The organism is Amycolatopsis sp. NPDC003861, assembly GCF_053605405.1.
This window is the reverse complement of the sequence record NZ_JBSGJD010000015.1, coordinates 1-55,689: the sequence shown is the minus strand read 5'-3', so window position 1 is coordinate 55,689 and position 55,689 is coordinate 1. Positions and strand designations below refer to the sequence as shown.

At 71.7% G+C, this 55,689-nt stretch carries 58 protein-coding genes (1 of these 58 only partly in view); 34 read left to right on the top strand and 24 right to left on the bottom strand.

What is annotated here, in order from left to right; translation table 11 throughout:
- The 3 genes in view from ACWEVN_RS06680 to ACWEVN_RS06670 are tightly spaced (at most 41 nt apart) and all read left to right on the top strand, a layout consistent with a single transcriptional unit that may run on beyond the window.
- On the top strand, positions 1–905 hold the 3' portion of the coding sequence (locus ACWEVN_RS06680) for a sodium/solute symporter (RefSeq protein WP_452050533.1). Its footprint begins 886 nt before the window's first position; 905 of the gene's 1,791 nt are visible here — the last part of the coding sequence; its start codon lies beyond the left edge, outside the window; it ends in the stop codon at positions 903–905.
- Positions 906–946: 41 nt separating this feature from the next.
- Positions 947–1,306, top strand: a complete 360-nt coding sequence (locus tag ACWEVN_RS06675; RefSeq protein WP_310968227.1) for a rhodanese-like domain-containing protein — start codon at positions 947–949, stop codon at positions 1,304–1,306.
- A 2-nt stretch (positions 1,307–1,308) separates the two neighbouring features.
- Positions 1,309–2,346, top strand: coding sequence for a DUF4328 domain-containing protein (locus ACWEVN_RS06670; protein WP_452050532.1), 1,038 nt, complete (start codon positions 1,309–1,311; stop codon positions 2,344–2,346).
- Here the strand turns inward: ACWEVN_RS06670 and ACWEVN_RS06665 are convergent.
- Positions 2,343–2,933 (bottom strand): TetR/AcrR family transcriptional regulator, encoded by a 591-nt coding sequence (locus ACWEVN_RS06665; RefSeq protein WP_452050531.1) that lies wholly within the window; start codon positions 2,931–2,933, stop codon positions 2,343–2,345. The genes ACWEVN_RS06670 and ACWEVN_RS06665 overlap by 4 nt on opposite strands.
- 95 nt (positions 2,934–3,028) lie before the next feature.
- Between ACWEVN_RS06665 and ACWEVN_RS06660 the strand changes: the two genes are divergently transcribed.
- Together ACWEVN_RS06660 and mca are read left to right on the top strand one after the other, a co-directional pair.
- Positions 3,029–4,381 carry a DHA2 family efflux MFS transporter permease subunit gene (locus ACWEVN_RS06660; RefSeq protein WP_452050530.1) on the top strand — a complete coding sequence of 451 codons (1,353 nt, stop codon included), beginning with the start codon at positions 3,029–3,031 and terminating at the stop codon, positions 4,379–4,381.
- Complete coding sequence (gene mca, locus ACWEVN_RS06655; RefSeq protein WP_452050529.1) at positions 4,378–5,220, top strand: mycothiol conjugate amidase Mca; 843 nt, start codon at positions 4,378–4,380, stop codon at positions 5,218–5,220. The genes ACWEVN_RS06660 and mca overlap by 4 nt, the downstream gene beginning before the upstream one ends.
- 133 nt (positions 5,221–5,353) lie before the next feature.
- Here the strand turns inward: mca and ACWEVN_RS06650 are convergent, their stop codons facing one another.
- Positions 5,354–6,520 (bottom strand): cytochrome P450, encoded by a 1,167-nt coding sequence (locus ACWEVN_RS06650; RefSeq protein WP_452050528.1) that lies wholly within the window; start codon positions 6,518–6,520, stop codon positions 5,354–5,356.
- Positions 6,521–6,573: 53 nt separating this feature from the next.
- On the opposite strand from ACWEVN_RS06650, the gene ACWEVN_RS06645 reads away from it, so the two are divergent.
- From ACWEVN_RS06645 to ACWEVN_RS06630, 4 genes are all read left to right on the top strand, one after another.
- Positions 6,574–7,455 carry a DUF5926 family protein gene (locus tag ACWEVN_RS06645; RefSeq protein ID WP_452050527.1) on the top strand — a complete coding sequence of 294 codons (882 nt, stop codon included), beginning with the start codon at positions 6,574–6,576 and terminating at the stop codon, positions 7,453–7,455.
- Positions 7,456–7,606: 151 nt separating this feature from the next.
- A complete protein-coding gene (locus ACWEVN_RS06640) occupies positions 7,607–7,960 on the top strand; it encodes a DUF952 domain-containing protein (protein ID WP_449686286.1) in 354 nt (117 codons plus the stop codon).
- A 210-nt stretch (positions 7,961–8,170) separates the two neighbouring features.
- A complete protein-coding gene (locus ACWEVN_RS06635) occupies positions 8,171–8,683 on the top strand; it encodes a SigE family RNA polymerase sigma factor (protein WP_452050526.1) in 513 nt (170 codons plus the stop codon).
- Positions 8,680–9,504, top strand: coding sequence for a hypothetical protein (locus ACWEVN_RS06630; RefSeq protein ID WP_452050525.1), 825 nt, complete (start codon positions 8,680–8,682; stop codon positions 9,502–9,504). Before ACWEVN_RS06635 ends, ACWEVN_RS06630 begins: the two co-directional genes overlap by 4 nt.
- A gap of 67 nt (positions 9,505–9,571) precedes the next feature.
- Here the strand turns inward: ACWEVN_RS06630 and ACWEVN_RS06625 are convergent, their stop codons facing one another.
- The 3 genes from ACWEVN_RS06625 to ACWEVN_RS06615 form a co-directional block, all read right to left on the bottom strand.
- Entirely contained in the window at positions 9,572–10,126 is a 555-nt protein-coding gene (locus ACWEVN_RS06625; protein ID WP_452050524.1) for a ferritin, read from the bottom strand.
- Between the two features lie 145 nt (positions 10,127–10,271).
- On the bottom strand, positions 10,272–11,456 hold the full coding sequence (locus tag ACWEVN_RS06620; protein ID WP_452050538.1) for an arginine deiminase: 1,185 nt from the start codon (positions 11,454–11,456) through the stop codon (positions 10,272–10,274).
- Positions 11,457–11,497: 41 nt separating this feature from the next.
- Positions 11,498–12,310, bottom strand: a complete 813-nt coding sequence (locus ACWEVN_RS06615) for a CPBP family intramembrane glutamic endopeptidase (RefSeq protein ID WP_449686282.1) — start codon at positions 12,308–12,310, stop codon at positions 11,498–11,500.
- 22 nt (positions 12,311–12,332) lie between these two features.
- Here ACWEVN_RS06615 and ACWEVN_RS06610 point away from each other — a divergent pair, with 22 nt between their 5' ends.
- The gene (locus ACWEVN_RS06610) at positions 12,333–12,794 is read left to right on the top strand and encodes a PPOX class F420-dependent oxidoreductase (RefSeq protein ID WP_452050523.1); all 462 of its coding nucleotides are present in this window, start codon (positions 12,333–12,335) and stop codon (positions 12,792–12,794) included.
- On the opposite strand, the gene ACWEVN_RS06605 is transcribed toward ACWEVN_RS06610, so the two are convergent.
- Positions 12,786–13,580, bottom strand: a complete 795-nt coding sequence (locus ACWEVN_RS06605) for a DUF2470 domain-containing protein (protein WP_452050522.1) — start codon at positions 13,578–13,580, stop codon at positions 12,786–12,788. The two genes, ACWEVN_RS06610 and ACWEVN_RS06605, sit on opposite strands and share 9 nt — an antisense overlap.
- A 151-nt stretch (positions 13,581–13,731) precedes the next feature.
- Between ACWEVN_RS06605 and ACWEVN_RS06600 the strand changes: the two genes are divergently transcribed.
- Complete coding sequence (locus tag ACWEVN_RS06600; RefSeq protein ID WP_452050521.1) at positions 13,732–14,760, top strand: hypothetical protein; 1,029 nt, start codon at positions 13,732–13,734, stop codon at positions 14,758–14,760.
- Here the strand turns inward: ACWEVN_RS06600 and ACWEVN_RS06595 are convergent.
- Both ACWEVN_RS06595 and ACWEVN_RS06590 read right to left on the bottom strand, forming a co-directional pair.
- Complete coding sequence (locus ACWEVN_RS06595; RefSeq protein WP_452050520.1) at positions 14,757–15,341, bottom strand: LysR family transcriptional regulator substrate-binding protein; 585 nt, start codon at positions 15,339–15,341, stop codon at positions 14,757–14,759. The genes ACWEVN_RS06600 and ACWEVN_RS06595 overlap by 4 nt on opposite strands.
- Entirely contained in the window at positions 15,293–15,460 is a 168-nt protein-coding gene (locus ACWEVN_RS06590) for a hypothetical protein (RefSeq protein ID WP_449686277.1), read from the bottom strand. The genes ACWEVN_RS06595 and ACWEVN_RS06590 overlap by 49 nt, the downstream gene beginning before the upstream one ends.
- Positions 15,461–15,675: 215 nt before the next feature.
- Between ACWEVN_RS06590 and ACWEVN_RS06585 the strand changes: the two genes are divergently transcribed.
- Positions 15,676–16,890 carry an MFS transporter gene (locus ACWEVN_RS06585; RefSeq protein ID WP_452050519.1) on the top strand — a complete coding sequence of 405 codons (1,215 nt, stop codon included), beginning with the start codon at positions 15,676–15,678 and terminating at the stop codon, positions 16,888–16,890.
- Here the strand turns inward: ACWEVN_RS06585 and ACWEVN_RS06580 are convergent.
- The 3 genes from ACWEVN_RS06580 to ACWEVN_RS06570 form a co-directional block, all read right to left on the bottom strand.
- Positions 16,887–17,624 carry a hypothetical protein gene (locus ACWEVN_RS06580; RefSeq protein WP_452050518.1) on the bottom strand — a complete coding sequence of 246 codons (738 nt, stop codon included), beginning with the start codon at positions 17,622–17,624 and terminating at the stop codon, positions 16,887–16,889. The two genes, ACWEVN_RS06585 and ACWEVN_RS06580, sit on opposite strands and share 4 nt — an antisense overlap.
- A 1-nt stretch (position 17,625) precedes the next feature.
- The gene (locus tag ACWEVN_RS06575) at positions 17,626–19,434 is read right to left on the bottom strand and encodes a substrate-binding and vWA domain-containing protein (protein ID WP_452050517.1); all 1,809 of its coding nucleotides are present in this window, start codon (positions 19,432–19,434) and stop codon (positions 17,626–17,628) included.
- A gap of 80 nt (positions 19,435–19,514) precedes the next feature.
- A complete protein-coding gene (locus ACWEVN_RS06570) occupies positions 19,515–20,687 on the bottom strand; it encodes a homogentisate 1,2-dioxygenase domain-containing protein (RefSeq protein ID WP_449686273.1) in 1,173 nt (390 codons plus the stop codon).
- An 85-nt stretch (positions 20,688–20,772) separates the two neighbouring features.
- On the opposite strand from ACWEVN_RS06570, the gene ACWEVN_RS06565 reads away from it, so the two are divergent.
- Positions 20,773–21,627 carry a hypothetical protein gene (locus ACWEVN_RS06565; protein WP_310968509.1) on the top strand — a complete coding sequence of 285 codons (855 nt, stop codon included), beginning with the start codon at positions 20,773–20,775 and terminating at the stop codon, positions 21,625–21,627.
- Positions 21,624–22,265 carry an IclR family transcriptional regulator gene (locus ACWEVN_RS06560; RefSeq protein ID WP_449686272.1) on the top strand — a complete coding sequence of 214 codons (642 nt, stop codon included), beginning with the start codon at positions 21,624–21,626 and terminating at the stop codon, positions 22,263–22,265. The genes ACWEVN_RS06565 and ACWEVN_RS06560 overlap by 4 nt, the downstream gene beginning before the upstream one ends.
- Here the strand turns inward: ACWEVN_RS06560 and ACWEVN_RS06555 are convergent.
- Entirely contained in the window at positions 22,249–22,911 is a 663-nt protein-coding gene (locus ACWEVN_RS06555; RefSeq protein ID WP_449686271.1) for a DUF998 domain-containing protein, read from the bottom strand. The genes ACWEVN_RS06560 and ACWEVN_RS06555 overlap by 17 nt on opposite strands.
- A 56-nt stretch (positions 22,912–22,967) precedes the next feature.
- The gene (locus tag ACWEVN_RS06550) at positions 22,968–23,555 is read right to left on the bottom strand and encodes a TMEM165/GDT1 family protein (protein ID WP_449686308.1); all 588 of its coding nucleotides are present in this window, start codon (positions 23,553–23,555) and stop codon (positions 22,968–22,970) included.
- A 187-nt stretch (positions 23,556–23,742) separates the two neighbouring features.
- Between ACWEVN_RS06550 and ACWEVN_RS06545 the strand changes: the two genes are divergently transcribed.
- From ACWEVN_RS06545 to ACWEVN_RS06525, 5 genes are all read left to right on the top strand, one after another.
- Positions 23,743–24,702 carry a S41 family peptidase gene (locus ACWEVN_RS06545; RefSeq protein WP_452050516.1) on the top strand — a complete coding sequence of 320 codons (960 nt, stop codon included), beginning with the start codon at positions 23,743–23,745 and terminating at the stop codon, positions 24,700–24,702.
- Positions 24,703–24,773: 71 nt separating this feature from the next.
- Complete coding sequence (locus ACWEVN_RS06540) at positions 24,774–26,249, top strand: cytochrome ubiquinol oxidase subunit I (protein WP_452050515.1); 1,476 nt, start codon at positions 24,774–24,776, stop codon at positions 26,247–26,249.
- Positions 26,250–26,651: 402 nt separating this feature from the next.
- Complete coding sequence (cydB, locus tag ACWEVN_RS06535) at positions 26,652–27,659, top strand: cytochrome d ubiquinol oxidase subunit II (protein ID WP_452050514.1); 1,008 nt, start codon at positions 26,652–26,654, stop codon at positions 27,657–27,659.
- Complete coding sequence (gene cydD, locus ACWEVN_RS06530; RefSeq protein WP_452050513.1) at positions 27,656–30,874, top strand: thiol reductant ABC exporter subunit CydD; 3,219 nt, start codon at positions 27,656–27,658, stop codon at positions 30,872–30,874. Before cydB ends, cydD begins: the two co-directional genes overlap by 4 nt.
- Positions 30,875–30,933: 59 nt before the next feature.
- Positions 30,934–32,286: a GAF domain-containing protein gene (locus tag ACWEVN_RS06525; RefSeq protein WP_452050512.1), complete on the top strand. Its 1,353-nt coding sequence runs from the start codon at positions 30,934–30,936 to the stop codon at positions 32,284–32,286.
- A gap of 193 nt (positions 32,287–32,479) precedes the next feature.
- Here ACWEVN_RS06525 and ACWEVN_RS06520 read toward each other — a convergent pair whose 3' ends face one another.
- Entirely contained in the window at positions 32,480–33,106 is a 627-nt protein-coding gene (locus ACWEVN_RS06520) for a response regulator (protein ID WP_043788689.1), read from the bottom strand.
- Positions 33,107–33,391: 285 nt separating this feature from the next.
- On the opposite strand from ACWEVN_RS06520, the gene ACWEVN_RS06515 reads away from it, so the two are divergent.
- Together ACWEVN_RS06515 and ACWEVN_RS06510 are read left to right on the top strand one after the other, a co-directional pair.
- The gene (locus tag ACWEVN_RS06515; RefSeq protein WP_449687316.1) at positions 33,392–33,859 is read left to right on the top strand and encodes an excalibur calcium-binding domain-containing protein; all 468 of its coding nucleotides are present in this window, start codon (positions 33,392–33,394) and stop codon (positions 33,857–33,859) included.
- Positions 33,856–34,506, top strand: coding sequence for a class F sortase (locus ACWEVN_RS06510; RefSeq protein WP_449687315.1), 651 nt, complete (start codon positions 33,856–33,858; stop codon positions 34,504–34,506). Before ACWEVN_RS06515 ends, ACWEVN_RS06510 begins: the two co-directional genes overlap by 4 nt.
- Here the strand turns inward: ACWEVN_RS06510 and ACWEVN_RS06505 are convergent.
- Together ACWEVN_RS06505 and ACWEVN_RS06500 are read right to left on the bottom strand one after the other, a co-directional pair.
- On the bottom strand, positions 34,476–36,731 hold the full coding sequence (locus ACWEVN_RS06505; protein WP_452050511.1) for a helicase-associated domain-containing protein: 2,256 nt from the start codon (positions 36,729–36,731) through the stop codon (positions 34,476–34,478). The genes ACWEVN_RS06510 and ACWEVN_RS06505 overlap by 31 nt on opposite strands.
- Before the next feature lie 14 nt (positions 36,732–36,745).
- The gene (locus tag ACWEVN_RS06500; protein ID WP_452050510.1) at positions 36,746–37,543 is read right to left on the bottom strand and encodes an excalibur calcium-binding domain-containing protein; all 798 of its coding nucleotides are present in this window, start codon (positions 37,541–37,543) and stop codon (positions 36,746–36,748) included.
- A 191-nt stretch (positions 37,544–37,734) separates the two neighbouring features.
- Here ACWEVN_RS06500 and ACWEVN_RS06495 point away from each other — a divergent pair, with 191 nt between their 5' ends.
- Genes ACWEVN_RS06495 through ACWEVN_RS06485 form a run of 3 tightly spaced genes read left to right on the top strand, consistent with a single transcriptional unit; the run spans position 37,735 to position 40,013 of the window.
- Positions 37,735–39,102: an exonuclease domain-containing protein gene (locus ACWEVN_RS06495; RefSeq protein WP_452050509.1), complete on the top strand. Its 1,368-nt coding sequence runs from the start codon at positions 37,735–37,737 to the stop codon at positions 39,100–39,102.
- Between the two features lie 10 nt (positions 39,103–39,112).
- Positions 39,113–39,664, top strand: coding sequence for an AAA family ATPase (locus ACWEVN_RS06490; protein ID WP_452050508.1), 552 nt, complete (start codon positions 39,113–39,115; stop codon positions 39,662–39,664).
- 22 nt (positions 39,665–39,686) lie between these two features.
- Positions 39,687–40,013: a DUF3024 domain-containing protein gene (locus tag ACWEVN_RS06485; protein WP_449687310.1), complete on the top strand. Its 327-nt coding sequence runs from the start codon at positions 39,687–39,689 to the stop codon at positions 40,011–40,013.
- Here ACWEVN_RS06485 and ACWEVN_RS06480 read toward each other — a convergent pair.
- On the bottom strand, positions 40,010–40,327 hold the full coding sequence (locus tag ACWEVN_RS06480) for a nucleotide pyrophosphohydrolase (protein WP_449687309.1): 318 nt from the start codon (positions 40,325–40,327) through the stop codon (positions 40,010–40,012). The two genes, ACWEVN_RS06485 and ACWEVN_RS06480, sit on opposite strands and share 4 nt — an antisense overlap.
- Positions 40,328–40,460: 133 nt before the next feature.
- Here ACWEVN_RS06480 and ACWEVN_RS06475 point away from each other — a divergent pair, with 133 nt between their 5' ends.
- From ACWEVN_RS06475 to ACWEVN_RS06465, 3 genes are all read left to right on the top strand, one after another.
- Positions 40,461–41,381, top strand: a complete 921-nt coding sequence (locus tag ACWEVN_RS06475; protein ID WP_449687308.1) for a nitrate- and nitrite sensing domain-containing protein — start codon at positions 40,461–40,463, stop codon at positions 41,379–41,381.
- A gap of 88 nt (positions 41,382–41,469) precedes the next feature.
- The gene (locus ACWEVN_RS06470; RefSeq protein WP_452050507.1) at positions 41,470–42,795 is read left to right on the top strand and encodes a DUF6880 family protein; all 1,326 of its coding nucleotides are present in this window, start codon (positions 41,470–41,472) and stop codon (positions 42,793–42,795) included.
- A 164-nt stretch (positions 42,796–42,959) separates the two neighbouring features.
- The gene (locus ACWEVN_RS06465) at positions 42,960–44,468 is read left to right on the top strand and encodes a hypothetical protein (protein WP_452050506.1); all 1,509 of its coding nucleotides are present in this window, start codon (positions 42,960–42,962) and stop codon (positions 44,466–44,468) included.
- Positions 44,469–44,471: 3 nt separating this feature from the next.
- Here the strand turns inward: ACWEVN_RS06465 and ACWEVN_RS06460 are convergent, their stop codons facing one another.
- The 3 genes from ACWEVN_RS06460 to ACWEVN_RS06450 form a co-directional block, all read right to left on the bottom strand.
- The gene (locus ACWEVN_RS06460) at positions 44,472–44,627 is read right to left on the bottom strand and encodes a hypothetical protein (protein ID WP_449687305.1); all 156 of its coding nucleotides are present in this window, start codon (positions 44,625–44,627) and stop codon (positions 44,472–44,474) included.
- A 220-nt stretch (positions 44,628–44,847) separates the two neighbouring features.
- Positions 44,848–45,780, bottom strand: a complete 933-nt coding sequence (gene coaA / locus ACWEVN_RS06455; RefSeq protein WP_360166014.1) for a type I pantothenate kinase — start codon at positions 45,778–45,780, stop codon at positions 44,848–44,850.
- A 124-nt stretch (positions 45,781–45,904) separates the two neighbouring features.
- Positions 45,905–46,516 (bottom strand): macro domain-containing protein, encoded by a 612-nt coding sequence (locus ACWEVN_RS06450; RefSeq protein ID WP_310968193.1) that lies wholly within the window; start codon positions 46,514–46,516, stop codon positions 45,905–45,907.
- A gap of 98 nt (positions 46,517–46,614) precedes the next feature.
- On the opposite strand from ACWEVN_RS06450, the gene pheA reads away from it, so the two are divergent.
- From pheA to ACWEVN_RS06435, 3 genes are all read left to right on the top strand, one after another.
- A complete protein-coding gene (gene pheA / locus ACWEVN_RS06445; RefSeq protein WP_452050505.1) occupies positions 46,615–47,523 on the top strand; it encodes a prephenate dehydratase in 909 nt (302 codons plus the stop codon).
- A complete protein-coding gene (locus ACWEVN_RS06440; protein ID WP_449687303.1) occupies positions 47,520–48,137 on the top strand; it encodes a histidine phosphatase family protein in 618 nt (205 codons plus the stop codon). Before pheA ends, ACWEVN_RS06440 begins: the two co-directional genes overlap by 4 nt.
- A gap of 117 nt (positions 48,138–48,254) precedes the next feature.
- A complete protein-coding gene (locus ACWEVN_RS06435; RefSeq protein ID WP_452050537.1) occupies positions 48,255–48,893 on the top strand; it encodes a DUF4232 domain-containing protein in 639 nt (212 codons plus the stop codon).
- On the opposite strand, the gene ACWEVN_RS06430 is transcribed toward ACWEVN_RS06435, so the two are convergent.
- The 4 genes from ACWEVN_RS06430 to ACWEVN_RS06415 all read right to left on the bottom strand — a co-directional run bounded on the left by ACWEVN_RS06430 (position 48,890) and on the right by ACWEVN_RS06415 (position 52,215).
- Entirely contained in the window at positions 48,890–49,366 is a 477-nt protein-coding gene (locus tag ACWEVN_RS06430) for a hypothetical protein (protein ID WP_449687302.1), read from the bottom strand. The genes ACWEVN_RS06435 and ACWEVN_RS06430 overlap by 4 nt on opposite strands.
- A 39-nt stretch (positions 49,367–49,405) precedes the next feature.
- Complete coding sequence (locus ACWEVN_RS06425) at positions 49,406–50,671, bottom strand: MFS transporter (protein ID WP_452050504.1); 1,266 nt, start codon at positions 50,669–50,671, stop codon at positions 49,406–49,408.
- Positions 50,672–50,836: 165 nt separating this feature from the next.
- Positions 50,837–51,187, bottom strand: a complete 351-nt coding sequence (locus ACWEVN_RS06420; protein ID WP_449687300.1) for a metallopeptidase family protein — start codon at positions 51,185–51,187, stop codon at positions 50,837–50,839.
- Positions 51,187–52,215, bottom strand: coding sequence for a septum formation family protein (locus tag ACWEVN_RS06415; RefSeq protein ID WP_310968187.1), 1,029 nt, complete (start codon positions 52,213–52,215; stop codon positions 51,187–51,189). Before ACWEVN_RS06415 ends, ACWEVN_RS06420 begins: the two co-directional genes overlap by 1 nt.
- A 94-nt stretch (positions 52,216–52,309) precedes the next feature.
- On the opposite strand from ACWEVN_RS06415, the gene ACWEVN_RS06410 reads away from it, so the two are divergent.
- The 4 genes from ACWEVN_RS06410 to ACWEVN_RS06395 are packed head-to-tail and all read left to right on the top strand — an operon-like array spanning position 52,310 to position 55,507.
- Entirely contained in the window at positions 52,310–52,921 is a 612-nt protein-coding gene (locus tag ACWEVN_RS06410; RefSeq protein ID WP_449687299.1) for a hypothetical protein, read from the top strand.
- Positions 52,922–54,088 carry a glutathionylspermidine synthase family protein gene (locus ACWEVN_RS06405; protein ID WP_449687297.1) on the top strand — a complete coding sequence of 389 codons (1,167 nt, stop codon included), beginning with the start codon at positions 52,922–52,924 and terminating at the stop codon, positions 54,086–54,088.
- Between the two features lie 37 nt (positions 54,089–54,125).
- Positions 54,126–54,578, top strand: coding sequence for a DUF350 domain-containing protein (locus tag ACWEVN_RS06400; RefSeq protein ID WP_310968184.1), 453 nt, complete (start codon positions 54,126–54,128; stop codon positions 54,576–54,578).
- 23 nt (positions 54,579–54,601) lie between these two features.
- Entirely contained in the window at positions 54,602–55,507 is a 906-nt protein-coding gene (locus ACWEVN_RS06395) for a haloalkane dehalogenase (protein WP_452050503.1), read from the top strand.
- Positions 55,508–55,689 lie beyond the last annotated feature (182 nt).

The window sequence follows — 55,689 nt, the reverse complement described above, 5'->3', positions numbered from 1 at the left end:
GGCTGCACCCGGCCTCGGGCAGCCTCACCGACCTGCTCCAGACGTACTCGCTGATGTTCGCAACCTTCCTCGGCACCATGGGCCTGCCGCACGTGCTGGTCCGCTTCTACACCAACCCCGACGGCAAGGCCGCGCGCCGCACGACCGTGCACGTCCTGCTGCTGCTGGGCCTGTTCTACCTGTTCCCGACGCTGCTGGGCGCGCTGTCGCGGATGTACGTCCCCGAACTGCTGGTGACCGGCCAGGCGGACGCGGCGATCCTGCAGCTGCCCTCGGCGATCCTGCCGGGCGTCGGTGGCCAGATCCTCGGCGCGGTCACCGCGGCCGGCGCCTTCTCGGCGTTCCTGTCCAGCACGTCCGGGCTGCTGGTGAGCGTCGCCGGGGTCGTGTCGACCGACCTGCTGCCCGGCCGGGTGCGGGACTTCCGCGTGGCGGCCGCGCTGGTCGCGCTGTGCCCGATCGCGCTGGCGGTCGTGCTGCGGCCGGAGGACATCTCGCTGTCGATCGGGCTGACCTTCGCGCTCGCCGCGTCGACCTTCAGCCCGCTGCTGGTGCTGGGCATCTGGTGGCGCAAGCTGTCCTGGCCGGGCGCGCTGGCCGGGATGTTCGTCGGCGGCGGCCTGGTGCTGGCCGCGCTGGTGGTCAACGTCGTGAGCGGCTACACCGGCGGCTGGGCGCCCTGGTTCGTCAACCAGCCCGCGCTGATCACCGTCCCGGCCGCCTTCGTGACGACGTACCTGGTCAGCCGCGTCACCGGCTACGGCCGCCCGGAGCACGTCCACGACATCATGCTGCGGCTGCACGCGCCGGACCCGCTCGGCTTCATGCGCGACCGGGCCGTCGCCCGGTTCGGCCAGGCCGAGGAGAAGGCCCGGGTCACCGGGCGCGGCCGGCACCGCAAGTGATGCGCTGACCTCACGCGCGGGCAACGCCTGCGCATGGCAGCATGGGAATCGTGGTGAGCCCTGCTGAACTGCCGACCGCCGAGGTCCGCGATCTGCCCCAAGACGGCCTCGTGCTGCTCGACGTCCGCGAAGACGACGAGTGGGCCGCCGGGCACGCGCCCGGCGCGGTGCACATCCCGATGGGGGAGCTGCCCGCCCGCGTCGGTGAACTGGCCGATCTGCCCGACGACCAGCCGATCCACGTGATCTGCCGCAGCGGCGGCCGGTCCGCGCGGGCGGCGGCCTGGCTGAACCAGAGCGGCTGGGACGCGGTGAACGTCGCCGGCGGCATGGGTGCGTGGCAGCGCGAAGGCCGTCCGATGGTCGGCGAGCACCCCGGCATCGAACCCGAAGTGATCTAACCTTGCACCCGGGGCAGCCTCCCGCCGGGCAGCCGTACCCGCACGGGTACTGGCCGCGTCAGACGCCGCCGCCGTCCGCCCAGCAGCTGCAGGGCCGGACGCTGGCCGCCCAGCCGGAGCCGTACCCCTACCACCGCCGTCCGGCGCACCGGCCGAAGCTGCGCTGGGTGGCGACCACGCCGCCCGGAGCGTGGCCGCGCCGCCGCGTCGTCGCGCCCGAGCCGTACCTCGGCCCGCCGTCGTACCCGGTCCCGCCGCGCTGGGGGTTCCCGAACCTGGTCTGGCGGCGCCCGACGACGGTGCCCGGCACGGCCTCCGACGAGACCCGCCCGATCGACCGGGTGCCGGTGCTCAGCCGCAGCCTGGTCGTCGTCCTGCTCGCGTTCGCGGTGCTCGCCGTGGCCGCCGCGAGTGCGGAAATCTGGCGGTACGTGCTGCTCGTCCAGGGCCGCGAATCCGCGCTGTCCCGCTCGGTGGTGGCGTTCTCCGACGGCTTCGTGCTCACCGCCGGCCTGCTCGCCTCGATCCTCGCGCTGCTGCCCGCCGGGCTGTCGCTCTGGTGGCTGCTGGTCGCCCGCCAGGCGGCGGCGGACGTGTCGGGTGACGCCCCGCCGCGGCCGGTGTGGCAGGTGCTGGTCGGCGTCCTCGTCCCGGTGGCGAACCTGCCGCTGGCGCTGTCGGTCGTCGGCGAGCTGGAACACGCGGTGCTGGGCCGCTCGCGGGACGCCCGGCCGAAGCCGTCCCGCCAGGTGCTCGGCTGGTGGGGCGCCTGGCTGCTGAACTGGATCCTGCTCGGCGTGTCGATCGGCTGGCGCTTCCGCGACGACGTGCAGTCGATGGCCGACAGCGTCGTCCTGGTCGCGCTGACCGACCTGTCCGCGGCCGGGCTGGCGGTGATGACGGCCCTGGTGGTGCGGCGGTTCTCCGCGCTGCTGGCGCCGTCGGAGGCCCTGGCCGTGCGCGAGCTGCGCGTGCTGAAGGTCCGGGGTGCGCCCGAGCCGGAGCTGCGGTCTTCGCGGCCGGCCGGCGCCGCTCGCTAGTAGCCGCCGTAGGCCGGTTCCAGCCGGTCGAAGGCCTGTTCCGCGATGGGCCAGAGCTCGCCGACGATCGCCTTTTCGTTCTCGAGGGTCCGGTCGAAGACCTCCTGGAAGAGCACGCGCAGGACCGTGGCGAGGTGCGCCGCGGCGAGCGTCGGCTCGAGCTCTTCCTCGGGGTGGCGCCGGACGAGCAGATCGGCGAGCGCCGTCTCGCGCTCGCGGTGCATCTCGTGCAGCGCGTTCGTCAGGATCGGGCTGTCCTTGATCATCCGCACGAAGCCGGGGCCCGAGAAGCCGACCAGGGCGTGTTCGGCGCCCAGCGCTTCGAAGTAGAGCTCGCGCGTGTCGTGGAAGACGCTGTCGCGGATCAGGGCGGCGGGCCAGGACGCGAAGTCGGCGCGGATGTCGAAGACCAGGTCTTCCTTGCGCGGGAAGTGGTTCGTCACGGTCATCTTGGCGACCCGCGCCTCGGCGGCGATGTCCGCGATCGTCACGTCCTCGAAACCGTTGCGGATGAACAGGCGCGTGGCCACGTCGGAGATGGTCTTCCTGGTCTCGTGCTTCTTCCGGTCGCGGAGTCCCTCGCTCATGACTTCACTCTACTGGGTCGAACCCAAGTTTGTGCTTGACCCACTGAGTAGGTCCGACCTAATCTGAGGTCCGACCCAATCAACCGGGGGTGAGCATGACAACGGCGGTACGGCCCGATGCGGCGCTGTGGCGGCTGGGCGGAGTCCTGATCATGGGCGCGGTGCTGTCGATCCTCGACGCGACGATCGTGACGGTCGGGATCGGCTCGATCGCCCGTGACCTGGGCAGCCCGCTGACCACGGTGCAGTGGGTGGCGAGCGCGTACCTGCTCGCGGCCTCGATGGCCATCCCGCTGTCCGGCTGGCTGACCGACCGCTTCGGCGGCCGCGCGGTCTGGCTGGCGGCGGTGGCGATCTTCACCGCGGGCACGCTGCTGTGCGGCTTCGCCTGGTCCGCGCCGGCGCTGGTGGCCTTCCGGGTGCTCCACGGCCTGGGCGGCGGGCTGATGCAGCCGGTCGGGCAGGCGGTGTTCGCCCAGGCGGCGGGTCCGGCCCTGGGCCGGATGATCGGCGTGATCACCCTCCCGGCAACGGTGGCCCCGGTCCTGGGCCCGATGCTCGGCGGCGCCCTGGTGGCGGACTTCGGCTGGCGCTGGATGTTCTTCGCCATCGTCCCGCTGGGAGCGGCCACGTTCCTCTGCGCCCGCCGCCTCCTCCCGGCCCCGCCCCCTGGCGGCCCGCACGCCCCGCTGGACATCCGCGGCATCGCGTTGCTGTCGCCCGGTCTCGGAGCGTTCGTCTACGGCTTGGCCGAGGGAGTGGTTGTGGCCTGGATGTCCGGAGCCGCTCTGCTGCTGGCGTACGGCATCCACGCATCCCGGGCGGCGTCACCGGTGCTGGACCTGGCGTTGTTCCGGAACAGGGGGTTCGCGGTGGCGAGCGTGAGCACGTTCCTGCTGGGAGCATCGCTGTACAGCTCGATGCTGCTGCTCCCGCTGTACTACGAGCAGGTCGAGCACGCGAGCGCGCTGCGGGCCGGGCTCCTCCTGGCACCCCAGGCCCTCGGCTCAGCAGCGGCACTGCTGGCCGGCGGCCGCTTGCTGTCCCGCTTCGGCCCCCGCCGCATGATGCTGGCCGGACTAGCCTTGTCCCTCCTGGGAACGCTGGCCTTCACCCGCCTCACCACGGCCCCCGACAGCGCCCTGCTGATGGCGTCTCTGCTGATCCGCGGAGCCGGCCTGGGCGCGGCAACAACCCCCGGCATGACAACCCTCTACGGCTCCCTGCAGCGGTCCCAGATCCCCCGGGCGGCGAGCGCCTTCAACGTAATCAACCGCATCGGCGGCTCACTGGGCACGGCCCTGCTGACGGCAATCCTCCACCACGAACTAACAGCCACTCCCGCCCCAACCCCGTCAGCCTTCGCCACCACCTTCACATGGGCACTCGCGCTCTCGGCCCTGACCTTGATCCCGGCCCTGTTCTTCCCTCGAAGGAGCACCCGATGACTCTCCGCCTCCTGAGCGTCCACGCTCATCCCGACGACGAGTCCAGCAAGGGTGCGGCCACTTTGGCCCGCTACGCGGCCGAAGGCGTAGACGTCCTGGTCGCCACCTGCACGGGCGGCGAACGCGGCGACGTCCTGAACCCAGCCCTCGACACGGCCGAGACGTGGGCGGACCTCCCGGCGATCCGCCGTCGGGAGATGGCCGCGGCCGCCGAGATCCTGGGCGTCCGCCAGCGCTTCCTGGGCATGGTGGATTCGGGCCTGCCCGGCCCCGGCGAGCCGTTGCCCGAAGGCTGCTTCGCGGCCCTGCCGCTGTCCGAGGCGGCGGCGCCGCTGGTGGCCCTGATCCGCGAGTTCCGCCCCCACGTGGTGATCACGTACGACGAAACGGGCGGTTACCCGCACCCGGACCACATCCGCACCCACGAGGTGACGCTCGAAGCCTTCACCGCGGCCGCCGACCCCGCCCGCTATCCCGGCGCGGGCGCGGCATGGCGTCCCCAAAAGCTGTACTACCAGGCAACCCTGAGCCGCGCCTGGTTCCAGGCCATCCACGACGCCACCCTGGCCGCCGGCCAGCACTCCTCAATGGCCGAAGTCCTGAGCGAGCTCCCACCCGACAAATTCCCGGTGACCACCAAAATCCGCTGCGAGGCCTACTTCGCGACGCGAGACCAAGCCCTCCTCGCCCACGAAACCCAAGTAGACCCAGCTCACCCGTTTTTCGCCCACTCAAGAGAAATCGAACGCCAAGCCTGGCCCCACGAGGGCTACCACCTGGCCCACCCCGCCCCCGCCCCAACCCCAGAAACCGACCTCTTCACCGGAGTAACCCCCTAACCCCCGTGTCGTCCACCCAGGTACGCGAGTTCCGCCTTCAATCACGCGAGTTCCGTCCGGAATCACGCGAGTTCCGCGTCCAGTCACACGAGTTCCGCCTGGAAGCACAGCAAAACCGGGGCGGGCGCCCCCATCAAGCGGTAACCCGGAGCTCCCGCAACCCCCGAATCACGAACTCCGGCCGCCGCGGCGGCGTCCCGACCAACCGCAGCCCCGGCAGCTTCTCCGCGAGCGCACTCAGCGCAGCGGCGATCTCCACCCGAGCGAGAGGAGCACCCACGCAGTAGTGGATCCCGAGACCGAACCCGAGGTGGGCGTTCGGCGTCCGGCCGATGTCCAGGCGGTCCGGCTCGTCGAACACCTCCGGGTCGCGGGCCGCGGCACCCAGCAGCGCGCCGATCTTCTCGCCACGGGGCACGACATACCCGCCGATCGACACGTCCTCGGTCGCCGTCCGCTCGAACAGCTGCAAAGGCGCGTCGAACCGGATCAGCTCCTCGACGCACGAATCCAGAAGGGCAGGTGAGGCCAGCAGGCGCTCCCACTGGTCCCGGTGGGTGAGCAGGGCCGTGATGCCGTTGCCGAGCACGTTGACCGTCGCCTCGTGGCCGGCCATCAGCAGCAGGACCGCGGTCGCCACCAGCTCGTCGGGCGTCAGCTCGCTGCGCAGAAGGTCGCTGATGATGTCGTCGCCCGGTGCGTCGGTGCGGGCCGCGGCGACCGAGCGGACGTAGTCGACGAACTCGGCTGCGGCGCGCTCGGCCGCGTCGCGGTCCTCCGACGGGAGGTCGTATTCGTACATCTTGACGATCGCGTTGGACAGCTGGACCATCCGCGGCCCGTCGGTGCCGGGGACGCCCAGCAGCTCGGCGATCACCGCGACCGGCAGCGGCTGGGCGAGGTGCTCCAGCAGGTCGGCAGTCCCGTCGGCGGCGATGGCGGCGGCCAGGCCGTCGACCATGCGGGCGGCGAGCTCGGCAACCATCGGGCGCAGCCGTTGCACGTGGCCGCGGCCGAACGCGCCCGCGATCAAGCGCCGCAGCCGCGTGTGGGCCGGCGGCTCGTTCTCCAGGAGCGAGTTGCGGTGCAGCAGGTTGAACGAGGCGAACCGCTCGAGCGGCTGGGCGTCCTGCCAGATCCGGCCCAGGCCTCGGTGGCGCAGCACGGCCGACGACGAGGCGTGCGACACCGCGACGGCGAGGCCGAGCCCTTCGTGGAAATGGACTTCGCCCTGCGCTCGCAGCGCAGCGAACGCCGGGTACGGGTCTTCGAGGAAGGCGGGATCGCGGGGGTCGAACACGTCGCGAGACTAACCCTTCGATAGCGTCTGAAGCCGAGCCAGAGGAGGCAGCAGTGGGCAAGGGCGCGCGCAAGAAGGGTCCCAAGCAGGCGTCGGACCGCAAGCCGAAGGTGCGCGACGTCTTCGTCGGCCAGCCGTTCGAAGGGCTGGCGGCGGAGCCCGAGCTGATCGCGCTGCGCGAGTTCGTGCCGTCCGCGACGGCCCAGCTCACCCTTGCCGACGGTGGTGACGTCACCCTCGGGACCGTGCTGCCGATGGCGGCCGCCGCGTTCGTCCGCTCGGACGGCCGGCGTTACCTCGGTCTGCAGGTGCAGACCCGCTCGTCCGACATCAGCCGCGACCTCGGCCGCTCGCTGAAGTGGCTGCTGGACGCCAAGGAGGGTGACGTCCTCGGCGTGCCGGACACCACCACCCCGCCCGCGGCCGACGAGCACGCCCGGCTGCAGGACCTGCTGGCGCCGGGTGCCGAACTCGACGTCACGCTGCACACGGACTTCGGCTGGTGGCTGCCCGAGGACGCCGACGCGACCGGTGACGTCGCCGTGTCGCTCGAGCGCGCGAACGCCGCGATCATGCCCACCGAACGGCTCGGCTCGGGCGCCTACTGGGTCCTCGCCGGCGAGAAGGCGCACCTGCGCTGGGTCCGGCCGGAGCCGGAGAACCTGCTGCTCCAGGCCCTCGCCCGGCTGTCCGCGGCCGGGGAGCTCGGCCTCGGAGAGGGCTCGCGCTACGCGGGTTCGTTCCGGGCGCACGGCCTGCTCGTCCCGGTCTGGGACCTCGACCCCGAGGCCCACGCCCGCGAGTGGGCCGACGCCAAGGACGCCCTCGGCGCCCGGCTCGAGACGGCGTTGAAGTCGCTCGACGACGAGCCGCTGAACGCGGCCGAGCGGCGGGCGCGCGACGGCCTCGTCGGCCGTCAGCTGACCCTGCGCTGACCGTCGTCGGCAGGCCAGCCGACCGTCGTCGGCGGGTGCCGGACCATCGGTACGCACCGGTGGTCCTCCACCCTTCGGTGAGCGTTCAACCAGGCACTATGTGGCGGAAGAGACACCGCTGGTGCAGCGCGCCGGTGGGACGATTCTCTGCGTGATACTTCACATCTGCGGGGCGGCCGACTGGGCCGAAGTGGGGGAAGACGGCGAGTACCGGGATCCGTCCCTGGACGAAGTCGGGTTCATCCACTGTTCCGACTTGGGCACGGTGAACCTGCCGGCCAACATCCGGTTCCGGGGCCGGACCGATCTGGTGCTGCTCGAAATCGACCCGGCGAAGGTCGACGCGCCGGTCCGCTGGGAGGACGGGCTGCCGCCGCACCCGGAGGGGATCTGGTTCCCGCACGTCTACGGCCCGATCCCGCGTGCGGCGGTCGTCGGCGTGCACGAATTCCGAGAGTCCGAGGGCGGCGGCTTCCGCCTGCCCGACTCGCTCGCCCACCGCTGACGTGGGCAGATCATCGCCCGGCCGACCCAGAGGGAATTCGGCCGGGAACGCGGGCAACCTGAGGGGGCTGTGATGCGTGTTGGGGAGGAAAGCGACTCGGCTTCTGGCTACCCGACCCCGAGGGGAGGCGATACGGTGACCGCTGCGGCACCCGTCTTCACCGGGGGAGATACCTGGGTGACCAGCGCAGGCCGAGGGAGGGCCGCGACGTTGGCTGGCGAGTTCGTCGACTTCGGCGACTTCGTGCAGGCCACCCTGCCCGGCTTGTTGCGGTACGGCCACGCGCTCACCGGTAACCCGCACGACGCGGCGGACCTGGTGCAGACCGTGCTGGAGAAGATCGGCTCGCGCTGGACGTACGTCCACGAGAAGACCGGCGACCCGCTGGCCTACGTCCGCCGGTCGATGGCGAACGCGCACGTGAGCCGCTGGCGGCGGACGCGCCGGGAGAACCTCGTCGCGGACCTGCCGGACACCAGCCCGCACGTGCCGTCCGACCCGTTCGAGCACGAGCCGCTGTGGCGTGCGTTACGGACGCTGCCGCCGAGGCAACGGGCCGTCATGGTGCTGCGTTACTACGAAGGTCTCTCGGAAGCGGAGATCGCCGGTGCCCTCGGGATCACCCAGGGCACCGTCAAGAGCCAGGCCAGCAAGGCGATCTCGTCGCTGCGGATGAAGCTGAAGTCGGTCGACGGCGAAGGCGAAGGGAGTGGTGCGGGTTGAACATCTCCGAGGACGAACTGGAGCAGCGCCTGCGCGCCCTGTTCGCCGACGAGCGGCTGGACCTGCCTCCGCCGCCGGACGCCGGCACCGTCATCGTCACCGGGGCGCGCCGCCGCCGCCGTCGCCGGCACGTCGTGCAGGCCGTGGCCGGGGTCGCGGCCGCCGTGGTCGCCGTGGCGGGCGGGCTGACCATGATCCGGTTCCACGCCGAGGACGGCACCGCGGTGATGTCCGCCGACGGCAGCGGAACCAGTGGCAAGCCGCCGGAGAACCTCACGGCGGGCCGGTCGCCGGAGCCGTCGACGCCCGGTCCGACCGGCACCCAGAGCATCCAGGCTTCCGCGCCGCCGGGCGCGTCGACGTCGCGGCCGCCGCGGCCGCCGTCGACCCCGCGGCCGTCCACGCTCCCCGGTGTGGCCACCGGGCCGCTGCTCGCGGCCGACGGCTTCGGCAAGCTCAAGCTCGGCATGTCCGAGGCCGACGTGACGGCGCAGGCCGTGACGCTCAGCGAACCGCAGGCCGGCGCGAGCTGCACCGTCTACAAGGCACAGGGCAGCGGGGTGCCGGTGGCCGCGAGCGTCGTCATTTCGAAGGCGGCCGGGCTGGTCGTCGTCACCCCCGACGTGGCCGCGCACACCGCCGAAGGCATCGGCGCCGGCGCCACCAAGGACCAGATCCTCGCCACCTACCCGGCGGCCAAGGAGGAGTCCGGCGACGTCGTCGCCCCGGCCGGCACCGCCGCCGAATACCGCTTCCGGCTCGGCGAGACCGGAGTCGTGCAGACGAGCCTTTCGAGCCGCGCCCAGGACTGCGCCGGCTGAGGGCCGGGCGCATGCGGAAACCCGGGCTGTCCACAGGGGGAGAGCCCGGGTTTGCCCGTTCCAGGGACTACAGCGCCCCGCCGGCCACCGGCGGCATCTGCGAGTCGGCGCCGCCGTCGCCGACGGACTCGCGGTGCAGGTGGTTCTCGACCTCGAACAGGTTGCCGTTCGCGCGCTTGACGACGTTCAGCAGCGTGTTCATCTGCGAGATCTCTTCGACCTGCTCCTTGAGGAACCACTGCGTGAACTGCTCGCTGATGTAGTCCTCTTCGGCGCGCGCGGCCTTCGCCATCGCGGAGATGTCGACGGCCACCTCCTTCTCCTGCTCGAGCGCGAGCTCGATGAGCTCGGTGACGCCGGAGAAGTCGTTGCGCACGTCCCCGGTGCCGGGAATCTCGACGTGGTGGTCGCGGTCGAGCATGTACTGCACCAGCGCCATCGCGTGGTTGCGCTCCTCGACGGACTGCTTGTAGAAGTGCTTCGCCAGCTGCGGGAGGTCCTCGGCGTCGAACCACACCGCGAGCGCGATGTACTGCTGGGACGCGTTGAACTCGTTGTGGATCTGCGCCTGCAGCAGTTCGTAGAACTTCGAGCGCGGCTCTTTCTTCTTGGTGAGGACCATGCAGACCAGAATAGATCAAGATTGGCGGGAATTCCACTCGGGACTGGTGATCCGGCCCCTATTAGGGTTACCATTCCTAAAGAAGACTTGCCTAATTTAAGTAAGCCTTCCCTAAAAGCCGCGGCAATTTAGGGAAGGCTTGCCATCACAGCGGATCGCGCCGGACCGGGCAGGACATGCACCGCGGCCCGCCCCGGCCGGAGCCCAGTTCGGAGCCCGCGATCGGCAGCACCTCGATGCCGGCCGCCTCCAGCCGTTCGTTCGTCTCGACATTGCGCTCGTAGCCGACGACGACACCCGGCGCCAGGGCGAGCGTGTTGTTGCCGTCGTCCCACTGCTCGCGTTCGGCCGTCACCGGGTCGAGGCCGGTGTCGATGACGCGCAGCCGGTCGATCTCCATCGCCTCGGCCGCGGCCACCAGGAACGGCGCCGGGCCGGCCACCTTCACCCCGCCGTCGCCGGTCGGGCGCAGCGTGAACGCCGTCAGCGAGTCGCGCGCCAGCGGGTACATCACCACCGCGTCCGCGTCGACCATCGTGCACACCGTGTCCAGGTGCATGGTCGCGCGGGACTGCTCGATCGGCACCGCCAGCACGGTGTGCGCGATGCCGTCGGCGAACACCGACCGGGCCAGGGACTCCGCGCCGGCCGCTGTCGTCCGCTCGCCGACGCCGATGGCGAGCACGCCCGGCGCCAGCAGCATCACGTCGCCGCCTTCGATCGGCGCCGAATGGGCGCCGTAGGCGCGGGCCGCGCGGCGGAACTGCGGATGGTAGGCGTAGATCAGGTCGAGCACCGCGGTCTCGCGGCGGCGCGCGGGCATGTTCAGGGACGAAATCGCCACCCGGTCGGCGATCCACACCGACGAGTCGCGCGTGAACAGCAGGTTCGGCAGCGGGTCGACGGCGAAGTCGTGCGGGTGGTTCATCATCCGCACGAGCGACGCGCCCTCCGCGGACGGCAGCTCCTCGAACGTCATGCCGGCCATCAGCACCTCGGCGAGCCCGGCCGCGTCGACGCCCGAGAGGTGCGAACGCAGCGAGTCGGCCAGGTCGCCGCCGAGCCGCCGGTCGTCGACCGCCGCGTGCACGCCCGCCGCGTGCGCCCGGTCGTCTTCCAGGGCCGTCCGGAGGGCGTCGGCCAGCAGCAGGACGTCCACCCCGCGGCCGCGCAGCACCTCGGCGAACGCGTCGTGCTCGTCCTGGGCCCGGTCGACCCACGGGATGGAGTCGAACAGGAGCTGGTCGTTGTTGCGGGGCGTCAGCCTTTTGAGCTCGTTGCCGGGCCGGTGCAGCAGCACCGCGCGCAGGGGTCCGACTTCGCTGTCCACCCGGGGAGGTGCCGTTTCGTCGATCACCCCCCAGATCCTAGTCAGGGCAGCCAGGAAACGTGCCCCTTGAGCAGCGAGTATCCGACGAACGACACGAAGTCGAACAGCGTGTGCGCGGCGACCAGCGGCCACAGCCGGTTGGTCTTCTGCCACAGCCGCCCGAACACCAGCCCCATGATCAGGTTCCCGACGAACCCGCCGAAGCCCTGGTACAGGTGGTACGACCCGCGCAGCACGGCGGCGCCGAACACCGCGGCGTTCTCCCGGACGCCGAGCTGCCGCAGCCGCGTCAGCAGGTAGCCGATGACCAGGACTTCCTCGGCGAAGGCGTTGCCGAACGCCGAGAGCGTCAGCGTGATCGGCCGCCACCACGTATCGCCCAAAGTGGACGGTTGCACGGCCAGGCTGAACCCGAGGTGGTACGAGATGAAGTACAGCGCCAGGCCCGGGATGCCGATCAGCGCGGCGAGCACGACGGTCAGCAGCGCGTCCCGGCCCGGTGATCGCCGGTCGAGGCCGATCTGCGCGACCTTGACGCCCGCGCGCCACAGCAGGTACAGCCCGAGCGCGCCCCAGCCGACCAGCTGCGCCGCCGACAGCAGCTGCTTGAGCAGGTCGATCAGGCTCGCCGCGGCCTGCGGCACGTTCAGCTGGGTCTGCTGCTGGGCCAGCGGCACCGGCTGCAGCAGCGAGTCCACAAGGGACAGCAGGCTGCGCACGCCGGACATGCCCAGCGTGATCCCGAAGACGATCAGCAGCTCGAGCTTGATCGCGCGGCGCTCGCGCGGGTCGTCGATCGGCTCCGGGAACGACGGCCGGGCCGGGGCCAGCCACGATCGCGCGGTGAACGTCATGGACGCACGCTACCTTCGGGGTATGCCGAGGAGCATCGCCACCAACGAAACCGTCGACCGTGCCGCGCTGGTCGAGTTCCTGTCGACCCGCCACCGCGCCATCCTGCTGACCACGAAGGCCGACGGCGGCCCGCAGCTCTCGCCGGTGACCTGCGGCGTCGACGCCGAGGGCAGGCTGGTCGTCTCGACCTACCCGAAGCGCGCGAAGGTCGTGAACGTCAAGCGCAACCCGAAGGTTTCGGCTTGCATCCTGTCCGACGAGTGGAACGACCGGTGGGTGCAGCTGAACGGCACCGCCGAGGTGCTGGACATCCCGGATTCGGTCGAGCCGCTCGTCGAGTACTTCCGCGCCATCTCCGGCGAACACCCGGACTGGGACGAATACCGCGCGGCCATGGTCAAGCAGGGCAAGAGCATCATCCGCGTGACGATCGAGAGCTGGGGGCCGATCGCGAAGGGCGGCTTCCCGGCCGAACTAGCCTGACCGCCCGCGCAGGAACGGGCAGCCGACCAGCCGGCGCAGTTCCGCCGCGAGCTGCGCCGGGCTGTCGACGGACTTCGAGAACGCCAGCCGCACGTCGTGGTCGCCGCTGTCGGACTCGACGCGCAGGCGCAGCCCGAACCGGTCGAGCCCGAGCGGGCGGATCCGGCCGCCGCGCAGCGAGGCCGGCAGGTGCTTCGCCAGCTGCTCGACGACGTCGGAGTGGTCGCTCTCCAGGTGCCGCAGCCACTGGGCCTCGTAGTCGTGGAACGGGTCCGGCGGCGCGGCGCTGAACATGTGCGGGCGCAGCGAGTGCGTGCCTTCGGCGTCGGCGAGCACGAGCGACGCCGGGGTGAGCCGCAGCAGCGTGACGCCGTGGCCGACGTCGAGGAGCCGTTCGTCCGGCCGCGTCTCGGCGATCGCCACCGCCCGCGCGCGGGCCGAAACCGGCGAGAGCGGCCGCAGCCAGCCGGTGATCCACAGCAGCCCGCGGATCGGTTCCCGCAGGTCGACCGGGGCCTGGTCGGCGAGCTCGACCATCACGGCCAGCTCCCCGCGCTGGGTCTGCTTCGCCGCGCCGACCATCGGGTGGTCGTCGGGCAGCAGCACGCTGACGCTGCCGCTGTGGTGCACGTGGTGCAGCACCGGCACGACCCGCCGGCCGTCGAGGTCCGTGCGATCGCAGGTCGGCAGCAACGACGCGGGGCCGTTGCGGGTCGCGATCGTCTTGGCGCGCTCGGCGGGGCTCGGCGCCGGCGGGCGGCGGACGGTTGTGGGTGCCTCGGTCACGGCTCACCTCCTACTTAGGTGAGCCTAACCTGAATTCGACGGTCTGGGTAGTCGTGGCGCTCACGTCCCACCCGCTGATCGGTGCATCCGGTAACGCCGGTGCCCACTTTGCCGAAAAGCGGTTAACAACCCGACCCCGTGGGGGTTCCGCGTGCCGATCGTCCCGGTCCCCGAGCGCGTCCGCGCGTTCGAACTCGACCCCGCCATGCCGTCCGGGGCCCTCCCGATCTTCGGCGAGTACCTCGACCGCCTCGGCCGCGACACCGCGAACCAGCGGCTCGTGGCCGCGTTCTTCGTGGTGTTCGGGTTCGCCCAGTTCTTCGCCGGCGCGGGGGTGGCGCTGCCGGTCGGCACGTTCGCGCTCGCCGGCGCGATCGAGGCGTGGTGGCTCCACCGCGCGCACGCCCACCTGCCCGAGACGCGGTTGAAGCGGGAAGCGTTCCGGCAGGTGGACATCGCCGCCGGCGGCCTGGTCGCGGCCGGCCGGACGGTGGGCGTGCGCCTGCCGGACGGCCGGTGGCTGCGCGTCCGGCTCGACGAAGCCCACCGGTTGCTGGTCGCCGGGCACCGCCGGGTCTGGCTGCTGGGCCGGGGCCCGAAGGTGTTCGTCGGGTTCTCCGGCGTGGTGCGGGTCCGCCGCGCCCGGATCCACGACATCCCGCCGCCGGGTGCCGTACCGGTGCCGGAACCGGCCGGGTCCCGCTCGCCGAGGCTCGACCCCGTGCTGGCCGCACACCGCCGCCAGTTGGCCCGCGACCTGCGCACGACAGCGGCGTTCTTGCTGGTACTGGCCGGGTTCGCGGTCTGGGTCGCACTCGACTTCCCGGTGGTGGGATGGCTCGCGTGGCCGTGCGGCGCCGGCGCGCTCCTGGGCGCCCTCGCGGCGGTGTCCCGGGCGATCACCTACCGCAGGCCCCTCCCGGCGGACCACTGGACGGAGCTGCGCGCGGTCCTCGACGGCCCGGTCCGCATGACCCGCCACGGCGCGGCCAGGCTGAGCGGCCTGACCATGCTGGCCGACGGCCGCGTGGTCCGCTTCCGCCTCCCCAAGGTCGACCCCTCGATGGCGGCCAACATCGCGGCGACGGGCCGCCTCTGGATCGCGGGCGCCCCCCACCCGGGCGCGGCCAAGACGGGCCTCCCGGGCTACCCGGTGCTGGGCACGGTCTGGCTCGGTTAGGCGGCCCAGCTCGGCCGCCACCCGCCGGCCGCCCGTTCGCCCTTCGCGAGGTGACGCCGAAGCGCCGCGAGTCCGGGGTGCGCGTTGCCCCGCCGCCACACCAGCGAATGCGGGTACACCGGCACGGGAGCTTCGATCGGCACGCGCCGCAGGTCATGCCCCGGCGGCCACAACACCCGGCTCCCCGCGCCGAGCAACGTCGCCACCTCGCTCGATTCCGCGATCGTGTCCAATACCACCTCGATGCCGAAGTTCGGCCCGGCGGCGTCGATCCACAGGTCGAACGCCGCCGCGAACTCGGCGTAGTACGCGCCCCACTCGGTCCCGGGCACCACGCCGGGCAACCGGATCCGGTGCCCGGCCAGCTCGGCGGGAGTAACCGCAGCCGAGTTCGCCAGCGGGTGCGTGGGGCCACACAACAGCTGGATCGACTCGTCGAGCACCCACTGGGTGTCGAGGTCGTCGGGCAGCGTGACGACCGCGCGGAACGACGCGTCGATCGAGCCATCCCGGATCGCCGCGACCTCGAGCGCTACCTCGGGTGCGCCTGGTGGAACTCGCGCAGCAACGTGGCCGGGCACAGCCGCCTGCCGATGACGTCGACGCGGAGCGGGCCGCTGCGCACCGACGCCAGCGCGCGCAGCTCGCCCGACAGCAGCTCGCGGGCGTGCGGCAGGAACACCTCACAGCTCGGCGACACCAGAGTGGTGTGCCAGGCGCCCCAGCGGAACCAAACATCCCCCGCCGCTCCCAGGGGGGCGTCCCCAGGTCCATTCTATCGGCGGGAACCGACAACAGGCCGGAAAGCCGACACCGCAAGCGAAGTCGTCCACACTCGGCGCCAGATGTGGACAACTTGTGGCGTCACGGCATGTCGGTTGCCGCGCACGGCCGTTCCCCGCTTTGATCTCCGACGTGATGCGCGGGCGGTCGCTGGGGCCGCGGTTCAGGTGGCTCTGGTCGGCCTATGCGGTGAGCGCCTTCGGGACTTGGCTCGGCTTCGGCGCCTTCCCCATGCTCGCGATCCTCGTCCTCCACGCCGGGCCCGCGGCCGTCTCGGCGCTGGCCGCGGTCGGGCCGGCCGTCGGGGCGCTCGTCGCCGTTCCGCTGGGGCCGTGGGTCGATCGCCGGCGGAAGCAGCCGGTGCTGGTGGCCATGGACCTGGTGCGGTTCGGCGCGCTGGTCAGCGTTCCGGCCGCCTACGCCTTCGGCGTGCTGAGTTTCGGCCAGCTGCTGGCCGTCTCGGTGGTCGTCGCCGCGGCGGACATCACCTTCACCTCCGCGAGCGGGGCCTTCCTCAAGGGCCTGGTGCCGCCCGAAGACCTCCTCCTCGCGAACGGCCGGTTCGAGTCGACGAACTGGACCGCCACCGCGCTCGGGCCGCCGTTGGGCGGGGCGGCGTTCGCGCTGTTCGGGCCGGTGACGTCGGTGGTCGCCAACGCCGTCAGCTTCCTGCTCTCCGCGCTCGGGATCCGCGCGATCGGCGGGGACGAACCGCGCCCGCGCACCGCCGCCCGGCTGCGCCCGCGCGACCTCGCCGACGGCTGGCGCTTCCTGATGGCGCACCGGGGACTGCGGCCGCTGCTGTTCAACGCGATGGTGTTCAACGGCCTGGTCATGGGCACCGAGCCGCTGCTCGCCGTGCTGATGCTCAACCAGCTCGGGTTCCCGCCGTGGCAGTACGGGCTCGCGTTCGCCGTCCCGTGCCTCGGCGGGCTCGCCGGCTCACGGCTGACGCCGCGGCTGGTCGCGAAGTTCGGGCGCCACCCGGTCCTGGTGATGTCCGGCGCGATCAGGGCGTGCTGGCTGCTCGCCCTGGCCTTCATCCCGGCGGGCACCGGCGGGCTCGCCTACGTCATGGTCGTCGAACTCGGCCTGATCGTCAGCTGCAGCGTCTTCAACCCGGTGCTCGCGACCTACCGGCTCGAGCAGCTCCCGGCGGACCGCACCGCGCGGACGCTGTCGGCGTGGTCGATCAGCACGAAGGCGTCCATCGCCACGCTGACCGCGCTCTGGGGCCTGCTCGCCGGTCTGGTCGGGCCGCGCTGGGCCATCGGGATCGCCGGGGTGCTGGTCCTGGCGACGCCGTTGCTGCTGCCCCGCCGCGATCGGACGCTGGTGGCCGCCTAACCCAGCGACTTCCGCGTCGCCTGCTCGGTCTCCAGCACGCCCTGGCGGATGCCCTCCAGCTGGTCGCTCAGCTCGCGCACCGCGCCGGTGTCCACGGCGATGTCCGTCGTCGTGGCCGTGAGCTCGGCGACCCGGGCCACCAGGCTGTCCAGGCCGAGCGCGCCGGACTGCAGCTGCGCCAGCAGTTTGTCGCGGGCGCCGGACAGCCGCGCGTGCACGTCCGCCTGGGCCTGGACCGCCGTCAGCGCCTGCTCCAGGTCGCCGCGCACGTCCGCCCGGGCCGTGCGCAACTCGCGCTGCAGCCGACGCCGTTCGTGCGCGACGGCGTCCGGATCGACCCTGGCCAGCGCCTGACCCGTCGCCGACGCGCGGCCGGCCAGGCGTTCGAGCGTCGCCAGCGTTTCCCGGACCACCGGCTCCATGTCCGCCACGCGGTCGGCGAGCGGACCGGACTCGAGCGAGCCGCTCAGCGAGGCGAAGCCCTCCGCCGCGGCCGACGCGCGATGCAGCCAGTTCTCCTCGGCCGATCCGGGTGCCACGTCCAGCACGCGGGCTTCCCGCGGTGGCGGCTCCTTCTCGCGGGTTGCCACCGCCACGCCCGCCCGGGCGGCGAGCACCGCCACCCCGACCCCGAGGGCGGCGACGACCGGCAGCTGCACGGCCCAGGCCACCCCGGCCGACGTGGCGGCGAGCAGCAGCCCCCACGGTTCGGCGAGCTCACGGGCGAACTTCATGTCAGAAATTGGAGATCACGGAGGTGAACACCTGGTTGATCGAGTCCGGTTTGGACGAATCGTACTCCGAACCCGCGGTCGCCTCGGCGATCTGCTTCAGCACGTCCTGGTCGGCGTCCGAGCCGTAGGCGATGGTGAACAGCCGGACCGACTCCGCGTTGCCCTCCGGTCGCAGCTGCGGCACCAGGTGCTCGAGGTCGATGCCGCCGGAGTCCTCGTTGCGGCCGTCGGTCAGCACCACGACCGCGTTGATCGCCGCCGGGTCCAGGTGGGCCTTCATGTACTCGTACGCGGCCAGCGACGAGTCGTACAACCCCGTGCCGGACTGGGGAGTCAGCCCGCTGAGCCGCATGGCCAGGGTCTCCTTGCCGCTGTTCCCGAGCGCCTGCACCGGGAGCAGCTCCTGGTAGTCCTTGTCGCCGTCGAGGTGGGTCGCAAACTGCCAGAGCCCGACCTGGTCGCGCGGCACGAACTGGCCGAGCGAGTCGATCGCGGCCTGCTTCGCCAGGTCGATCTTGCTCTTGCCGGTGCCCTTCACCTCGTCGCCCATCGAGCCCGAGACGTCCACGACGAGCAGCACGTTCGCCTTCTTCCGCAGGTCGGTCCAGGACGCCAGCAGCTTCGACAGCACCGACGGCGACGGCGGCCGCAGGAAGCTGATCTTCGCGTCCGGCTGGACGCCGTTGGCGGGCGTCGCCGGCGGGCCCGGCTTGCCCTCGAACGACCGGAAGCCGAGCGCGGCGAACTTCGCCTGCGTCTCGGCGAGGCGCAGGTAGCCGAGGAAGTCCGCGGCGATCTGCTTGCGCACCGGGTCCGCCCAGTTCAGCGTGACGAACGGGTGGTCGGAGTTGAGCGTCCCGTCACCCGGGTAGATCGCCACCAGCGGCACCTTCGGCGGCCCGTGCTGCCCGACCTTGGCCGGGTCGTTCGTCGGGTTGCCCTGGTTGTAGCCGATCAGCGAGTTCTCCTCGACGGTGACCGCCGAGATGTACGACAGCGCCGCGCCCTTGTCGTCGGCCTTCTGCAGGTTGGTCAGGAAGGTGAGCGTGGTGTCGCCGTAGTGCACGATCGCCTGCTCGATGTTCGTGACGAACTGCTTCGCGTCCGGCTTCTCGAGCGCGGCCGCGGTGAGGTCGGACGACGTGCCGGTGGCGGCGTAGTAGGCACCGATCGTCGCGTTCAGCCCGGACGTCGAGATGTTCGGGTTCGTCTTGCCCAGCCGGAACTTGCCCCACTCCGGGTGGCCGTACTTCGCCCAGCCCGCCGGGTCGGTGGCCAGGCCGGCGAGGTCCTTCCAGCCGATCGCCTTGCCGGGCCAGCCGAGCGCCTCGGCCATCGGCTTCGGCATCGCGACGACCAGCGGCGCGTTCGCGATCGACGGCGGATCACCGTCCGGCACGAGCGAACCGGTGTCGCCCTTCGCGTTGACGCGCAGCAGGTTGACCCAGCCGCTCGCGGCCGGTGTCCAGACGTCCGGGCGCGGCCCGTCGACGGCTTCGTTCCAGCCGTTGGCCAGCGCCTGCATCGCGACGCCGGACGACTTCGACTTCACGACGACGTCGACGCAGTGCCCGGCGACCGTCCGTCCGGAGTAGGCCTTCGCGGCCTCTTGGACGATGCCGACCTTTTCCGGTGACGAAGCGACGTTGAGCGCGATCGCGTCCGCGCCTGAGCACTTCGGCGCGTCGGCCTCGTCGCTCGAATCGCTGGTCCAGTACCGGATTCCGATGATCAAGGCGATCGCGACCACGATCGCGGCCAGGAACGGGAGAACTTTTCTCTTTCGACGCGCTGGCTGGGAATTGATCATCAAAACCTCCCCGTTCCGCCACCCGGATTTCCATTATCCGGCCGGCGGAACGGGGAGGGGACGGTATTTCCGAATCTTGACTATGACTTAGGGCCGCGGCGGGACCACGTCCAGGCGTAACCGGGGTCTTCGGACGCCTCGGCCGCTTCGCCGAGCTCCAGCGGCGCGAACGTGTCGACCATGACCGCCGTCTCGTCGAAGAACTCCGCGCCGATCGACGCCTCCGCCGCGCCCGGCTGCGGGCCGTGCGTGAACCCGGACGGGTGCAGCGAGAGCGAGCCGATGCCGATCCCCGAGCCCTTCCGGGCCTCGTAGTTGCCGCGCACGTAGAACATCAGCTCGTCGGAGTCGACGTTCGCGTGGTTGTACGGCACCGGGATCGCGCCCTCGTGGTAGTCGACCTTCCGCGGGCAGAAGGAGCAGACGACGAAGTTCGGGCCCTCGAACGTCTGGTGCACGGGCGGCGGCTGGTGCACGCGGCCGGTGATCGGCTCGAAGTCGTCGATGTTGAACACCCACGGGTAGAGGCAGCCGTCCCAGCCGACGACGTCGAAGGGGTGCGTCGCGTAGGTGTAGCGGGTCAGCCCGGCGCGGTGCCGCACGAGCACCTCGACGTCCTCGCCGTCCTCCAGCAGCGGCTCCTCCGGCCCGCGGATGTCGCGCTCGCAGTACGGCGAGTGCTCCAGGAACTGCCCCTTCGCGGACAGGTAGCGCTTCGGCGGCCCGATGTGGCCGCGCGCCTCGAGGGTGAAGAGGTTGACCTCGCCGTCGGGGACGACCCGGTAGGTGCACGACGTCGGGATCACGACGTAGTCGCCGTCGCCGACCTCGAGGCGGCCGTAGATCGTCTCGAAGGTCGCCGAGCCGCCGTGGACGTAGAAGAGCTCGTCGCCGGCCGCGTTGCGATACAGCGGGCTGGGCGCGGTCGCGGTGACGAATCCGATGGTGACGTCGTTGTTGCCGAACAGCCGCCGCCGGTCGGTCACCGCGTCGGCCTCGCCGCCGAACTTGAGGTCCCGGGTCCGGAACGACCGCGGCTTGAGCGGGTGGTTCGGGGTGAGCGACCCGCGGTCCTCCGCGACTGCGACGGCGTCGACGATCGCCGTCGGCAGGCCGCGGTGGTAGAGCAGCGCGGAGTCGGCGGAGAAGCCCTCGACGCCCATCAGCTCTTCGGCGTAGAGCCCGCCGTCCGGCTTCCGGAACGCGGTGTGCCGCTTGTGCGGGATCTCGCCTACTCGCCGGTAGTAAGGCATCGACGTCCCCTTCTGACGTGTTCGTTGTGCGAACGATTTTGTCCTGATGTCGTACGCTACTAGCGTGTCAGTCGTGTCAAGCGCTGTGGAACTCACGCCCCCCGGCCCCCGTGGAATTCCTCCCCTGTTCGCGAGGCTCGTCGACGACTCGGCGCTGTTCCCTCCGGGCGATGCGGCCATGCCCGAAGCACTCCGTGCGCACTTCGCCAGCCGGGGCTCCGAACACGCCGGTGTCCTGGGGGTTTTCCTCTGCCAGGCGTCGCGGCTGCCCGAGCTCATCACCGAGCTGATCAAGATCAAGCCGAAGCAGCCGCTGCCGCTTTCGCTGATCATCGACACCGGCCTCGGCGGGGTCCCGAAGGCCATCTCGATCGTCGAATCGCGCAGTGAGCTGCTCGCGCTGCGGATGGTCGAGATGCCCGCGCCGTCGGACGTCGACGAGGTGTGGCTCGAGCGCGTCTCGGAGTTCGTGCCGGAGGACGTCATCCGGGTGGTCGAGCCGCGGCGCGGTGTCGGCTGGCTCGACGGTGTCCGGAAGGTGATCGAGCACGGCAGCTGGCCGAAGATCCGCTGCGGCGGGCAGGCGGGCGAGAACTTCCCCAGCGTCGACGAGGTGGCCGACTTCCTCGCCGTCGTCAGCGGGTCCACCGGAGCGTCGTTCAAGGCGACGAACAGCCTGCACCGCGCGGTCCGGCACACCGACCCGGACACCGGGTTCGTGCACCACGGCTTCCTGAACCTGCTCGTGGCCTCCGCGCGCAGCCTGGCCGGCGGAGACGTCCGGGGCGCGCTGGAGTCGACCGACGCCCAGGCGCTGGCCGAGGAGGCCCGTGCGCTGTCCGAGCCGGCCGCGAAGGCCGTGCGGGCGCTGTTCGCGTCCTATGCGGCGGCGTCGTTCGAGGAGCCGGTCGCCGACCTGGGCGAACTCGGCTTGCTGTGACCGGCCGGGAGGGGTCGCTGACGCTCGACCGGGGCTTGGCGCTGCTGCAGGCAGTCGCCGACGCCGGGGGCGACGCGGCGACCATCTCCGAGCTGGCGGTGGCCATCGGGGCCAGCCGCGCGGCCGTCTACCGGCTGCTCGTGCCGCTGTCGGAGCGCGGGCTGGTCTGGCGCGACGGCACCAAGGTCCGGCTCGGCGTCGGGCTGCTCCGGCTGGCCGGGCAGGTGCTGCCGCAGCTGCGGGACGCGGCCGGCCCGGTGCTGCGCGAACTGGCCGAGAAGGTCGGCGCGACCGCGCACTTGTCGGTCGCGCAGGGGGCGCAAGCGCTTGCGGTCGCCGTCGTCGAGCCGTCCTGGACCAACTTCCACGTCGCCTACCGGGTGGGCAGCCGGCACTCGCTGACCGCCGGCGCGGCCGGTAAGGCGATGAGCCTGCGGCCGGGCGGTGACGGCTGGGTGACGTCGACCGGTGAGCTGGAGGCGGGCGCGTCCGGCGTCGCGGCGCCGGTGCGCGGGGTGCCGGGGCTGCGGGCGAGCGTCGGCGTCGTCTCGATGGAGCCGCTGAAGGCGGCCGAAGTGGGCCCGCAGGTCGTCGCGGCCGCCACCCGGCTGGCCGACATCCTCAAGACGGACGGCTGAGCAGCGGCCGGACCATCGTCAGCAGCAGGGCGACGTCGACGGTGAACAGCAGCCGCTCGAAGAGGCCGAGCGTGACGTCCTGCTGGGCCGGGCCGAGGACGAGCGTCAGGACGAAGCCGCCGAGCACCACGCCGACGCTGGCGAAGCTCGCCGTGGCCAGGCGCCGGATCGTCGTCCGGCGGGGCTCCCACGGGCAGCGCTCGCGGCCCTTCCGCGTGAGCACGAACGCGGCCGCGGGCAGCGCGACGAACGCCGTCAGCGCGGCGATGTTGTGGACCTGTCCGGCCAGCGAACGCGCCTGGCCGTCCGGGTCGACGGGGACGAGGCCGCAGACCAGCAGCCCGGCCGACCAGACGCCGAGCAGCACGCAGACGGCGGTGGTGCCGGGGCGGTGGGCCTTGGCGATCCCGGCCAGCAGGGCAACCGAGCCGAGCGAGAGGGCCAGGCACATGACGCTGAACAGGGGAGCGGCCGACGAGGTGCCGAGCTTGCCGTAGACGTACTCCGACAGCGTCTGCCAGATCGGGCTGACCTGCCCGGACAGCCGCAGGTGCAGGTCGATCGAGATGACCACGGCGAGGCCGATGCCGCCGATCGCGATCCGGCCGTGCAGCGGCGAGACCGCGTGCGTCTTCGGCGAGTTCACCCGGTGCTCCCCCTTTCGTTCCCGAAAGGTTACCGGGCGAACCTGTGAGGCAGCCGTCAGAAGGCGAGCTGGAGCAGGGCGAATGCCGCGAACCCGGCGAAGGCGAACCCGGCGCAGCGCTGGATCAGCTTCGGCTTGATCCGGCTGCGGATCTTCGCGCCGATGAACACGGCGAGCCCGGCGACCACCACGAGGGCGGTGAAGGCGCCGACGCCGACGGCGAACGGGTTGCCGATGCGGGCGGCGAGGCTGGCCGTCGCGAGCTGGGAGGCGTCACCCCACTCGGCGGCGAAGAGCACGCCGAACGACGTCATCGCCGAGCGAGTGAAGGACGCCGCGGAGGGGCCGGTGCGCGAAGCGTCTTCGCCTGCTTCGTCGGCTTCGCTGAAGCCCTCGCGAAGGAGCATGAAAGAGCCGAGGCCGAACATCGCGGCGACGACCAGGGAAAGGACGACGTCCGGTAACAGCGTCAACACGCTGCCGAACGCGACCGCTATGACGCATTGCACGGCGAACGCGGCGCACACCCCGGCGAAAACCGGCCAGCCGCGGAAACGGGTGGTCAGCACCAGGGTGGCGACGAGCGTCTTGTCCGGCAGCTCCACGGCGAGGACCAGGCCGAACGCGCTGATCAGCGCCACCATAGCGGCAGTCATGAGTATTTTTTCGCCCCTTTCACTGCAACGATAAAGGGGAGGTTAGGAAAGCTGCAAGCTGATGGCGATCGCGAAATTGCGCGATCGGCGGCCATGAATTTGACATCCCGGGGTGTCACACAATTTTTTTCGGTGTGCCGAATTTTTGGTTGCGGCCTGCGGTAGGTTCACCGGCATGGGGTCACAGGCGCGTGCTGCGCAGGTCGAAGAGGTCATCCGCCGGGTGGAAACGCACTACGTCTTCCCGGACGTCGCCGCGAAGCTCGCGAAGGTGCTTCGCGCGCGTCTCGACGAAGGCGCGTACGCGGACCTCGGCGAAGCGGAATTCGCGACGGCCGTCACAACCGACCTCCAGTCGGTGAACGACGACAAGCACCTCCGGCTGCGTCACCACCTCGACCCCGTCGCCGTGGACGGTGCCGCGGAGCACGCGTCTGAGCACTTCCGGCGCGCCGGCGAGCTGGAGAACTTCGGGATCGCGTCGGTACGGCGGCTCGCGGGCAACGTCGGCTACCTCGACACGACCATGCTCTACCCGATCGACCTCGCCGCGCCGTCGGTCTCGGCGGCGATGACGTTGATCGCCTCGGCCGACGCGCTGCTGCTCGACGTCCGGCACAACCGCGGCGGCGACCCGGAGACCAGCGCGTTCCTGCAGAGCTACCTCGTCGACGAGCGCACCCACTACCTAGACTTCTACGAGCGCGACGGCGACCGCGTCACCCAGATGTGGACGTTGCCGTACGTCCCGGGCCCGAAGTTCGGCGGCACCAAGCCGATCTGGGTGCTCACCGGCCCGGTGACGTTCTCCGGCGGCGAGGACCTCGCCTTCTCGCTGCAGCGGCAGGGCCGCGCGAAAACCGTCGGCGAAACGACGCGAGGCGGCGCGCACCCCTGCGATCGGTACAAAGTGGACACCTACCTGGACGTGACCGTGCCGATCGCCCGCTCGTACGACCCGGACTCGGGGGAGAACTGGGAGGGCGTCGGCGTGGCGCCGAACATCCCGGTCGAGGCGGGCAAAGCGTTCGACACCGCGTACGCGCTGGCGCTGCGGCACGTCCTCGAGCTGGGCGACGAGGGGCCGCGGCGGGTCGTGGCCGAGGAGGCGCGGAAGGCCCTCGACCAGCGGTAGGACGTTGGTCCCGCCGGGAACGGGACCAGTTGATCTGGCCGGGTCAGGCCCCCCGGAGCAGGCTGGACCACGTGGAGGTCCTTGAGCTAGCGCGGTGGCAGTTCGGCATCACCACCGTCTACCACTTCCTGATGGTCCCGCTGACCATCGGGCTGTCGATCCTGGTCGCGGCGATGCAGACCGCTTGGGTCCGCACCGGCGAGCTGCGGCACCTGAAGATGACCAAGTTCTGGGGCAAGCTGCTGCTGGTCAACTTCGCCATGGGCGTGGTGACCGGGATCGTGCAGGAGTTCCAGTTCGGGATGAACTGGAGCGCGTACTCCCGCTTCGTCGGCGACGTCTTCGGCGCGCCACTGGCGATGGAAGGGCTCGTCGCGTTCTTCGTCGAGTCGACGTTCCTCGGCCTGTGGATCTTCGGCTGGGACCGGCTGCCGAAGAAGGTGCACCTGGCGTGCGCATGGGCGTTCTCGCTGGCCACGATGGCGTCGGCGTACTTCATCCTGGCCGCGAACTCGTGGATGCAGCACCCGGTGGGCGTGACGTTCGACAACGGCAAGCCGACCATGAACTCGATCTGGGCGGTGCTGACGAACAACACGGCACTGGCCGCGATCCCGCACACCCTGGCCGGCGCGTTCTCGGTGGCGGCGGCGTTCCTGGTGGGCGTCGCGGGCTGGCACCTCTGGCGGCGTCGCGCCAATGAGGACGTCTGGCGCTCGTCGCTGCGCCTCGGCGGCTGGGTCGGCGTGGCGGCATTCGCGGTCCTGGCGATCACGGGTGACGCGCAGGGCAAGCTGATGTTCGAGCAGCAGCCGATGAAGATGGCGTCGGCGGAAGCCCTGTGCCACACGGAAAAGCCGGCCAGCTTCTCGATCATCGCGATCGGCGACGTCTCGGGCGCGAACTGCGAGGACGTGAAGACGTTCAACGTGCCCGCGCTGCTGTCGTTCCTGGCGCACAACGACTTCTCGACCGAGGTCAAGGGCGTCGAGAACCTGGTGACGGAGTACCAGGCGAAGTACGGCACGAACTACCCGGACGACCCGGCCCTGGGTTCGCTGGCGGGCAAGCCGATCGACTACGTCCCCAACCTCCCGGTGACGTACTGGGGCTTCCGCATGATGATCGGCTTCGGCGCGATCTCGGCGGGCATCGGCCTCCTGGCCCTCTGGCTGACCCGCCGAGGCCGCATCCCCAGCGGCCGCTGGTTCCCGCTGCTGGTCCTCGGCGGCATCGCAACCCCGTTCCTCGGCAACAGCGCGGGCTGGATCTTCACCGAGATGGGCCGTCAGCCGTTCGTGGTGGCCCCCAACCCCACCGGCGTCGACGGCGTGTGGATGTTCACCGCCCAGGCGGTGTCGAGGCTGACCACGGGCGAGGTCTGGACATCGTTGATCGCCCTGACCACGGTGTACGCGGCCCTCGGCGTGGTGGAGGTCTACCTGATGCGCAAGTACATCCGCGGCGGCGTCGAAGCGGTGATGCCCCCGGAGAAGCCCAAGGATTCCGACAAACCGGGCGAGGACACGCTCGCCTTCGCGTACTGAGGCGGCCGAGATGCCCAATTCCCAGACCAGCGGCTGTGCAGCAGTTCTCCCAGGAAGCCGACCGAGTGCCGGTCGGAACAACCGACCAGCGCGGCCGACCGGACGTCTTCAACGCATCAGGCGAGCCCTTCCCGGCACACCCCGCCCCGCTCGAGGGTCTGGTTCGGCGCCGCTCCGGCGTCTCACCGCCGCTCCGGTCAGGCGGCCGAAGATGCCAAATCCCCAGCTCAGCGGCTGTGCAGCAGCCTCTCACCATCCAAAAGCAGCCCCCGCCCTTCCCGGGGGGCGTCCCCAAACCCAGTGTATCGGGTCGGTCACTCTCCAGGGTTACCCACAGCAAATCTGTGGACAACTCGACCCGTTGTGGATAACTCACGGCGACCGGCCGGTCGGAGGTGCCCGATGACCCTCGCCATCGTCTGGTTCGTCGTCATCGCCTTCTTCTGGCTCGGCTACCTCTTCCTCGAAGGCTTCGACTTCGGCGTCGGCATGCTGCTGCCCGTCCTCGCGAAGGACAACACCGAGCGGCGCGTCATGGTCAACACCATCGGCCCGGTCTGGGACGGCAACGAAGTCTGGCTCATCGTCGCCGGCGGGGCCATGTTCGCCGCCTTCCCCGCCTGGTACGCCGGGCTGTTCTCGGCCGCCTACCTGCCTCTGCTGCTCGTGCTGCTCGCCCTCATCGGCCGCGGCGTCGCCTTCGAGTACCGCGGCAAGGTCGACTCCGACCGCTGGCGCCGCAACTGGGACCGCGTCATCATGCTCGGCTCGTGGATCCCGCCGCTCGGCGTCGGCCTCATCCTCGCCACCACCGTCCTCGGCCTGCCCCTCGACGCCGCCGGCAACCGCGTCGGCGGAGCGTTCGCCGCCGTCCGGTGGGACACCCTGCTCGGCGCGCTCGCCATCGCCGCCTTCTCGATCACCCACGGCGCCGCGTTCCTCGCCCTCAAAACCAGCGGTGAACTGCGAGAACGTGCGAAGAACCTGGCCAGCAAGCTGCTCCCGGTCGCCATGGTGTCGATGGTCGCGTTCCTCTCGGTCGTCCAGTGGCGCGCCGGCACGTTGTGGACACTGCTCTCGTTCGGGATCAGTGCTCTCGCTGCGGCCGTCGCCTGGCTGCGGCTGCGCGCCGACCGCGACGGGCAGGCGTTCGCCGCGCTCGGCGTGGTCATCGCCGGGGCCGCCGTCACGATGTTCGGCGCGCTGTTCCCGAACGTGCTGCCCTCCACCTTCGACGCCGCCAACACCCTGACCATCGAAGGCGCCGCGTCGAGCCCGTACACGCTGACCGTGATGACCTGGGTCGCCGTCTTCGGCGCCCCGGCGGTGCTGATCTACCAGGGCTGGACGTACTGGGTGTTCCGCAAGCGCATCGGCACCCAGCACATCCCGGCGGTCCACGCACCATGAACGAACTTCCCGGGCGCGCAACCCTTCTCGCCTCGGAGTCCACAGTGGACTCAGCGCGGCCGGGAAAGGGCCCGCTCGGCGCGCTGCCGGCCCTCGTGCCGGCCGTGCGCCGGGCGCTGGTCCTGGTGGGCTTCCTGTCGTTCGTCCACGCCGCCGCCCTGGTGGCACAGGCGTTCCTGCTCGCCGACGTCCTCGCGGCGATCGTCGGAGCAGGGTCCGGGGGACGCACCGCCCAGCTGGCCGCGCTGCTCGCGCTCGTCGCGACGCGCGCGCTGACCGGCTGGGCGGTGCGCACGGTCTCCGCCCGCGCCGCCGCGACCGCGCAACGCGAACTGCGCGCCAAGGCCGTCGACCACGCGCTGCGCCTGGGCCCCGAGTGGACCGCCCAGCGCGGCCACGGCGAGCTGACCGCGCTCACCACCCGCGGCCTCGACGCGCTCGACGCCTACTTCCGCGAGTACCTCCCCGCCCTGGTCACGGCGGCCGTCGTGCCCCTCGGCGCCGGCGCGGCGATCCTGTTCGCCGACTGGCCGTCCGGCGTGATCGTCGCGCTGACCGTGCCGCTGCTGCCGATGTTCGCCATCCTCGTCGGCAAGTACACCGCCGACCGCGTCGCCGGCGCGACCGACGCAACGCACCGGATGTCCGAGCGGCTCCTGGAACTCGTCCGCGTGCTGCCGGTGCTGACCGCGTTCCGCCGCGCCGCGGCGCAGGCCGAGACCGTCCGGCGGCTGTCCGAACGCCACCGCCGCGCGACGCTCAAGACGTTGAAAGTCGCCTTCTCCTCGGCGTTCGTGCTCGAACTGGTCGCGACGCTGTCGGTGGCGCTCGTCGCGGTGGTGATCGGCGTCCGGCTCGCCGGCGGCAGCCTGCCGCTGGCCATCGGGCTCGGCGTGCTGATCCTCGCGCCGGAGTGCTACCAGCCGTTGCGCGCGGTCGGCGCGGCGTTCCACGCCAGCGAGGACGGCGTCGAAGCGGTCCGGCGCGTCGCCGATCTGCTGGCCCTTCCCGTGCCGCCGTCGGGGACCGCGATCCCGTCGCGAGGCGAGGTGCGGGTGGCAGCGCTGCGGGTGGCGCGCCGCGGCGGCTTCGCGCCGGACGGCGAGTCGTTCGCGGTCCGCCCCGGCGAGACGGTCTGGCTTCGCGCCCCGAGCGGCGGCGGCAAGTCGACGACGCTCTCGGCCCTGCTCGGCTTCGTCCCGGCGCACGACGGCACCATCACGATCGGCTCGACCGGCCTCGCCGACGCCGACCTCGCGCGCTGGCGTGAACAGGTCGCGTGGGTGCCGCAGTCACCGGTGTTCACCGGCGGCACGGTCCGCGACGAAACGGGCTCGCCGGACGAGCTGCTCGCCGAACTCGGTCTCAACTGGCTGGCCGACCGGCCGGTTTCCCAGCTGTCGCTGGGCCAGCGTCAACGCGTCGCCGTCGCGCGGGCGCTGAACCGGGTGCGGCACGGCGCCTGGCTGCTCCTGCTCGACGAGCCGACGGCGCACCTCGACGAAGCCAGCGCGCGCCTGGTGCTCGACGCCGTGCAGCGCGCCGTCGACAACGGCGCGGCGGCGATCATCGCGGCCCACGAACGCACCGCGGCGGTCGACCTGCCGTCCGAAGTCGCATCCGCCGCGGAGACGTCCACAGTGGACTATTCGGCCCCGCCGCTGAAGTGGCGCGCGCTCCTCGACGGACGTCTCTTCGGGGGCGCCGCGCTGGGCGCGCTGGCGCTGCTGGCCGGCGTGGCGCTGACGGCGACGTCGGGCTGGCTGATCGCCAAGGCGTCCCAGCAGCCGCCGATCCTGACGTTGACGGTCGCGGTCGTCGGCGTCCGCGCGTTCGGCCTCGGCCGCGCGGGGCTGCGGTACGTCGAACGGCTGGTCACGCACGACGCCGCGTTCCGCATCGCCGGCCGCGTCCGCGTGCGGCTGTGGAACTCGCTGGTCCGCCTCGGGCCGGCGCGCAGCCTGCGCGCGGGCGAGGGGCAACGCCGGCTGGTGGGTGACGTCGACACCGTGCGCGACCTGCTGCCGCGCGTGGTGTCGCCGCCGCTGGTGGTGCTCCTGGTCGCGGCCGGCGCGATCGCCGTGCAGACGTGGGTGCTGCCGGCGGCGGGCCTGACGCTCGCGGCGGCGGTGGCGCTCGGGCTGTGCGCTCCGTGGGTCGCCTTGCGCGCGGAGCGCCGGGCGACGTCCGCGCTGGCCACCGGCCGGCGCGAGGTGGCCACCCGCGTCTTGGTGATCTTCGAAGCCGCGGCTGAGCTGCTCGCGTTCGGCACGGCGGGGAATCACCGCCGCGCTCTGACGGACGCCGACACGCGTTTGGTGGCGCAAGCGCGTCGCCAGGCGTTCGGCGCGGGCGCAGCGGAAGCACTGGTGACGCTGGTCTGCGGAGCGGCGGCGGTCGTCAGCACGGCGTTCGCCGCGGCGGCGGTCGCGGACGGACGGCTCGACCCGGTCCTGGCGCCGCTGCCGGCGCTGGTGCCGCTCGCGCTGGCGGAGGTCCTGGCGCTGCTCCCGCCGGTCGCGCAGCACTGGGACACGCTGCAACGCGCGCGCCGCCGCCTCGCCGACGTGCCGGAAGCGCCGGTGCTCGCGGCGTCGGGGCCGGCGGTCTCGTTGCGGGGAGCGGACCTCGGCTGGCCGGGCGGACCGGTGGTGTTGCACGAGGTCGACGTCGACCTGCCACCGGGAACGTACGCGGCGGTGGTCGGCCCGAGCGGAGCGGGCAAGTCGACGCTCGTCGCGGCGTTGCTGGGGTTCCTCGCGCCCCGCCGGGGTGCGGTGGAGGTCCCGGACGCGGTGGCGTGGGCCCCGCAGGAGCCGATGCTCGCGGCGACGACGATCGCCGAGAACCTCCGCCTGGCCCGCCCGACGGCGACCGAAGAGGAGCTGTGCGAGGCGTTGCAAGCCGCGGCGCTCGACGTTCCGCCGGAGACGGTGCTCGGCAGCGGCGGCACCGGACTGTCCGGCGGCCAGGCCCAGCGGGTGGCGCTGGCGCGGGCGCTGCTCGGTGCGCCGTCGGCCGGGCTGGTGCTGCTGGACGAGCCGACCGCGCACCTGGACGAAGCGACGGCCCGGGCGGTGCGGGCACACCTGCGGGAGGCCTTGGCCGGCCGCACGGTCGTGCACGTGACGCACGTGGCGGCGGAGGCGGCGGACGCGGACGTGGTCCTCGAGGTCCGCGACGGCCGGGTCGTGACCAGAGTGCCGGTGCCGTGATCGATTCCCGCGGTGTCCCTGCCGCGCCGTCGCCGCGCCGCGCGATAATGGCGGAACTCATGGATCCGACGCTTGCCGCGCGCGCACTGTCCGCGGCCACAGAGATCACGAGCACCGCCCTGTCCGGCGACGACCCGGGAGCGGTGCTGGACACGGTCGTGGCCAGAGCGGCCGAGCTGGCCGACGCCGACCTGGGCCTGGCCATGGTGAGCACCGAGGACGGCCGGGTCGTGGTCGAGGCCGCCTACTACGCCACCCCCCACCCGGCAGGCGAAGTCACCACACGACCCGGCCCAGACGACCCGAAAACCGGCACGGCCGCCGGCGGCACCGGGCCGGCGATCGAAACGGGTCGGCCGCCAGCCGAGCTCGGCGACGGCAGCGCAACCGGCTCCGCCGCAGTGGCGGGCGAACCGCGTCTCGGCGGCTCGGCCCCGGTCTCGGGCAGCCCGCAACCAGGTGCGGCAGCCGGTGGGGAGTCGCTGCGGGGGTTGGCTCTTCCCGCCGACTCCGCGGCCGGTCAGGTGGCTCGCGGGGGCGAACCCGTGTCCAGCGAAGACTTCACCGTCGATCCTCGCACCGCGCCCTACGTGCCCGCCGAACTCCACGGCTACGGCCCCTTCGCGGCCGCGCCGTTCGGGTCCGGGGGGCGGGTTCTCGGGTCGCTCACCGTCTACCGGAAACGGGGGCGGGAGCCCTTCTCCGCGGGCACCGTCGAGATGCTTGTCGCCTTCGCTGCCCAGGCCGGGGTTGTCCTCGCGCTCGCCGAAGGGGCCAACGCGCGCCATCGCGTTGCCCTCTACGAAGAGCGGGAGCGCATTGCCCGCGAGCTTCACGACGTCATCGTCCAGCGGCTCTACGGCGCCGGGATGCAGCTGGACCGTGTCCGGCGGAACATGCGCAAGCGGTTCGCCCAGGCCGATGGGGCTCGGCTTTCCGATGCCATCGACCAGCTCGACCAGACCATCGAGGAAATCCGCGGCACCGTGCGCGCGCTGCGGTCGCCGGAGCCTCGCCACGACACCGGCACGCCCACCGACCTCGCCGAGTCGGCGCGCGGCGAGGTTCGCATCGCCGGCGAGCTGCTCGGCTACCCGCCGACCCTGGAGCTGTCCGGCGAATTCGCCGACATCCCCGCGGAACGCGCCGACCACATCCGGGCCGCGCTGCGGGAAGCACTGTCCAATGTGGTCCGGCATTCCGGCGCCAGCGAAACCCGCGTGACGCTCACCAGGGACTCCGACGGCGTCAAACTCCGCGTGCGGGACAACGGTTCCGGTGTTCCCCAAGGCGTGGCCACCCGTGGGCTGCGCCATCTCGCCGAACGCGCCGACGCCGCGGGCGGGAAGTTCTTCCTGAACTCCTCACCCAGCCTCGGCACCCTCGTCGCGTTCGACCTGCCGCTCGACTGACTCATCCTTCTCGGGTCATCCAGCCTCCCTTCCACGCCCTCGACGTTGATCTTACCGGCCGGTCGAACATATATTCGACTCACGTTCGAGTGAATCTGGGCGGGGAAACGACCTGATCGACATGGCTGACCGTGACGAGGTGCGGAAAAGGTCGCAGCGAACGGCGGATTGCGAACGCGGCGGCTGCGGATGGTTACTTCTCGCGCCGCGCGATCCAGGCCGCCGCCTGCGTCCGGCGCTGCATGCCGAGCTTCGCCAGCACCGACGTGACGTAGTTCTTGACCGTCTTCTCCGCGAGGAACAACCGCTCGGCGATCTCGCGGTTCGACAGGCCCTGGCCGATCAGCTCCAGCACGTCGCGCTCGCGCTCGGTGAGCGTCGCCAGCTCGTCCGTCGGCGGGTGGCGCATCTTGTCCAGAACGCGCGCGGTGCTCACCGGGTCCAGCAGTGACCGCCCGGCCGCCACCTCGCGGACCGCGTTCACGACGTCCTGCCCGCGCACCTGCTTGAGCAGGTACCCCGCCGCGCCGGCCATGATCGCGCCGACCATCGCCTCTTCGTCGTCGAACGCGGTGAGCATCAGGCAGGCCGGCGGGTTCGGCTTCGACCGCAGCTCGCGGCAGAGCGTGATGCCGTCGCCGTCGCCGAGGCGGACGTCGACCACCGCGACCTCCGGCTCGACGTGCATCGCCACCGCCAGGGCCTCTTCGACGCTGCTCGCCTCGGCGACGACCTCGATGTCGGGCTCGTCGCCGAGGAGGTCGCGGAGCCCGCGGCGGACCAGTTCGTGGTCGTCGACGAGCAGTACCTGGATCGGCATACCCCGAGGCTACGGGGTGCGCGGACACCGCGGTGGCGGCCGGTCGGCACCGTCACACGTGAATTACCTCAAAGGTGTGACCGCGGAGCCCGTAACATTCCGGCCGGTATGCATTCCTGAGCAGTGAATCCGCAGGTCAACACGGAAATGCGAAAGAATCACGGAACCTGGCGCTCTTCGTGGAGTGCTGGCATTTCCGGAATTTCGGAAACGTCCGTAACAGCGTCGCCGAGGCGGCGATAGTAACCACGCAATCGCCTCAGATTCCGTTCGGAAGGAATTTCGTTGTCCCTGTTTCGTCGTGCCTTGACGACGGCCGCCGCCGTTGCCGGGTTCGCTCTCCTCGGCCCCGTCCCCTTCGCTTCCGCGCAGCTCGCGACCCCGCTCGCCGCCGACAAAGACTGCTCGGACTTCCAATATCAGGAGGAAGCTCAGGCGGTTCTCGACGCCACGCCAGGCGATCCCAACGGCCTGGACCGCGACAAGAACGGCATCGCCTGCGAAACGCTCCCGCACCGGCCGAAGCAGCCGGCCACCGCAACAACGTCCACGACGAAAAAGACCACCACGCCGCCGAAGAAGGACACCAAAAAGACCGGCGGCCAGGTGAAGGTCAAGCCGGTCGGCGGCGTCGCCACCGGTGGCGGTGAGCCGGACGACGACGTCCCCGGGTTCCTCGTGCTCAGCGGCACGCTGCTCGCCGCGACCGTGTCCGGCGGCATGGTGCTCTACCTGCGCCGGCGCCCGAGTTGAGGCACCCGCGTCTGTGGCCCGCGGTCACCGCGGTCGCCGCCGCGCTCGGCGTCGTCGTGGCCGTGGCCCTCGTCCTCGTCCTGGCGCCGAAGGCACCGCAGGAGATCGCCCCGCCGAGCCCGGCCGCCCCGGACCCGGTGGGCACCGCGAGCCTCGCGCACCCCACGGCAACGACCGCCGACGGCCTCCCCTCGGCGAAACCGGCGTCACTGACCATTCCCGCGATCGGCGTCCGGGCCGGGGAGATCAAGGACCTCGGCCTGACGCCGGACGGCGCGCTGGAAGTCCCGGGCGACGCCACGACCGTCGGCTGGTTCACCGGCGCGCCGTCGCCCGGGGAGACCGGCCCGGCGGTGCTGGCCGCGCACGTCGACTACAAGCACGTGCCCGGCGCGTTTTCCCGCCTGAAGGACCTGCGGCCGGGCGAGCAGGCCAGGGTCGGCCGCGCGGACGGCCGGATCGCCGTCTTCACCGTCTACCGCGTCGACCGCTACGCGAAGGCCGCGTTCCCGACCGACGAGGTCTACGGCGACACCCCGGACCCCGAGCTGCGGCTCATCACCTGCGGCGGGGCGTTCGACCGGTCGAGCGGCAACTACCTCGACAACGTCGTCGCCTACGCGAGGCTCACCGCCGTCGAGGCCTGAGCCAGCTCGATCCGCGCCAGCTCGAGCCGCCGGTAGGTGCGCTCGTGGAGAGACCAGACGTCCAGGACGTCGCCGTCGACCTCGGGATAGGCGATGACGAGGTGCTCGCCGCCGTACGTGATGTCCACCGGCAGCCCGGCTTCCAGCTGCCAGCAGAGCTGTTGCTGCTTCGGCGTGAGCCGGCCGGCGTAGCGGTCGCTCATCGCCCGCGCGAGCTGGCCGCGCAGCAGCGCCGGGCCGGTCGCCGGGGCGGCCAGCAGCCGCTCGGCGTGCCCGGCGGGATCGGGTGGCTGTTCGCCGGGTTCGGGGTCGCGGACGGCCACCGTCGGCTCGGTCTGGTCGCGGGCGGGCAGCACGATGCTGCCGTCCGCGGCGTGGCGGGTCGGCGCGTAACCCGCTTCGCGCAGCGCCTCCAGCGTACGAACGGCGTCCACAGTGGACGTCAACACGGTCGGCGCCACCGCGCGCAGGCCGAGTTTGGCGAGCTTCCGGTGCGCGGCGAGCTCGGCCAGCACGGCGGGCTCGCCGACGACGACGCTCGCGACGTCGATCACCTGCGCCTCGCCGTGCCGCCGCGCCACGTCGTTGACCAGGTACACCAGCGGCTGCGGCAGCTCTCCCGTGGCGACGCCGCGCAGGTAGCCGAGCAGTTCGGCGACCTGAACGCCCTGGTCGAACGCGCGCCGCACGGACGCCGGCGAGAAGCGCCAGCTGGTCGCGGTGCCCTGCGCTTCCCGATCGGCGACGCGGTCGAGCAGCGCGGCGAGCCGGGCGTCGGGTGAGCCGGGCACGATCGCCGTCAGGTCGGTGCCGAACAACGCCGTCGTGCGCGCCCGGGAGACCAGTTCGCCGGTGACTTCGACGAGCTTCTCCGGGGTGAGCAGGGCGCGTCCGGCCGAGGTCACGGCGCCGTGCGCGATGACGCCGAGCAGTTCGCCCTCGCTGAGCGCCTCCCCGACGAGCCCGCCGAAGTCGTCGGTCGGCAGCAGCGGTGCGTGCCACTCGGCCAGCTCGATCAGCGCGTCGACGTCGGTGACGGCGTCGCCGGGTGCGAGCCGCGCCAGCAGCCGCACGAGCAGCCGCCGCACCAGCGCCTCGACGTCGGCTCCGAACTCCGGGGGCACCGGGTCCCACCAGGTCGTCAGCAGCAGCCGGTACAGCAGCGCCGGCTCGGGCCGGGCAAGGTCCGGGTTGGGCGCGAGGGTGGGCGCGGGTGCCTTCTGGCCGCGGCGCGGTGGCGGTGGCTCGTCGGCCAGCAGCAGCCCGGCCTGGACGGTGAGGTCGACGGCGAGCGCGATCTCCGCCGGCGTGGCGCCGGTGTCCTTGGCCAGCTTCTTGACCAGCCGGGCCCCGATCGTGCCGTCCTTGAGCAGCGGCAACGGTTCCGCGGCGGCCAGGTCGAGGATCGCCGACACGCGGTCGAGCAACCGCAGCGCGGCGGCCGACGACGTCGAATCCGCCTCGGCCGCTCCCATGGGGGTGACGGTGCACTCGGGTTCCGCGGGCGTGAACGGCAGCTGGTGGTCGGGCCCGCGCAGCGCGAGCGAGACTTCGATCGGCATGGCCACGGTGCCGTGGTAGGTCCCGAACAGGAAGCCGTGGTCGTGCGCCCAGCCCGCCGGGGCGATGCCCTGCACCTCGGGAACGCCGTCGGCCATGTCCAGCAACAGCTTCCGCGTCTCCTCGGGCGCGGTGGCGAACAGGTCGCGGACGCGGTCGCCGTCGCGGAAGAAGCGGACGAGCTCCGCCTTCTTCGCGGTGATCCCGAGCGCTTGCGCCAGCTTCGCCAGCCGGGTCGTGCCGAGTTCTTCGAGCAGGCTCGCGATCGGCCGGCCAAGCCCTTCGGCGCCGAAGCCGGTGCGGTGCAGCAGCTGCGGCAGCGTGATCCCGTCGTCGTCTCGCCAGAGCAGCGCCCGGTCTTCCAGTTCGTCCACATAGGACTCGACGTCGGTGGCGCCGAGCAGCCGGGCGACGTCCGCGACGGGCACCGGCCGCTGCCCGAGCGCGCACCACAGCTGGACGGCCCGCAAGACCTGCACCAACGGCATCGGCAACCCGAGCAAGGCGGCATCGACGGACCCGGCCGAGGCGAGCCGCGCCGCGACGACGTCCAGCCGCCGCGGCCACGGCTCCGCCAGCACGTCCGGCCGGTGGGCCAGCACCTTCGCGAGGGCGTCCTGGTCCAGGCCCGTGAGCCGGCCGAGCAGTTCGCCGTCGGTCGTCATCGGCCCAGGCTAGATCACCGTTCGCAGGCGACGCCGTCGCCGTCACGGTCGAGCCCGGACCGGTAACCCGGTTCGCCGCGGTACAGCGGCGCCGCGTGGGCGGCCTTCGCCGCGGCGCAGTTCGCGTAGTACGCGCTCTGGGCCGGAGCTTCTTCGGTGGTCTCCACGGGCGCGGGCGGGGGAGCCGCCTTGGTGGCCGGGGCCGGCTTCGGCGTCGCGACCGGTGCGGGGGCGGAGGTCGGCGCGGGCGCGGGCGCATCGATGGTTCCGCGGCACGGCGGCCCCCACAGGCCGCTGACGGCGGTCTTCGCCGCGGTTTCGGTCGCGGCGAGCGCCGGCAATGCGGCGGCGGTCGCGTACTTGAGATAGCCGTTTTGAATCGCCAGAGTCGCGTAGTCCTGACCGTCGGCCAGAGTCACGGCGATGCCCTGCGCCGTTTCCGCGCCGAGCGTGACGGCTTTGCCGGAAAGCGTCGAGGTGGCCCAGGCGAGCGATTCCGCGGCGTAACAGCCGTTGCTCGCGAGAGGGGCGAGCACGCCGAGGACGTGCACCGTTCTGGTGCTGCCGTCGCTGCCGTTCACGACGACGGTGGCCCCGTCCGTCACGCTGCCGACGGTGTAGGCGACGGCCACCGGAGACGGCGTCGGGGACGCGCTCGTGCTGGTCGGCGGCGGTGTCGAGGACGCGGGGGCGGCGGCGGTCGTGACCTTCGGCTCGGGTGCCTTCCCGAAGATCGCGCCGAGCACGAACAGGACCGCGAACGCGGCCAGGACGATCTTCAGCCAGTTCGGAAAGCGCTTCTTCGGCTGCATGCGGGATTTCCTCGTTCCTCGAGCGACGTGCCGACGGTGTACTCGGGAAATCTCCCGTCGTTGTTACGCACGAGCCCGTGATCGACCACCAGTCGTTATCCGGCGGAATGTTGCCGTCACGATCACGTCACGAACCACGGCCGCACGCCGAAAAGCTGTCACAACGGCCGATCGGGAAACGACCTGCGGACGTGATCGAATCCCTCGCGCTGCTCGGCACCGGCGGTTTCCCCGCGCACGGTCTCGACTTCACCGCACTGGACATCCGGACCACCGGGTTGCGCCCGGGCCGCGTCGTCGAACTCGCCGCGGTGCGGGTGCACGCCGACGGCTCGCTCGCCGGTGAGCTTTCGACGCTGGTGGACCCCGGACCGGGGGTGCCGCTCGTCCACGGCATCACGCGCGCCGAACTCGACGGCGCACCATCGTTCGGCGAGGTGCTGGGCCCGCTGCTCGACCTCTGCGCCGGCAGCGTCGTCGTGGCGCACGACCCGGCCTTCGCCGGGGCGTTCCTCGACCGCGAGATCGGGGCACTCGGCGTCCGGGTGCCCGCGCTGCCGGGCGTTTCGACGACGGCGGCCGCCCGGTCGGTGGTGCGGCTGCCCAACTACCGGACGGCCACTGTGGCGCACGCCCTCGGCGTGCCCACCGGGCCCTCGGCCCTGTCGGCGGCGCGGACGATCGCGCGGCTGGCGACCGTCCTGTTCGGCCGGTACGGCCTGACGTTCGCGACCCCGCCGGTCTTCCCGAGCCTGCCGCGGTTCGCCGGCGGCCGGCTGCTTCCCCGCGCCGAGGAGCCGCCCGCCGAGCCGGGGTGGATGGCCGAGGCCGTCGAGCGGATCCCCGACGGCGGAGCCGGGAACGCCTACCTGGACCTGCTCGCCGGCGTCGTCGCCGACCAGCACCTGACGCCGGACGAGGTGACGGCCTTGGCCGCGTTGGCGCGCGAGGCCGGGCTGTCCGAAGCGCACGTGCGCTCGACGCACGAACAGTTCGTGACCGCGTTGCGGGAGATCGCGGAACGGGACGGCGTGGTGACCGCGGCGGAAGCGCGCGAACTGCGGCAGGTGGCGACCGCGCTCGGCGTCGCCGGCGCCGGTGACCTGCGGCCGAGCGCGGGCGGGAAGCCGACCCGGGTGCTGGTGCTCGGCGCCGGCATCGCGGCGGACCGGCTGCGGGCCCGCGTCCTCGCCGAGGGCGTCCAGCTGGCGAAGAAGCTGACCGCGAGCGTCACGCACCTGGTGGCCGACGAGACCGTGCCCGCGAACGAGCCCCGCCTGACGCGGGCCGCCGAGCTGGGTGCCGTCCTGCTCGACGTCGGTTCCGCACCGGTCGCCCTCGGGTTCGAGCCGCCGCCCGCTCGGCCGGCCGCGGCGCCCGCCGTGACGTCGAAGCTCGTCGGCGGGCGGATCCTGATGGGGATCGGGTTGCTGCTGATGGTCATCGTCGTTCTCGCGATGTTCGGGGGGACGCCGGTGGCGGCCGGGATCTTCTTCGCCGCGTTCGGGGTCGGGGCGCTGGTCGGCGGCTGGTGGCTCGCCGAGCCCGTGGCGCGCTAGCCTCGGTGCGGTGCCGCGACTGATCCACCTGAACGGGCCGTCCGGGATCGGGAAGTCCACGATCGCGCAGGCCTACACCGAGCAGCACCCCGGGGTGCTGAACCTCGACACCGACCGCGTCGTCTGCCTGATCGGGGGCTGGCGGGACACCTTCTTCGAGACCTTCAAGGCCGCGCAGCTGCTCGCCGTCGCCATGGCCGAGACGCACCTGCGGACCGGGCACGACGTTGTCATGCCGCAGCTCGCCACCCGGGTCGTCGACGTCGAACCGTTCGAGGCCGCGGCGGAGAAGTGCCAGGCCGAATATCGGGAAATCCTGCTCACCGCGGACAAATCCGTCGCCTGCGGGCGGTTCACCGAGCGGGCCGCGGCCGGGGCCGCCGCGACCAAGGGCATCGACGACGTCCTGCGGGAACGCGGGGGTACCGCCGTCGTCGAGCGGATCCACGACCAGCTCGCCGCCTACCTGCCGCAGCGGCCCGGGTGCGCCGTCGTGCGGACCGACGGGTGCTCGCCGCGGGACACCTACGCCGCCGTGCTCGCCCACCTGCGCGCCGGGTGACGCGGTCCGGTTCACTGGAGTCATGGCAATTCCGGAGCTCGCGCTGCGGCAGATCGAACGGTGGTGCGCGCAGCGCGTCCCCGAGCACCTCCAGGACCGGGTCCGGGTCGAGTGCCGGACGCGAGGCCGCGCGGTCACCATCGTCGAACGCCGTGCGCCGCAGGGCGGGTCCGGCTGGAGCGAGCAGGAGATCGCGCAGCTGCGGTTCGACGAGTTCGGCATCTGGTCGGTGTGGTGGGCCGACCGGGACGGGCAGTGGCTGAGCCACCCCGACGGGCCGGTCGCCAGCACGCCGCCCGCGCTGCTCGCCGAGATCGACCGCGACCCCTGCGGGGTGTTCTGGGGCTAGGCCGGCGGCGGGAACCGGACCTCGTTGCGGTCGATCTTCGCGTGGGCGGCCGCGGCCAGGTCGACGCCGAGGCGGTCGGCCAGCTGCAGCAGGTACAGCGTGACGTCCGCGATCTCGTCCAGCACCTTGCCCTCCAGCGCCGGATCCGCGCGCCACGCGTCGGATTCCTCGGGCGTCAGCCACTGGAACAGCGAGGTCAGCTCGCCGACTTCGCCGGAAAGCGCCATCACGAGGTTCTTCGGGGTGTGGTACGGCTCCCAGGCACGGGCCGCGGCGAAGTCGCGCAGCCGCTGGGTCACGTCGTCGAATGTCACGGCGCGATTGTGCCTGGTGGTCACAATGCGTCAGCGGCCGTATGGCGGACTGGCGTTGACCGGTGAATCTCTCACTCAATAGGTTGAACTTCGTCGGGATTGTTGCGGGGACCAAGGCTGGGAAGGGAACGTCTTGAAGTACCTGCGATCCGTCCGCGGCCGCATGCTGGGCATCGCGTTCATCCCCGGTGGCGCGCTCGTCGCCGTGGCTGTCGTGATCGCGATTCTCCTGATCCACCAAGCGGTTCGGACGCGGGACCTGGCCGTGGAGACGGCGGCCGCGGCGGACCGGACGGCCCGCGCGGTGGTCGCGTTGCAGGCCGAGCGGAGCGCGGCGATGGCCGCGCCCGAGCAGCGCAGTGCCGCGTACGCCGGCTACACCCAGCGGATCGAGTCCGCCATCGCCGGCCTGCGCGACTACGCGCGCCACGCCCCGGACGCCGAGTCCGGCTACCAGCAGACGACCGCCGTCGAGCTGCTTTCCGTCGCCGAAGGCATGGATCGCTCCGATTCCCTCGCCCTGGCCGGGCTGGACAACGTGACGCGGGGGTCGTTCACCTCCGCCGTCGCCTCCTACCGGGCCGAGCTGGCCCGGGTCGTCCCGCAGCTCACCGAGAGTGGCCGGATGGCGTACGAAACGCTCACGCGTAGCGCCGAATGGAGCAGGCTGGCCGCCGCCGAGAACGCTTTCACCGCCGCCGAACCGCTTCCGGTGCCCGAGCCCGCGTGGCGGAACGCTTCCTACGCCGTGTCCGCCCAGCTCGGCCTGCTGTACACGCAGCAGAGCCAGTACGCCGTGCAGCTGACGCTCGACGACGGCCGCCGCACCCTCGCCGGCGCCCTCGCCGCGGGGACGGCGCTCCTGCTGTTCGCCGTGCTCCTGATGGTGGTGGTCCGGCGGCTCGTGGCGCGGGTGCCGGTGCCGGTCGTCCCGATCATGGTGCCGACCGTCCACCCGGCCATCCCACGACCCCGCCACGCACGGTCACGACGGCCGGGGCTCCCGGACCCGTGGCCGCTGAAAGCCGTGTTCGACGACTTGCGCCGCCGATGAGGTGCTCACCCACCGTCACTGATTACTCCGAAAAGAGCACGCGGTTGGCCCACACGCGTGCTGGTGCCCGTCGGGCAGACTGGTGCGCGTGAGTCCCCCCTCGGATCTTCGCCCCTACCTGCGCACTTTGGACGCGGAGACGCTGGCGGACCTGCTGCACGCCCAAGCCGAGCGCGATCCCGAGCTGCGGCACTCGCTCGAACTGCGCGCGGCCACCCAATCCGGTGACGTCAGCGAGGCGCACCGGCTGCTGGACACCGCGGTCACCGACGGGAACGTCGAGTACACCGCGAAGATCGGCGCGGTCCTCGACACGCTGCAGCGGATGCTCGACGCCGGCAGCCGCGCCGACCTCGCCCCGCTGGCCCGGCGCACGGTCGACGACATCAGCGAGGTGCTGGAGCAGTCCGGCGACCACGCCGGCGACCTGGCGGACCGGCTGGACCGGGCGGTCGAGCTGTACGCCCGCGCGTGCGCCGCCCGGCCGCCGGACCCGGAGAAGCTGGCCGACTGGATCCTCGAGGTCGAGTTCGACGGCCCCGGCCGCCCGGTGATCGACCTCGCCGAGTTCGCGACCGCGCTGGGCGAGCCGGGGCTCAAGCGGATCAAGTCCACTGTGGACGACGTGCTCGCGGCGAACGGGCCGGGCCACCGCCGCGACGTGGCCGAACGGCTGCGGGAGCAGCTGGCCGAGGTGCTCGGCGACGTCGACGAGCTGGTGGCGATCCTGTCGGCCAAGCCGCCGCGGGTGGACGTCAGCCTCAAGATCGTCCGGGTGCTGCGGGCCGCCGGGCGGCACAGCGAGGCCATCGCGCACGCCGCCCGCGCGCTCACCCACGACAAGCAGCCGCCGGCACCCGAGCCGGAGAGCGAAACCTCCCGCCGTCGCAAGGAATTCGACGCCGAACCAGGCCCCGGGACCTACGCGGCTCTCCGCGAGGCCGCGACGAACGAGGGGAAGTGGACGACCCAGCGCCGGGAAGCGCTCGCTCGCCTGCGCGAACGCGCCGCCGAAGGTGCCGGACAAGCCGGCGAGCTCGTCCGCGTCCTGCTCGACGACGGCCGTCCCGACGAAGCCTGGCGCGCCTGCGTCCGGTTCGGTGCGTCCGCCGAACTCAAGCTCGAGCTGGCCGAACAGCGGGCGGCCGAGCACCCGGCCGAGGCGATCCCGGTTCTCCGCGAACACGTCGACGAGCTCATCGAGCGCAAGGATCCGCAGGCCTACCAGGAAGCCGCCCGCCGGCTGAAGCTGTTGCGCACCTTGCACAAGCGCGCCGAGACGCCCGACGAATTCACCGCTTACCTGGCCGCGCTGGTGGAAAACCACCGGCGGAAAACCCGGCTGATCACGGAAATCCGGACCGCCAGGATCGCGCTGCCTAAAGCCGTAACTTCGCCGCGCACCCCTCGTTGACCCGGGAGAACCGGTGATTCACGTGCACCGGGACATCGTGAGCGCGCCAGGCGTCGCGGTGGCCCAGTTCCGCCCTCCGGCTCGGCGCCTCCCCGTCGAGCACCCGGCGGGACCCGCGCCAGGGCCACCGCGACCCGTTCGCGGTGAAGTGAAAGCATGAGGCCATGAGCCCGGTCAGTCGCGCCCGCAAGAGGCAGCCGCAGCCCGTCACGCACAGCGTGACCGGCCTGTTCAAGGACGTCCTGAACGACTTCTCGGCGTTGGGCGCCGACCCCGCGCCGGTCGACGTCGAACTGCTCGCCTCCGAGGTGCTCGGCCAGTTCCGCGACCTGCCCGTCGAGGACGGCGAAGAGCCGCTCGGCCTGGAACTCATCGGCTTCGCCCAGCGCAAGATCACGCCGGGTGCCGCCGCGCTGCTGGCCGCCCTGAAGGTCGTCGCCGAGACCGACGTCGAGCGCAAGGCCGCCGACGCCGGGCTGCAGGTCGTCCTCGGCCGCGGCATCCCCGAGCCCGCCTTCGCCGCCGGGCTGGGCCGGGTCACCGCCGGCGAGTGCTGGCGGACCGGGGACGTCTACGGCGACGAGTCGTCCCTGCTGTGCGTCTTCACCCACGGCGACCAGGCGTACGGCCTGCTCGCGCTGCTCGACTTCACCGAGGGAGGCCGGGTGCGGGACCTCGTCGTGATCGACGGGCCCGCCGACGTCGTCGCCGAGATGCGGGAGCAATCCGACGCCGACCCGGAGCTGGTCCTCTTCGAGGCCGTCGACCCCGCCGAAGCCCACCGCCTGATCGCGGACGGCCTCGCCGCCACCGACCACCTCGACGAGGCCGACGTCAGCGAGGACTACGCCCGCTTCCACGCGGTCGCGCTCACCTGGTGCCGCGCGCTGCCGGAGCCGGCGCTCGTGCCCGAGGTCGCCGAGTGGTCCGACGCCGAACGCGCGGCCGTCGTCGAGCAGTTCGTCGCGGCGAGCGGTGAGGACGCCGACGCCGCCCGCTCGATCGGCAGCCTGCTGCTGGAGCACGGCCTGCGCACCGACCCGGGCAACCCGCTGCGCGTCGGGCCGGAGAAGATCGCGCGGTTCCTCGAGGGGCTGCTCGGCGAGGAGTACGAACTCGACGCCGACCACGAGGACGCCGTCGAGCCGGTCGTGCTGGCCTGGGTGCAGTGGACCGGCGAGCGGGCGCACCTGACCGAGACGGCGATCGCCGCCCTCGACGAGGCCGTCCAGGACTACCTGAGCGAGTACACCGACGAGGACGACTCCCCGCTGGAGCGCTACTTCGCCGACACCGGCGACCTGTCGCCGACCGAACTGGCCGACGCGCTGGAGCGCCGGATGTTCGCGGTGCCCTCGACGACCACGGAGATCGACGAGGAAGAGGTCGACCTCGACCCGACCGACGCCGACCAGCGCCGCGCGCTCGTCATCGCCGAGGCCGACGAGGACGAAGACGAGCAGCGGCTGATCCTGCGCGCGACGATCGTCGACCAGCTTTGGGACAACGAGCCCGCCGAGGTCTGGCAGGCCACCGAGCGCCTCCAGGAGGGTGAGCTCGACCGCGACGAGATCTTCGAGCAGCTCATCGACACGCTGGAAAACAGCCTGCTGGACGCGGAAAACCTCGAGTACGACGCCGACGCCTACGTCGAGGCGCTGGCCGAGCTCTGATCGCTAGGGGAGGGGTCCCGCGTGCTCCGCGGGCTTCGCTTTGCTGCGGCGCTCCTGCAGCCGGTCGTCGAAGTCGACGACGAAGGTTCCCGCGGCCATCGCGATCAGCAAGGCCAGACCGAGCACCGCACCGACCCACGTGAGGATCATGGTGAACATCGTGGGCCTCCTCCCCAGCTCAGAGCCGTTTTCCTGACTCCTTCAGGGTCGCTTTCACAACGCATGCCCGGTATCGGCCAACCGGTTACGGCTCAGCGGCCCGCCTCGGCCGAACGGCCGGTTTCCGGCGCGGAGAGTCGTCGCGGGTCAACGAATCGTGTGCGCGCCTTCGCTCAGCGTGCGAAAGCGCGGCATGTGGGTGACGGGGTGCGTGACCGGGTCAGAGCTTGCGCAAGCGGACCCGGTTGATGGTGTGGTCGCAGTCCTTGCGCAGCACCAGGGTCGCCCGGGGGCGGGTCGGCTTGATGTTCTCCATCAGGTTCGGCTCGTTGATCGAGTGCCACAGGTGGCGTGCTTCGGCGCGGGCCTCGTCGTCGGGCAGGCCGGCGAAGTGGTGGAAGTGCGACGCCGGGTCCGCGAACGCCGTGTGCCGCAGTTCCAGGAACCGCTCGACGTACCAGCGCTGGATGTCGTCGGTGTGCGCGTCGACGTAGATCGAGAAGTCGAAGAGGTCGGACACCATCAGCCGCGGCCCCGGCTGGAGCACGTTCAGGCCCTCGACGATGAGGATGTCCGGCTGCTGCACCACCTGCTCCTGGCCGGGCAGGATGTCGTAGGCCAGGTGCGAGTACACCGGCGCGGCGACCCGCTCGGCGCCCGACTTGACCTCGGTGACGAACCGCAGCAGCGCGCGGCGGTCGTAGCTCTCCGGGAACCCCTTGCGGTGCATGATCCCGCGGCGCATCAGCTCGGCGCGCGGGTAGAGGAAGCCGTCGGTGGTGACCAGGTCGACGCGGGGGTGGTCCGGCCAGCGGGCGAGCAGCGTGCGCAGGATGCGGGCGGTGGTCGACTTGCCGACCGCCACGCTCCCGGCGATGCCGATCACGAACGGGACCTTCGTGCCGCGGGAGTCGTCACCGAGGAACGTCGTCGTCGCTTCGTAGAGCCGCTGGCGGGCGGCGACCTGGAGGTTGATCAGGCGGGACAGCGGCAGGTAGACGTCGGCCACCTCGGCCAGGTCGACCTGCTCGCCGAGACCGCGCAGCCGCAGCAGCTCGGCCGCGGTCAGCGGCAACGGGGTCGAGCTCCTGAGTTCTTTCCACTGTTCCCGGTGCAGCTCGACATACGGGCTGAGTTCGCGGACCCGGGTCATCGCACACTCCTCCGGCCGTCGCCTGCACTGGCGGACGTTCACCTGCGTGATTAACGGTAGGGCTTACGGCCGGTGAAAGCGCTGTGACGTAGTCCACCCCCTCCCGGGGGTTGATCACCCAGCGTCACATTTTTCCGAAGACTTCGGCCCAGGCCGCGGCGACCTGCCGGGCGCAGGTCGCGGGGGCGACGCCGCCGACGCCGGTGCCGAGACCCGGCATCGCGATCGTGTCGACGAACTCCCGCACCGGGCCGTGGTCGAGCCGGCCGTCGCGCCAGGTCAGGAACACCGCGCGGGCGGCGAGGTACGGGTGGACGGTGTCGGCGGGCAGCCGTTCGCCGGGTTCCCGCATGGTCGGGGCGCTGATCAGCCAGGCCGGCTCGGCCTCGCCGGTGGGCACCACCACGGCGTCGCCGATCGGCAGCTCGCCGCCGTGGAAGGCCAGGACGGCGCTGCGGACGCTCTGCTCCACGCCCGGGAACGCCTGCGCGTAGACGGCGTCGATGCCGCCGCGCATCCAGCCGTAGGAGTTGGCCGGGCTGACCACCGCCTGGGCGACGACGTCGAGCACCGACCCGCGGTGCACCCGGACGCGGCCGGCCAGTTTCTGCGCGGCGGCGGTCCAGGCAGCGGCGAGTGGTTCATCGACGGCGCACAGCACCAGCTCCGGTGCGCGGGGGGCGAGCGGCGGCTTGGCGCCCTCACGTCCGGTGTGCGTGCCCGATTCGGCGGTCACCCGCTCAGCATCGCAAAAAATGCCACCCGGCGTAACCGGTTCCCGTACCGGCTGTCCGAGTGAATGTCGCCACGCTCGGGCCCCGTAGCCTGGGTGCTGTGTCACGGATCGCATACTTCGGCCCCCGAGGGACCTTCACCGAACAGGCCGCGCGGGTGCTCGCCGCCGGCGAAGAACTGATCCCGTACGAGACCGTCCGGCTCGCGATGACCGCGGTCCGCGCCGGCGAAGCGGACGCGGCGTGCGTCCCGATCGAGAACTCCGTCGAAGGCGTGGTGCCCACCACGCTCGACGGGTTCAGCGAGTCGACCCCGCTGGTCGCCGTCGCCGAGACGATCCTGCCGGTGCACTTCAGCGTGCTGACCCGGCCCGGGGGCGGGGAGATCCGGACCGTCGCCAGCCACCCGCACGCGCTGGCCCAGGTCCGCGAGTGGCTCGACGCGAACCTGCCGGGAGCGCACGCGGTGGCGTCGTCGTCGACGTCGGCCGCCGCGGTCGGCGTGCTGGAAGGCGACTTCGACGCGGCGGTCTGCGCGCCGGTCGCGAACGAGCACTACCACCTCGAGGTGCTGGCCACCGAGGTCGCCGACGTCTCCGACGCGGCGACGCGGTTCCTGCTGGTCCGTCGCCCGGGCGAGCTGCCGGACCCGACGGGGGCCGACCGGACGTCCGTGGTCGCCGCGGCCGCGAACCGCACCGGCACGCTCGCCGAGCTGCTCACCGAGCTGGCCGGCCGCGGCATCAACCTGACCCGGCTCGACGCCCGCCCGACGCGCAACAACTTCGGCGAGTACCGCTTCTTCATCGACTTCGAAGGCCACGTCGCCGAGCCGCGGGTCCTCGACGCGCTGACGGCGTTGCGCCGGCACTGTCGCAACCTGCGGTTCCTCGGCTCCCACCCGCGGGCCGACGGCGTCTCCACCACGATCGTCGACGGCTTCGGCAACGACGACTTCGTCGAAGCGGCCGTGTGGGCCGACGCGGTGCGCAAGGGGGACCTGGCGTGAGGCTGCTGCTCATCCGCCACGGGCAGACCGACGGGAACGTCCGCGGCGCGCTGGACACCGCCCTGCCCGGCCCGCCGCTGACCGACCTCGGCCGCCGGCAGGCGGACGCCCTCGCCGCCCGGCTCGCGGAGGAGCCGCTGGTCGCGGTGTACGCGTCGCAGGCGACGCGCGCTCAGCAGACGGCGGCGCCGCTGGCCGCGCGGTTCTCCCTGGACGTGCAGGTCGTCGACGGCGTGCACGAGGTAGTCGCGGGCGATCTCGAGGGGGCGACCGACCACGAGTCGATCCGGACCTACATGGAGACGGTCCGGCGCTGGACGCTCGGCGAGCTGGCGCCGTCGCTGCCCGGCGGGGAGAGCGGCACCAGCGTGCGCACCCGGATGCTGGACGCGGTCGGCCGGCTGCGCGCCAAGCACGAACAGGCCGACCCGGACGGCGTGATCGCCCTGGTCAGCCACGGTGGCGCGATCCGGCTGACCGGCGAATGGCTGGCCCCGAACGTGCACGCCGACGTCGCGAACGCCGCGTTGATCCCGAACACCGGGCTGGTGGAGCTGGTGGCGCAGCCGGAGGGCCGGTGGCGGTGCCTGACCTGGGTCGACACCCCGCTCTGAAGATCCCGAAAGTGTGATTCCGTCACGTTTAGAACACGCCTGGTGGGGAATTTACGAAAGCAGCCAACCCGGCCGCGTCCCGGTACGTCTACCCAGTAGCACCACACCAGGGAGGCGATTGACATGAAGCTTTCACGGTTGTTCCCGGTCGTCGCGGCTTCGGCGGGCGTTCTCGCGCTCTCCGCCTGCGGCGGGGGCGGCACCACGAACGCGGCGAGCAGCTCGACGCCGTCCAGCTCGGAGTCACCGACCGCCACCCCCACGGTCACCACCGCCACGTCGAGCGCGTCCGCCACGCCGGCCGCGCCGCCGGTCGCCCAGCCCGCGGACGACGGGCTGTGCAAGGCCGGCGACGTCAAGCTCTCGCTCGGCCAGGGCGACGCGGGCGCCGGCTCGATGTACCGGCCGCTGCTCATCACGAACTCCAGCGCGGAGCCCTGCACCATCCAGGGCTTCCCCGGCGTGTCGTATGTGGCCGGTCCGGACGGGCACCAGGTCGGCAAGGACGCCTTCCGCGAAGGCACCAAGGGCAACGCCGTCAAGCTGAACCCGGGCCAGACCGCGGCCGCCGACATCCAGTTCGTCAACGTGCGGAACTTCGACCCGGGCGCCTGCCAGCCGACGGCGGTCCGGGGCCTGCGCATCTACCTGCCGCAGGAGACCGCGTCGAACTTCGTGCCCTCGGAGGGCACGGGCTGCGCCGGTACGAAGATCCCCGGCAACCAGTTGGCCGTGAAGACGGTCCACCCAGCCTAAATGCGGCCGCAAATCTCCTTCGCCTCGGTCAGGTGCCGCTGGCCGGAGATGTCGTTGAAGTGCAGGCTCAGCACCATCCGGCTGACGCCGTCGATGTGGTCGGCCAGCGGCTGGTAGTTGGCGTTCACCTGGGCGGCGGCCGCGGACAGCTCGCGCGCGGCCACCATCCGGTGCAGCCGCTCCCCGCTGAGCGCGGGGGTCAGCGACGGCTGCGCGTCCCGGCTCGTGTCGGGCAGCTCGCCCACCCGGTCGAGCGCCTGGCACGCCGCGACGGCGTCGTCGAGCGCGCCGGCGTGCACTCCGGACAGTCCCCAGAGGAGCCCGAGCACGCTGCCGCCCAGCACGAACCCGGCCACCCCGCAGAGCACGAGCAACCGGCGTGCCGGCGGGGGCGGCTTGACCTCGACCTCCTCCGAAGGCTCGTCGAAGTCCGGATCGGCGTCGGTGCCGGTCCCCGGGTCCACGGTGCGCATGCCTGCCTCCTCACCACCTGGGTGAGGAGCTATTTCAGCTCACAATCCCGGATCGTGGTGGGTCAGCGCCGCGGCTGAGTCCGATTTGTCACCGAGGGAGAACCGCCGCAGCGCGCCGACCGCGAACGCGGCGATCACCAGCATGGCGACGCCGGACACCGCGAAGGTCCGCGCGGCCGAACCGAGCTGCTCGGTCAGCACGCCGCCCAGCAGCGCGCCGAGCGGGATCGCGCCCCAGACGACCGTGCGCCACACCCCGAGCACCCGGCCGAGCAGCTCGCCGGGCACGAGCGTGTGCCGGGCCGTCGCGAGCACGACGTTCACCGCCACCACCGCCGCCGCGAACAGCCCGAACAGCGCCGCGCCCGCGACCGGCGAGCGCACCAGGCCCATCCCGCCGAACCCGAGGCCGCAGCAGACGATCCCGCCGGCCACGACCGGGAGCCGTCCGGTCGCCCGCACCAGCCGTGGGGCCACGCCCGCGCCGAGCAGCCCGCCGATCCCGCCGACGAAGGCGAAGAACCCGAAGGTCGCGTCGGACAGGTGGAGGTCCTCGAGCGCGTACAGCACCAGCTGGGCCTGCGCGAGCTCGCTGACCAGGCTCAGCAGCCCGGCGACGACGACCAGCCGCAGCAGCAGCGGGTGCCCGCGCAGCCAGCGCAGGCCGTCGGCGAGCTCGGTGCGCAGCTTCGCCGGTGCGACCGGCGTCTCCGCCTTCGCGCGGTAAGTGCCGGCCAGCCCGAGCAGCACCGCCGCCGCGATCGCGAAGCCGGCGGAGTTGAGGATGAACGGGAAGGCGGCGAAGAGGGCGAAGGTCAGGCTGCCGACCGGGCCGCCGAGGAACGTCTGCCCGACGATCTCGCAGGCCTGCAGCTTGCTGTTGGCGGCGTCCAGCGACCGGTTTCCGACGACCGCCGGGATGAGCGCGTTCGCCGCGCTGTCGGCGATCGTCTCGGCCGTCCCGATGATCAGCGCGGTCAGGTAGACCAGCCAGATCGTCATGCCGCCGGTGGCGACGAGCACGGCCAGCGCGCCGACCGCGGCCGCGCGGGCGGAGTTCGCGACGATCATCGCGCGCCGCCGGTCGATCCGGTCGACCAGCGCGCCGGCCACCGCGGCGAACAGCAGCCACGGCAGGAACTGGGTGGCGGACAGGCCGGCGATGAGCACCGGATCTCGGGTCAGGGTCGTGGCCAGCAGGGGCAGGGCCACCTTGCCGATGCCGTCCCCCAGGTGGGACGCCGCGCTCGACGTCAGCAGCCAGGTGAGTCTTCGGCCACTCCCGTCGTTCCGGGCTTCGTTCACTGTGCCTCCCCCGCACGCCGCCCGACGACTTCGCGTACGAGGATAACCGCGGAGATGGCTGCGCGTGGTCACGTTGTCACTAACGGTGAATCTCGTGACAGTATCCGCTGGCAAGCGCGGAATTCGGTGGAACGTGGGGAGGGGACGCGGGAATCCGGGCCGGGGTCAGCCCCAGCCGAGCTCGTGCAGCCGGGCGTCGTCGATGCCGAAGTGGTGGCCCAGCTCGTGCACGACGGTGATCAGGACCTCCTCGACGACCTCGTCCTCGTCCTCGCACATGGCGAGGATCGGCTGCCGGTAGATCGAGATCCGGTCGGGCAGCACCCCGCCGTAGGACGACGTCCGCTCGGTCAGCGCGATGCCGTGGTAGAGCCCGAGGATGTCCGGTGCCTCGTCGTTGAACTCCTCGACCAGCACGACGACGTTGTCCATCGCGCGCGCGAACTCGGCCGGCACCTCGTCCAGGGCTTCCGAGACCAGTTCTTCGAACCGCTCCCGGCTCATCTCGACGGCCATCAGCCGTTCTGCTTCGTCGACGGAGGGGCGGAGTTCGACGTGGCCGGGCCACCGCCGCCGTCGGAAGGCGGGCCGCCGTCCTGGGGCTGGCCGCCGTCCGGGCCGGCCGGGGCGGCCTTGATGCTGCCGGTCACCGCCTGCAGGCCGCTCTTGTCGGGCAGCAGCGAGGCCACCTTGCAGTTGACCTTGGTCGAGCCGGTGTCCCAGCTCTCCTGCTCCCGCAGGTCCCAGGTCAGGATCAGCTTCTTGGCGTCGAGGTCGGCGCCGCCGGTGTAGTCGCCGGCCGCCTTGTTGCACTCGGTGTCGAGCCAGGCCTTCTGGTCGTCCTGGGAGGGGTAGCCCTCCTTGAACTTCGTCTTGAGGTCGAGGGTCGCGACGATCTCGTACGAGTGCGGCTTCGTGCAGTCGATCGGGTCGCCGACGCCCTTGCCGAGCAGGGCCAGGCAGGTGCCCGGCTCGAAGACCAGCGACTGGTCCTGGTCCTTGGCCGGCCCGGTGGTCGGCAGCAGCTTGCCGCCGGGGCCCGCCCACTGCAGGCCGCACCGGAGCTGGCGGTCGCCGTCGTCCCACTGCGACGGCGTCGGGCGGAGCAGGTTGGTCGTGAGCTTGCCGTACGGGTCGAGCTTGTGCCCGAGGTAGGGCTTCACGTCCGAGGTGCACTTCTGCTGCGCGATCTGCTGCCACTGCTCCAGCGACGGGACGGGGGCGCCCTCCGGGAACTGGGCGCCGATGTCCACGAGCGTGGTCACCTCGAACAGGTGCGGCTCGGTGCAGGCCACCTTGCGCGCGTCGCTCGCGTCCGGGTTGTCCCAGGTCAGGCAGCTGCCGGGCGGGGAGTGGAAGGCTTCCTGGGCGGCCGCGGACAGCTTGCCGGCGCCGCCACCGGACCCGCCGGTGATGCCGTCGCTCCACGAGAACACGACGCTGAGCGCGAGCGCGATCAACGCGCCCGCGAAGATCCCGCCCATCACGACGCGGGTGCGCAGCGTCTGGGTGGCGGTGGGGAACCGATCGGCGCTGGGAGACATCGCAGTCCATGATGCCCGCGCCGCGCATGACGTGCGCGGTCCGGGTGGTTAGGGTGGTCACGGTTTCGCGGTGGCCGGTGATTACGGAGCGCACATGACGCAGGACAACAATACTGGGGACCAGCCGCCCCCCGAGCCGCCGAAGCGCGGCTCGATGAGGTTTCAGGACTCGAACACCCAGCCCCGCCAGCCCTCGCTGGCCGAGCAGCGGGCCCGGCAGCAGGCGCTGGCCCAGGAGGAACGGGACGAGGAGCTGGCCCGCCAGGCCGACGCCAAGGCGGCGACCCGGCGCAAGATCCTGATCGGCAGCGGGGTCACGGTCGGGCTCGTCGGCCTGGTCGCGACGTTCTACACGGTCGCGAAGCCGCAGGGCGAGGTCACGGCGGTCTGCACCGACTCGAACGGGGTCGTCCAGAACGACGACTACTGCGACGACAACTACGTCACGAGCCACGGCGGCTACCACAGCGGCGGCTTCCTGTTCCTGCCGATCCCGGGCGGCGGCTACAACAGCTACCGCTACAACTACGGCGGCACCGGGGTCATCGGGCAGCGGGTGAGCGGTGGCACGTACGACGCGCCGTCGTCGCGGACCAGCGTCAACACGAAGTCCGGCAAGTCCGTCCAGCGCGGCGGCTTCGGCATCAGCGGGAAGAGCGGCAGCACCGGGGGCACCGGCGGCAGCGGCAAGAGCGGGGGATCGTAGGTGTACCGGGACCGGCGGGAGCCGCGGCGCGACTGGCAGCGGATCGTCGAAGAGCAGGGGCTCGTCTACGGCACGCCGGCCCGCGACAGCAGCGGCCGGATGCGGCCGTACTGGGACGAGTCCGTGCACTACGTCTTCGAGATGGACGAGGTCCTGTCCCTCGAGGCCGACGTCGAACTGCTGCACTCGATGTGCCTGGAAGCCGTCGACAACGTCGTGACGACCGAGGGCTACCAGCGCTTCGGCATCCCCGAGTGGGTCTGGCCGCACATCGCCGAGTCGTGGAAGCGGCAGGACCCGCACGTCTACGGCCGGTTCGACCTGCGCTACGACGGCAAGTCGCCGGCGAAGCTGCTCGAGTACAACGCGGACACGCCGACCACGCTGCTGGAGGCGTCGCTGCTGCAGTGGCACTGGAAGACCGACGTCTTCCCGGACGACGACCAGTGGAACTCGATCCACGAGAAGCTGGTCGAGCGCTGGTCGCAGCTGCAGGACAAGCTGCCGTCGAACGAGCTGCACTTCACCTGGTCGGCGGCCGACCCGTCGGGTGAGGACAACGTCACGACGGCGTACCTGCAGGAGACCGCGGCCGAGGCCGGGCTGGACACGGTGGGCCTGGCGATCGAGGAGATCGGCTGGGACCCGGTGCTCAAGCGGTTCGTCGACCTCGAAGAGGCGCAGATGGCGACCGTGCTGAAGCTGTACCCGTGGGAGTGGGTGGTCGACGAGGAGTTCGGCCGCCACGCCGTCGAGTCGCTGCCGCGGACGCTGTGGATCGAGCCGCTCTGGAAGATGATCCTCTCCAACAAGACGCTGCTGGCGATCCTGTGGGAGAACTACCCGGGCCACCCGAACCTGCTGCCGGCGTTCGCCGACGACCCGGGCCTGCTGACGGAGTACGTCCGCAAGCCGAAGCTGGGCCGCGAGGGCGCGAACGTCCAGATCGTCGCGACCGGCTACGAAACCCAGACCGACGGCGTGTACGGCGCCGAAGGCTTCGTCTACCAGGCGTTCGACCCCCTGCCCGAGTTCGACGGCTACCGGCCGGCGCTCGGCGCGTGGATCGTCGGCGACACCTCCGCCGGCCTGGGCATCCGAGAGACTGGCGGCCTGGTGACCGACGACGGTGCCGCCTTCGTCCCACATCGCATCGTCGAGTCGTGATAAAACACCCCATCGCTGACCTCTTGGGAGAAAACTCGTGACCTCGACGCTTGCGCTGTCCGACACGTTCGGCTCCGACCTCGTGCGGGGGATCGGCGCGATCCTGCTGTACGGCGTCGTCGGCCTGCTGCTGATGTTCGCCGGCTTCTACGCGATCGACTGGACCACGCCCGGCAAGCTGTCGAAGCTGGTGACCCAGGGCCTGCCGAACGCCGTGATCGTGACGGCGTCCGGGATGCTCTCGATGGCGTTCATCGTGGTGGTGGCGATCTTCAACTCGGCGAGCGACCTGACGGAAGGTCTGATCACCTCGCTGGTCTACGGCCTGCTGGGGATCGCGGTCCAGGTGATCGCGGTCCGGCTCCTGGAGTGGGCCACCCGCATCGACGTGGCCTCGACCATCGAGAGCGAGAAGTTCGCCCCGGTGAGCATCGTGGTCGCGGCGGCCCACCTCGGCCTGGGCCTCGTGGTGGCGGTCGGCATTTCCTGACGTTCCCCACTACCGTGGGGTAGGTGCGCCTGCTGAGGACACCGGACGACCGGTTCACGGACCTGCCCGAGTTCCCGTACGAGCCCCGCTACGCGGAGCTGGCCGACCCCCACGGCGGCCGGATCAGAGTGGGGTACGTCGAGGCAGGCCCGGCGGACGGCCCGGTGGTCCTCTTGCTACACGGCGAGCCGAGCTGGTCGTTCCTGTACCGCAAGATGCTCCCGGTCCTGGCGGCCGCGGGCCTGCGGGCGATCGCCCCGGACCTGGTGGGCTTCGGCCGGTCCGACAAGCCGGCCGAGCTCGCGGACCATTCGTACGCCCGGCACGTGGAGTGGATGCACGGCTTCGCGTTCAACGCCCTGGACCTGCACGACGTGACGTTGGTCGGCCAGGATTGGGGAGGGTTGATCGGCCTGCGGATGGTGGCTTCGTCGCCATCGCGGTTCGCCGGGATCGTGGCTTCGAACACCGGCCTGCCGACGGGCGACATCGACATGCCGCCGGCGTGGTACGCATTCCGCACGGCGGTGGAGAAGGCCCCGGTGCTGGACGTAGCGCGTTTCGTGCAGTCGGGGTGCAAGTCGGTGTTGTCGGAAGCGGAGAGGGCGGCTTACGACGCACCGTTCCCGAACGAGATGTACAAGGCGGGCCCGCGAGCAATGCCGGGCCTGGTGCCGTACCAGCCGGACAACCCGGCATCGGCGGCGAACCGCGAGGCGTGGAAGACGCTGACCGAGCTGGAGATTCCGTTCTTGGTGGCGTTTTCCGACGGCGACCCGATAACCGGGGGCATGGCACCGGTGTTGAGGCGCTCGATGAAGGGCGCGCAGGGACTGGAGCACCCGGTGATCAAGGGGGCGGGGCACTTCCTGCAGGAGGACGCGGGCGAGGAGCTGGCTGAACAGGTGGCGCGCTTCGTGCGGGGTTGATCGAACCGGCGGCCGGGAGTGCGAGCCAGGTTGGGGGCGCTGCGAACCGGCGGCCGGCGACGTAAGGGGACCAGCGACGTCACCAGACCTCCCCCGCCCCTCATCCCAGCTATCCCTTCAGTCGGCGGCCGGGTGTGTCAAGGCACGCTTTCCCGCCTTGACACACCCGGGCGACGACTGAG

Bases quoted from the DNA above. Each gene is read 5' to 3' on its own strand.
- ACWEVN_RS06675 (WP_310968227.1), top strand. From the start codon at position 947: ATGGGAATCGTGGTGAGCCCTGCTGAACTGCCGACCGCCGAGGTCCGC.
- ACWEVN_RS06665 (WP_452050531.1), bottom strand. From the start codon at position 2,933: ATGAGCGAGGGACTCCGCGACCGGAAGAAGCACGAGACCAGGAAGACC.
- ACWEVN_RS06660 (WP_452050530.1), top strand. From the start codon at position 3,029: ATGACAACGGCGGTACGGCCCGATGCGGCGCTGTGGCGGCTGGGCGGA.
- mca (WP_452050529.1), top strand. From the start codon at position 4,378: ATGACTCTCCGCCTCCTGAGCGTCCACGCTCATCCCGACGACGAGTCC.
- ACWEVN_RS06625 (WP_452050524.1), bottom strand. From the start codon at position 10,126: ATGGTCCTCACCAAGAAGAAAGAGCCGCGCTCGAAGTTCTACGAACTG.
- ACWEVN_RS06615 (WP_449686282.1), bottom strand. From the start codon at position 12,310: ATGACGTTCACCGCGCGATCGTGGCTGGCCCCGGCCCGGCCGTCGTTC.
- ACWEVN_RS06610 (WP_452050523.1), top strand. From the start codon at position 12,333: ATGCCGAGGAGCATCGCCACCAACGAAACCGTCGACCGTGCCGCGCTG.
- ACWEVN_RS06580 (WP_452050518.1), bottom strand. From the start codon at position 17,624: ATGAAGTTCGCCCGTGAGCTCGCCGAACCGTGGGGGCTGCTGCTCGCC.
- ACWEVN_RS06575 (WP_452050517.1), bottom strand. From the start codon at position 19,434: ATGATCAATTCCCAGCCAGCGCGTCGAAAGAGAAAAGTTCTCCCGTTC.
- ACWEVN_RS06570 (WP_449686273.1), bottom strand. From the start codon at position 20,687: ATGCCTTACTACCGGCGAGTAGGCGAGATCCCGCACAAGCGGCACACC.
- ACWEVN_RS06550 (WP_449686308.1), bottom strand. From the start codon at position 23,555: ATGGTGGCGCTGATCAGCGCGTTCGGCCTGGTCCTCGCCGTGGAGCTG.
- ACWEVN_RS06545 (WP_452050516.1), top strand. From the start codon at position 23,743: ATGGGGTCACAGGCGCGTGCTGCGCAGGTCGAAGAGGTCATCCGCCGG.
- cydB (WP_452050514.1), top strand. From the start codon at position 26,652: ATGACCCTCGCCATCGTCTGGTTCGTCGTCATCGCCTTCTTCTGGCTC.
- cydD (WP_452050513.1), top strand. From the start codon at position 27,656: ATGAACGAACTTCCCGGGCGCGCAACCCTTCTCGCCTCGGAGTCCACA.
- ACWEVN_RS06525 (WP_452050512.1), top strand. From the start codon at position 30,934: ATGGATCCGACGCTTGCCGCGCGCGCACTGTCCGCGGCCACAGAGATC.
- ACWEVN_RS06520 (WP_043788689.1), bottom strand. From the start codon at position 33,106: ATGCCGATCCAGGTACTGCTCGTCGACGACCACGAACTGGTCCGCCGC.
- ACWEVN_RS06505 (WP_452050511.1), bottom strand. From the start codon at position 36,731: ATGACGACCGACGGCGAACTGCTCGGCCGGCTCACGGGCCTGGACCAG.
- ACWEVN_RS06500 (WP_452050510.1), bottom strand. From the start codon at position 37,543: ATGCAGCCGAAGAAGCGCTTTCCGAACTGGCTGAAGATCGTCCTGGCC.
- ACWEVN_RS06485 (WP_449687310.1), top strand. From the start codon at position 39,687: ATGGCAATTCCGGAGCTCGCGCTGCGGCAGATCGAACGGTGGTGCGCG.
- ACWEVN_RS06465 (WP_452050506.1), top strand. From the start codon at position 42,960: ATGAGCCCGGTCAGTCGCGCCCGCAAGAGGCAGCCGCAGCCCGTCACG.
- ACWEVN_RS06460 (WP_449687305.1), bottom strand. From the start codon at position 44,627: ATGTTCACCATGATCCTCACGTGGGTCGGTGCGGTGCTCGGTCTGGCC.
- coaA (WP_360166014.1), bottom strand. From the start codon at position 45,780: ATGACCCGGGTCCGCGAACTCAGCCCGTATGTCGAGCTGCACCGGGAA.
- ACWEVN_RS06430 (WP_449687302.1), bottom strand. From the start codon at position 49,366: ATGCGCACCGTGGACCCGGGGACCGGCACCGACGCCGATCCGGACTTC.
- ACWEVN_RS06420 (WP_449687300.1), bottom strand. From the start codon at position 51,187: ATGGCCGTCGAGATGAGCCGGGAGCGGTTCGAAGAACTGGTCTCGGAA.
- ACWEVN_RS06415 (WP_310968187.1), bottom strand. From the start codon at position 52,215: ATGTCTCCCAGCGCCGATCGGTTCCCCACCGCCACCCAGACGCTGCGC.
- ACWEVN_RS06410 (WP_449687299.1), top strand. From the start codon at position 52,310: ATGACGCAGGACAACAATACTGGGGACCAGCCGCCCCCCGAGCCGCCG.